Annotated in this window: 58 protein-coding genes, 1 tRNA gene and 2 pseudogenes; 31 read left to right on the top strand and 30 right to left on the bottom strand. The window is 63.8% G+C overall.

Translation table 11 applies throughout. From position 1 onward, the window contains the following. Window positions 1-263: 263 nt before the first annotated feature. The 3 genes from ACM43_RS16585 to ACM43_RS16575 all read right to left on the bottom strand — a co-directional run bounded on the left by ACM43_RS16585 (window position 264) and on the right by ACM43_RS16575 (window position 3766). Window positions 264-734: a CC0125/CC1285 family lipoprotein gene (locus tag ACM43_RS16585; protein ID WP_271541344.1), complete on the bottom strand. Its 471-nt coding sequence runs from the start codon at window positions 732-734 to the stop codon at window positions 264-266. Between the two features lie 159 nt (window positions 735-893). Next, window positions 894-1865: an HNH endonuclease gene (locus tag ACM43_RS16580; RefSeq protein WP_271541343.1), complete on the bottom strand. Its 972-nt coding sequence runs from the start codon at window positions 1863-1865 to the stop codon at window positions 894-896. A 62-nt stretch (window positions 1866-1927) separates the two neighbouring features. Further along, entirely contained in the window at window positions 1928-3766 is a 1839-nt protein-coding gene (locus ACM43_RS16575) for a site-specific integrase (RefSeq protein WP_271541341.1), read from the bottom strand. Window positions 3767-4053: 287 nt separating this feature from the next. Between ACM43_RS16575 and ACM43_RS16570 the strand changes: the two genes are divergently transcribed. Continuing rightward, complete coding sequence (locus ACM43_RS16570) at window positions 4054-5460, top strand: tyrosine-type recombinase/integrase (RefSeq protein ID WP_271541339.1); 1407 nt, start codon at window positions 4054-4056, stop codon at window positions 5458-5460. 160 nt (window positions 5461-5620) lie between these two features. Here ACM43_RS16570 and ACM43_RS38950 read toward each other — a convergent pair whose 3' ends face one another. Beyond that, window positions 5621-5839 carry an excisionase family DNA-binding protein gene (locus tag ACM43_RS38950; protein ID WP_442869315.1) on the bottom strand — a complete coding sequence of 73 codons (219 nt, stop codon included), beginning with the start codon at window positions 5837-5839 and terminating at the stop codon, window positions 5621-5623. A gap of 225 nt (window positions 5840-6064) precedes the next feature. Here ACM43_RS38950 and ACM43_RS16565 point away from each other — a divergent pair. Together ACM43_RS16565 and ACM43_RS16560 are read left to right on the top strand one after the other, a co-directional pair. After that, window positions 6065-6601, top strand: a pseudogene (locus ACM43_RS16565) (ATP dependent DNA ligase); the annotation flags it as partial. Window positions 6602-7164: 563 nt separating this feature from the next. Then, complete coding sequence (locus ACM43_RS16560; protein WP_333919225.1) at window positions 7165-7491, top strand: DUF3833 family protein; 327 nt, start codon at window positions 7165-7167, stop codon at window positions 7489-7491. A 139-nt stretch (window positions 7492-7630) separates the two neighbouring features. On the opposite strand, the gene ACM43_RS16555 is transcribed toward ACM43_RS16560, so the two are convergent. Further along, window positions 7631-7768 carry a hypothetical protein gene (locus ACM43_RS16555; RefSeq protein WP_271541337.1) on the bottom strand — a complete coding sequence of 46 codons (138 nt, stop codon included), beginning with the start codon at window positions 7766-7768 and terminating at the stop codon, window positions 7631-7633. Window positions 7769-8468: 700 nt separating this feature from the next. On the opposite strand from ACM43_RS16555, the gene ACM43_RS16550 reads away from it, so the two are divergent. Continuing rightward, window positions 8469-10223 carry a recombinase family protein gene (locus ACM43_RS16550; RefSeq protein WP_420886524.1) on the top strand — a complete coding sequence of 585 codons (1755 nt, stop codon included), beginning with the start codon at window positions 8469-8471 and terminating at the stop codon, window positions 10221-10223. Here the strand turns inward: ACM43_RS16550 and ACM43_RS16545 are convergent. From ACM43_RS16545 to mnmA, 4 genes are all read right to left on the bottom strand, one after another. Continuing rightward, window positions 10180-10256: transfer RNA gene (locus tag ACM43_RS16545), tRNA-Met, on the bottom strand. The genes ACM43_RS16550 and ACM43_RS16545 overlap by 44 nt on opposite strands. Window positions 10257-10500: 244 nt before the next feature. Further along, complete coding sequence (locus tag ACM43_RS16540) at window positions 10501-10854, bottom strand: hypothetical protein (RefSeq protein WP_271541335.1); 354 nt, start codon at window positions 10852-10854, stop codon at window positions 10501-10503. 46 nt (window positions 10855-10900) lie between these two features. Continuing rightward, a complete protein-coding gene (locus ACM43_RS16535; protein WP_271541332.1) occupies window positions 10901-11539 on the bottom strand; it encodes a class I SAM-dependent methyltransferase in 639 nt (212 codons plus the stop codon). Between the two features lie 241 nt (window positions 11540-11780). Further along, window positions 11781-12962 (bottom strand): tRNA 2-thiouridine(34) synthase MnmA, encoded by a 1182-nt coding sequence (gene mnmA / locus ACM43_RS16530; RefSeq protein WP_271541330.1) that lies wholly within the window; start codon window positions 12960-12962, stop codon window positions 11781-11783. Between the two features lie 350 nt (window positions 12963-13312). Here mnmA and ACM43_RS16525 point away from each other — a divergent pair, with 350 nt between their 5' ends. The 9 genes from ACM43_RS16525 (at window position 13313) to ACM43_RS16485 (ending at window position 23066) form a co-directional block, all read left to right on the top strand. Next, entirely contained in the window at window positions 13313-14911 is a 1599-nt protein-coding gene (locus ACM43_RS16525; protein ID WP_271541327.1) for a flagellar hook-length control protein FliK, read from the top strand. 13 nt (window positions 14912-14924) lie between these two features. Then, a complete protein-coding gene (locus tag ACM43_RS16520; protein WP_271541325.1) occupies window positions 14925-15629 on the top strand; it encodes a flagellar hook assembly protein FlgD in 705 nt (234 codons plus the stop codon). 424 nt (window positions 15630-16053) lie between these two features. Then, window positions 16054-16329 (top strand): CtrA inhibitor SciP, encoded by a 276-nt coding sequence (gene sciP / locus ACM43_RS16515; RefSeq protein ID WP_002714638.1) that lies wholly within the window; start codon window positions 16054-16056, stop codon window positions 16327-16329. A gap of 179 nt (window positions 16330-16508) precedes the next feature. After that, the gene (gene fliF, locus ACM43_RS16510; protein WP_271541323.1) at window positions 16509-18119 is read left to right on the top strand and encodes a flagellar basal-body MS-ring/collar protein FliF; all 1611 of its coding nucleotides are present in this window, start codon (window positions 16509-16511) and stop codon (window positions 18117-18119) included. 32 nt (window positions 18120-18151) lie between these two features. Then, entirely contained in the window at window positions 18152-19246 is a 1095-nt protein-coding gene (gene fliG, locus ACM43_RS16505; protein ID WP_157287380.1) for a flagellar motor switch protein FliG, read from the top strand. Then, entirely contained in the window at window positions 19246-19869 is a 624-nt protein-coding gene (locus ACM43_RS16500) for a FliH/SctL family protein (protein WP_036043750.1), read from the top strand. Before fliG ends, ACM43_RS16500 begins: the two co-directional genes overlap by 1 nt. A 3-nt stretch (window positions 19870-19872) precedes the next feature. Next, on the top strand, window positions 19873-20223 hold the full coding sequence (gene fliN / locus ACM43_RS16495) for a flagellar motor switch protein FliN (protein ID WP_035704875.1): 351 nt from the start codon (window positions 19873-19875) through the stop codon (window positions 20221-20223). 51 nt (window positions 20224-20274) lie between these two features. Beyond that, a complete protein-coding gene (gene flbD, locus ACM43_RS16490; RefSeq protein WP_025034232.1) occupies window positions 20275-21660 on the top strand; it encodes a sigma-54-dependent transcriptional regulator FlbD in 1386 nt (461 codons plus the stop codon). A 257-nt stretch (window positions 21661-21917) separates the two neighbouring features. Next, complete coding sequence (locus ACM43_RS16485) at window positions 21918-23066, top strand: M20 family metallopeptidase (RefSeq protein ID WP_271541319.1); 1149 nt, start codon at window positions 21918-21920, stop codon at window positions 23064-23066. Between the two features lie 118 nt (window positions 23067-23184). Here ACM43_RS16485 and ACM43_RS16480 read toward each other — a convergent pair whose 3' ends face one another. The 9 genes from ACM43_RS16480 to ACM43_RS16440 form a co-directional block, all read right to left on the bottom strand. Further along, the gene (locus tag ACM43_RS16480; RefSeq protein ID WP_035999067.1) at window positions 23185-23340 is read right to left on the bottom strand and encodes a hypothetical protein; all 156 of its coding nucleotides are present in this window, start codon (window positions 23338-23340) and stop codon (window positions 23185-23187) included. A 95-nt stretch (window positions 23341-23435) separates the two neighbouring features. Continuing rightward, entirely contained in the window at window positions 23436-24017 is a 582-nt protein-coding gene (locus ACM43_RS16475; RefSeq protein ID WP_157287384.1) for a flavin reductase family protein, read from the bottom strand. A gap of 34 nt (window positions 24018-24051) precedes the next feature. After that, window positions 24052-24888: an ATP-binding cassette domain-containing protein gene (locus ACM43_RS16470; RefSeq protein WP_271541316.1), complete on the bottom strand. Its 837-nt coding sequence runs from the start codon at window positions 24886-24888 to the stop codon at window positions 24052-24054. A gap of 20 nt (window positions 24889-24908) precedes the next feature. Continuing rightward, window positions 24909-25715, bottom strand: a complete 807-nt coding sequence (ssuC, locus tag ACM43_RS16465; RefSeq protein WP_271541314.1) for an aliphatic sulfonate ABC transporter permease SsuC — start codon at window positions 25713-25715, stop codon at window positions 24909-24911. Continuing rightward, complete coding sequence (ssuD, locus tag ACM43_RS16460) at window positions 25712-26875, bottom strand: FMNH2-dependent alkanesulfonate monooxygenase (RefSeq protein WP_271541312.1); 1164 nt, start codon at window positions 26873-26875, stop codon at window positions 25712-25714. The genes ssuC and ssuD overlap by 4 nt, the downstream gene beginning before the upstream one ends. A gap of 9 nt (window positions 26876-26884) precedes the next feature. Beyond that, window positions 26885-27007 carry a hypothetical protein gene (locus ACM43_RS16455; protein WP_260344179.1) on the bottom strand — a complete coding sequence of 41 codons (123 nt, stop codon included), beginning with the start codon at window positions 27005-27007 and terminating at the stop codon, window positions 26885-26887. 2 nt (window positions 27008-27009) lie between these two features. Next, window positions 27010-27960: a sulfonate ABC transporter substrate-binding protein gene (locus ACM43_RS16450; protein WP_271541308.1), complete on the bottom strand. Its 951-nt coding sequence runs from the start codon at window positions 27958-27960 to the stop codon at window positions 27010-27012. Between the two features lie 527 nt (window positions 27961-28487). Further along, window positions 28488-29654, bottom strand: coding sequence for a cytochrome P450 (locus ACM43_RS16445; protein WP_271541306.1), 1167 nt, complete (start codon window positions 29652-29654; stop codon window positions 28488-28490). A gap of 34 nt (window positions 29655-29688) precedes the next feature. Continuing rightward, the gene (locus ACM43_RS16440; RefSeq protein WP_271541304.1) at window positions 29689-29907 is read right to left on the bottom strand and encodes a hypothetical protein; all 219 of its coding nucleotides are present in this window, start codon (window positions 29905-29907) and stop codon (window positions 29689-29691) included. A gap of 576 nt (window positions 29908-30483) precedes the next feature. Here ACM43_RS16440 and ACM43_RS16435 point away from each other — a divergent pair. Continuing rightward, entirely contained in the window at window positions 30484-31596 is a 1113-nt protein-coding gene (locus ACM43_RS16435; protein WP_271541302.1) for a helix-turn-helix transcriptional regulator, read from the top strand. A 127-nt stretch (window positions 31597-31723) separates the two neighbouring features. Next, window positions 31724-31927 (top strand): hypothetical protein, encoded by a 204-nt coding sequence (locus tag ACM43_RS16430; RefSeq protein ID WP_271541300.1) that lies wholly within the window; start codon window positions 31724-31726, stop codon window positions 31925-31927. 108 nt (window positions 31928-32035) lie between these two features. On the opposite strand, the gene ACM43_RS16425 is transcribed toward ACM43_RS16430, so the two are convergent. The 3 genes from ACM43_RS16425 to ACM43_RS16415 form a co-directional block, all read right to left on the bottom strand. Beyond that, window positions 32036-32452, bottom strand: a complete 417-nt coding sequence (locus ACM43_RS16425) for a hypothetical protein (protein WP_271541299.1) — start codon at window positions 32450-32452, stop codon at window positions 32036-32038. Between the two features lie 276 nt (window positions 32453-32728). Beyond that, complete coding sequence (locus tag ACM43_RS16420) at window positions 32729-33337, bottom strand: hypothetical protein (protein WP_271541298.1); 609 nt, start codon at window positions 33335-33337, stop codon at window positions 32729-32731. Between the two features lie 209 nt (window positions 33338-33546). Beyond that, entirely contained in the window at window positions 33547-34323 is a 777-nt protein-coding gene (locus ACM43_RS16415; protein ID WP_271541297.1) for a helix-turn-helix transcriptional regulator, read from the bottom strand. A gap of 565 nt (window positions 34324-34888) precedes the next feature. Between ACM43_RS16415 and ACM43_RS16410 the strand changes: the two genes are divergently transcribed. The 3 genes from ACM43_RS16410 (at window position 34889) to ACM43_RS16400 (ending at window position 37702) form a co-directional block, all read left to right on the top strand. After that, window positions 34889-35794 (top strand): LysR family transcriptional regulator, encoded by a 906-nt coding sequence (locus ACM43_RS16410; protein ID WP_271541295.1) that lies wholly within the window; start codon window positions 34889-34891, stop codon window positions 35792-35794. 157 nt (window positions 35795-35951) lie between these two features. After that, the gene (locus tag ACM43_RS16405; RefSeq protein ID WP_271541293.1) at window positions 35952-37223 is read left to right on the top strand and encodes an SDR family oxidoreductase; all 1272 of its coding nucleotides are present in this window, start codon (window positions 35952-35954) and stop codon (window positions 37221-37223) included. Next, window positions 37223-37702 carry a DUF2269 family protein gene (locus ACM43_RS16400; protein WP_271541292.1) on the top strand — a complete coding sequence of 160 codons (480 nt, stop codon included), beginning with the start codon at window positions 37223-37225 and terminating at the stop codon, window positions 37700-37702. The genes ACM43_RS16405 and ACM43_RS16400 overlap by 1 nt, the downstream gene beginning before the upstream one ends. A gap of 80 nt (window positions 37703-37782) precedes the next feature. On the opposite strand, the gene ACM43_RS16395 is transcribed toward ACM43_RS16400, so the two are convergent. From ACM43_RS16395 to ACM43_RS16375, 5 genes are all read right to left on the bottom strand, one after another. Beyond that, window positions 37783-38520 (bottom strand): hypothetical protein, encoded by a 738-nt coding sequence (locus tag ACM43_RS16395; RefSeq protein ID WP_271541290.1) that lies wholly within the window; start codon window positions 38518-38520, stop codon window positions 37783-37785. Then, window positions 38517-38933, bottom strand: coding sequence for a phage holin family protein (locus ACM43_RS16390; protein WP_157287398.1), 417 nt, complete (start codon window positions 38931-38933; stop codon window positions 38517-38519). The genes ACM43_RS16395 and ACM43_RS16390 overlap by 4 nt, the downstream gene beginning before the upstream one ends. After that, on the bottom strand, window positions 38930-39607 hold the full coding sequence (locus ACM43_RS16385; RefSeq protein WP_271541287.1) for a hypothetical protein: 678 nt from the start codon (window positions 39605-39607) through the stop codon (window positions 38930-38932). Before ACM43_RS16385 ends, ACM43_RS16390 begins: the two co-directional genes overlap by 4 nt. 11 nt (window positions 39608-39618) lie before the next feature. Further along, window positions 39619-40578, bottom strand: a complete 960-nt coding sequence (locus tag ACM43_RS16380; protein ID WP_271541285.1) for a DUF3618 domain-containing protein — start codon at window positions 40576-40578, stop codon at window positions 39619-39621. Between the two features lie 248 nt (window positions 40579-40826). Then, a complete protein-coding gene (locus ACM43_RS16375) occupies window positions 40827-42032 on the bottom strand; it encodes an LLM class flavin-dependent oxidoreductase (RefSeq protein ID WP_271541283.1) in 1206 nt (401 codons plus the stop codon). A 231-nt stretch (window positions 42033-42263) separates the two neighbouring features. Here ACM43_RS16375 and napE point away from each other — a divergent pair, with 231 nt between their 5' ends. From napE to ACM43_RS16345, 6 genes are all read left to right on the top strand, one after another. Beyond that, the gene (gene napE, locus ACM43_RS16370) at window positions 42264-42449 is read left to right on the top strand and encodes a periplasmic nitrate reductase, NapE protein (protein ID WP_018318384.1); all 186 of its coding nucleotides are present in this window, start codon (window positions 42264-42266) and stop codon (window positions 42447-42449) included. 26 nt (window positions 42450-42475) lie between these two features. Further along, window positions 42476-42790: a chaperone NapD gene (locus ACM43_RS16365; protein ID WP_271541278.1), complete on the top strand. Its 315-nt coding sequence runs from the start codon at window positions 42476-42478 to the stop codon at window positions 42788-42790. 16 nt (window positions 42791-42806) lie between these two features. Beyond that, window positions 42807-45320 carry a nitrate reductase catalytic subunit NapA gene (gene napA, locus ACM43_RS16360; RefSeq protein WP_271541276.1) on the top strand — a complete coding sequence of 838 codons (2514 nt, stop codon included), beginning with the start codon at window positions 42807-42809 and terminating at the stop codon, window positions 45318-45320. After that, window positions 45317-45787 (top strand): nitrate reductase cytochrome c-type subunit, encoded by a 471-nt coding sequence (locus tag ACM43_RS16355; RefSeq protein WP_036022095.1) that lies wholly within the window; start codon window positions 45317-45319, stop codon window positions 45785-45787. Before napA ends, ACM43_RS16355 begins: the two co-directional genes overlap by 4 nt. Continuing rightward, the gene (locus tag ACM43_RS16350) at window positions 45784-46437 is read left to right on the top strand and encodes a NapC/NirT family cytochrome c (RefSeq protein ID WP_157287404.1); all 654 of its coding nucleotides are present in this window, start codon (window positions 45784-45786) and stop codon (window positions 46435-46437) included. The genes ACM43_RS16355 and ACM43_RS16350 overlap by 4 nt, the downstream gene beginning before the upstream one ends. Before the next feature lie 86 nt (window positions 46438-46523). Continuing rightward, on the top strand, window positions 46524-47639 hold the full coding sequence (locus tag ACM43_RS16345; protein ID WP_271541270.1) for an ATP-dependent DNA helicase: 1116 nt from the start codon (window positions 46524-46526) through the stop codon (window positions 47637-47639). A 208-nt stretch (window positions 47640-47847) separates the two neighbouring features. Here the strand turns inward: ACM43_RS16345 and ACM43_RS16340 are convergent. After that, window positions 47848-49286 (bottom strand): annotated as a pseudogene (locus ACM43_RS16340) (caspase family protein); the annotation flags it as partial. A 178-nt stretch (window positions 49287-49464) separates the two neighbouring features. Between ACM43_RS16340 and msrA the strand changes: the two are divergent. From msrA to ACM43_RS16320, 4 genes are all read left to right on the top strand, one after another. Continuing rightward, window positions 49465-50169 carry a peptide-methionine (S)-S-oxide reductase MsrA gene (gene msrA, locus ACM43_RS16335; protein ID WP_157287406.1) on the top strand — a complete coding sequence of 235 codons (705 nt, stop codon included), beginning with the start codon at window positions 49465-49467 and terminating at the stop codon, window positions 50167-50169. Between the two features lie 30 nt (window positions 50170-50199). Beyond that, complete coding sequence (gene msrB / locus ACM43_RS16330; RefSeq protein WP_271541266.1) at window positions 50200-50619, top strand: peptide-methionine (R)-S-oxide reductase MsrB; 420 nt, start codon at window positions 50200-50202, stop codon at window positions 50617-50619. A gap of 108 nt (window positions 50620-50727) precedes the next feature. Continuing rightward, a complete protein-coding gene (locus ACM43_RS16325; protein WP_271541263.1) occupies window positions 50728-50892 on the top strand; it encodes a DUF3309 family protein in 165 nt (54 codons plus the stop codon). A gap of 210 nt (window positions 50893-51102) precedes the next feature. Continuing rightward, window positions 51103-51396, top strand: a complete 294-nt coding sequence (locus tag ACM43_RS16320) for a hypothetical protein (protein WP_024337713.1) — start codon at window positions 51103-51105, stop codon at window positions 51394-51396. A 239-nt stretch (window positions 51397-51635) separates the two neighbouring features. Here ACM43_RS16320 and ACM43_RS16315 read toward each other — a convergent pair whose 3' ends face one another. Next, on the bottom strand, window positions 51636-52178 hold the full coding sequence (locus tag ACM43_RS16315) for a DUF4112 domain-containing protein (RefSeq protein ID WP_271541261.1): 543 nt from the start codon (window positions 52176-52178) through the stop codon (window positions 51636-51638). Between the two features lie 58 nt (window positions 52179-52236). Further along, window positions 52237-52662 carry a DUF5413 family protein gene (locus ACM43_RS16310; RefSeq protein ID WP_271541259.1) on the bottom strand — a complete coding sequence of 142 codons (426 nt, stop codon included), beginning with the start codon at window positions 52660-52662 and terminating at the stop codon, window positions 52237-52239. Window positions 52663-52818: 156 nt separating this feature from the next. Here ACM43_RS16310 and ACM43_RS16305 point away from each other — a divergent pair, with 156 nt between their 5' ends. The 3 genes from ACM43_RS16305 (at window position 52819) to ACM43_RS16295 (ending at window position 53840) form a co-directional block, all read left to right on the top strand. After that, window positions 52819-53061, top strand: coding sequence for a cysteine rich repeat-containing protein (locus ACM43_RS16305; protein ID WP_271541257.1), 243 nt, complete (start codon window positions 52819-52821; stop codon window positions 53059-53061). 35 nt (window positions 53062-53096) lie between these two features. Continuing rightward, a complete protein-coding gene (locus ACM43_RS16300) occupies window positions 53097-53315 on the top strand; it encodes a hypothetical protein (RefSeq protein ID WP_197963910.1) in 219 nt (72 codons plus the stop codon). A 252-nt stretch (window positions 53316-53567) separates the two neighbouring features. Then, window positions 53568-53840 carry a hypothetical protein gene (locus ACM43_RS16295; RefSeq protein ID WP_035998968.1) on the top strand — a complete coding sequence of 91 codons (273 nt, stop codon included), beginning with the start codon at window positions 53568-53570 and terminating at the stop codon, window positions 53838-53840. Window positions 53841-53961: 121 nt separating this feature from the next. Here the strand turns inward: ACM43_RS16295 and ACM43_RS16290 are convergent. Continuing rightward, a partial coding sequence (locus ACM43_RS16290; protein WP_271541249.1) for a hypothetical protein occupies window positions 53962-55071 on the bottom strand: 1110 nt, incomplete at its 5' end.

Here is a 55071-nt window from a genome sequence, read left to right as displayed (position 1 = left end):
CACTTTCTTCGCTTCATGTGCACGATCCATTAGCGACCGAACAGCCGCTCCTTTCGCAGCCGCTTCTTGTGAGCCCTCAGAGACGCGCTCGGGCGTGCATTTCGTCGAGGGCGGGTTTCCACATTGGCGCGCCAGAGCCTCCCAACCGACACACTTGCCGGATTGGTTTCGGTACCCGGGGCCTCCATTGTCTCCGCAGGCAGCAAGCGCCGACTGCGCAAAGAAGACCTGCGCTACCACGAGAAGCGAGGCGCCTCTAACGCTCACTTTGGGCGCTCGACGCGGGAACCAACAAACTGCACTATTTCTGTAGCCGAATAGACGCCTTGAGGAGTTGGGCCGGGCGGTAACTTCAACACCCGTACGTAGACGTCTTGGCCTGGCCTGATCACGGTATCGACGCTGCCGGGCGAAGTAGTCGTGACGGCTTGATTTCCAACAAATGTTGTGTTGCTGGTTCCAGGCGTAACAACTGTCGAGGTCCGGCTCGCGTCGGCCGCACTGATGATCTGGAAGTGCGTCCCACCGGCCGCCTGAGTGGTTTCAGCAGCTTTGAGAAGCACGTAGTCCTGCACCGTGGCAGAGTTAGTGTAGGCGTTTCCCCGCGCCTGAATACGCCATGTGTCGGCGGTCATCTGCTGCGCTGCGACACCGCCTGTGAATCCCATGTCTTGATATTTGGTGCCGCAGCCGCCTACTGCGAGGCATACCCAAAAAAACGCAATCCACCGCATCAAACTCTCCCCCAGCCGCGAACATCCAAGCGCAACTTGGGGAAGAGATCAATCAGACCTTCGCCGAAATCGAGGACTAGCAAACACTTCGGAGCCTTAGCCAGCTAGAATCAAGATCCATGACGCACCAAAGGATTCTTTTATGTCCTCCGGTGCGGCCTAGCCTGCCGCTGACGACCAATCAGCGACTATGCCAGACCAACTTAAATGATTGGCAAGCGCCTCCAGTGAGGGCTGGGCTCGGGGATCGGTCGGAAGCAAGAGCGAAGAGCCAGCGAGCTGACCATACGTCGTTTTGTGCAGGTTCTGGGCGATTACAACGGTCATGGTCTTGGGATTAATCGACAACAGTCCAAGGTCGAACAACGAATGAATGTCCGCTCTTAGCAAGAGACCATTTTGAACATGGTCGGTATGATCGCCTCGATATGGCATGATATGAGCGGCCTCCAGCGCCTCGGCCGCGTCGCAACCAGTTATCGCGCACCTTTTGTAAGCCTCGAGGAGCGTCCTTCTGAAGTGTGCCTGCCCGCGTCGGCGCACGACTTCGATAATCGCCCTTTGCCGCTGATCAACAGGACCTGAAGGGTCAAAGTTGCCGGTGACCGGTTCCGATTCTGCCCCTGCTCGATCATGGGCTGCATCGATGCCGTGGATACTTCCCTCATCCGAGAAGCCCTCAAGAATAAAATAGCCGTTTCGCCACTCAGATACGGTCGCAAGACCGACAACCTGATACTCGACGCCGGGCTTCGGCTTGGTTTGCAGCAACACCCCAACAGGAATCCCATCGCTCATGCATTTGATCAATCCCCGATTGGTTGCCTCCTTATCCCGTAGTTTAGGATCTTGGTTCTCTTGAAAATAGGGATACACCCAAGAGCCATCTGAGCGCCTCTGCAATTCTTTATCTGCATACGGACTATCTAGTGTTTGCCGCACACTAAGCGCGTATTCCATGTATTGAGGCTTGTAGATTCCCTTCGCTTGAGTAACGAGACGAGCACCATTGTCTGCGTGGGCTTGAATCTCCGACCAAGGGACAATACGACCGGCGTTATCGCGAAACCAACGTAGCGCGCGAGCATGCTCGCCGGTTGTCTTTGCGAGAACATCATCGAGATTAGCCATCGGTAATTCACCCTCGCTCCAGCGGTCCTTTTGGCGCTTGGTTGGTCAGACCGGTCCAAGTCTTATTGCCGCGAGACATTTTTCCTGGCCAGTCTCGCGTTTCCCACGGCCTGCACGCGCGACACGTTCAACCCCGGATAGGAAATGTCGTCTACTGCTCGCTTGAGGACCTTGGCGCCCCAACGCTGCAACATGCCCTTTGCGCCATAGGTGCGTCCAACAGACTTCCCGCTGCTCCGGCCGGTCAGAGCGTCCCGCAGTTCTTCATCGGGCGTAGTACGGCGGAGCGCGTCCTGGAAGCCATGCCTGAAGCTATGATAGACTTTGTTGCGGTCGCTGATGCCAACATGCTTGCGCAGATAGCGGCTCCACCATTTGGACCAGGCACTGAGGGCCCCCTTCTGGTCAGGAGCAACGGTGGGAAAGAGCCACGCCTTGTCGCCTTCCTTGCGCCGTGCCTCCACGTAGTTCAGGAATCCAAGCGCTACTAGCTGCGGATGGACAGGTACAACGCGCTCGGACGTCTTGGTCTTGAGCCGCCGTCCCGCCTTCGGGTCGCGAGAGAACCACATCAGCGGGATGCCTGTTTCCTCATCCGTGCGAATGTCAGACACGCGAAGACCGGCGTATTCAGCCTGACGGGCACCTGCGAACAGTGCAAGAAGGGGCAACCACACACCCGCCTCCCCCTTAGCTCCCCCGGGCAGCTTTTGCTGGGTAAAGAGCGGAGCGTCGAAGATGGTCTGGAGGTCGCGAGCGTCGAAGGGCTCCCGCTCCGACTGTTCCTCTTCAAGACGCATCTCTGCGAACGGGTCCGCCCATGGCACATCATCAGGCACTAGGCCGTGGTGGTGGCCCCAGCCTGCTATGGCTTGCAAGGCGCCCAGTTGCTTGTTCACGGTCCCTGGGGACACCTTCGGGACCGTTGGGTGCGCGCTGCCGTAGTCGCGCAGCTCCGGAAGAGATGCCTTCAGGAGCGCGCCTCGGCGCAACTTAGGCACCAACTGCAACGCCTCACGAAATGTGCGGGCGTGTGATCGCCTCATTTTCAGTAGGGGAAGATCACCGTGCAGCTGGATGAACATCTCCACAGCCCGACCGTACTCATGCACGGTGCCCTCAGGCCTATCGCGCTCTTTCTTCCAACCTTCAAAGGCTTCGCGTAGCGTGCCTCCCTGTTCGCCTGAAGGAGCCTCAGGGGACGCACAGGCAGACGCGGGCGTCTCAACCGGTTCTCCTGCATTGCGCCTCTCAATGTCCCTGAGGGCGCGGACGTGTGCCGCTAGCACCGCCATTCCCAGCTTTCGGTATGATGCACTTTTGCGGTCGAGGTTAAGTTGAAACTCGTCCAGCAGCTGGTCCAGTTCCTCTCCGATGACGCTGACGTCACCTCGGGCCAACGCTGGAGCGCTAACGGCCAAATCGAACTCCAGCGTATCCGTCCTCTTGTAAATCTCACGGTCAGAGAGCCCGAACTCGGGTACTGAACCAACCTCGAACGGCGTGCTGTATGGAATACCGGCGTCGCTAAGCTGCTTCGCGATACTCTGAAACAGGGGCTCTGACCCAGTGCCCTCGCTGCGCTCCTCCTCATCATGCGCCAACGTCACAGCGTAATGCATCTCAGCCATACGCCTGATTTGAGCATCGGTGAGCGACAGTATGACGGGCCGCTCCTTCAGCAGCGCCTCGGCATCCGCCAGCGTCCGATTGAAGTCTGCCAGCACATGAGTCGCAGCAACGTTCGCCTCCTTCAGCACCTTGGTGCCGAGGGACTTCTTGAGAAAGACCTGCTTGGATTTCCCGGAATTGAGGACGCGCGCAACGGCTTCTTGGAGGCGTTCTGGCACCTTCCGTTGGACGTAGTAAGTCCCGTGTCGATCTCGGATCAGTCCCGGCATTGCGCGCATCAAAGCTACTACTATCTGCTACCACCTGAGCGCAGACAAAGCTATGATTTGCGTGATGTTTTTGAAATCTCAGCGCTTCTAGAGCCGCTGGCGCTCCCTAGGGGAATCGAACCCCTGTTTCAGCCTTGAGAGGGCTGGAAACATTTTCCGCGGGGGTTCGCGGTCGTTCGTCATAATATAGCCTTCTCAATAGTTTATGTAGAATCCGTTCTTCGCTGTTCGGCTTTGTACGCCGATGCTTATTCGACGGATATTCGACGACTCCGGGTTCGTATGCCGTGACAAAGACGCTCACTGAGGCTCAGATCACGACTGCCAAGGCGCGTTCGAAACTGGAGCTTGGCGTCCATTGGCGCCGCCTCGATGCCGAGGCGCATCTTGGCTATCGCAAGGGCAAGCGGAGCGGCGTTTGGTTCGTGCGCTGGCGCAATCACCATGAAGGAGCCAACTACAAGCAGGCGCGGGTCGGCATCGCCAACGACGTCAACGACAAACTTGCCGAAGGCACGCTGACTTTCGAGCAGGCGGTGACACAAGCGCGGGAACACGTCACCCGGTCCAGAATAGAAGCGGCGGCACAAGCCGCCGGACCGGTACCCACCGTGCGGACGGCTGTAGAGACATACATCAGGGAACGTAATGCCCGTGATAGCCGACGGGCCGGACGCGAGGTTCGATCCGATGCTGGTCACCGCTTGCGGCGTTACGTTCTTGGTCAAGAGCAGCGTGGCAGCCAAGAAGCCGTTGAGGCCGCCTCTCTCGCCGCAGTCCATCTACACGCGCTACAGGAAGATGATCTTTTGACGTGGCGCGAGGACCTTCCTGTAGAATTGAAGGCGACGACAAAACAGCGGCTCATAAACGACCTGAAGGCGGCGCTGAATGCTGCATGGCCACGCTTGACGGCGGAACAAAAGAAGCTGAATCCAACATTCCTCTCGATTGTGAAAGACGGGTTTAAGGCTGAGCGCATTGATGACGATGACGAGATATCTGTCGCTCGAGACAATCAAATCCTCACGGACGCGCAGATCAGCACGTTGCTTCAAGCCGCATGCGAGATCGACGACGAGCAAGGATTTGAAGGCGATCTATATCGCATTGTCGTGTGCCTTGCAGCAACGGGCGCGCGATTTGCGCAGGCAAGGCGGATGCGCGTTAGCGATGCACAACGGAAAGAGCGACGTTTGATGGTACCAGGTTCCTACAAGGGACGTGGCGGCAACGGCGGCTCCGTACCAGTTCCGGTGGGCGAAGATATCGTCGAAGTCCTCTTACCGGGAATCCTAGATCGTCCAAGAGACGCGCCGTTGTTCGAGCGATGGAGCCATGAGCAGGAAGCAGGTAGCATCGTTTGGAGAAAATCAGAACGCGGTCCGTGGAAGACGGCAGAACTTACTCGTCCGTGGCATGCGATCCGCGAGCGCGCAGGGCTGCCGGAAGCCATTCCTTATGCGTTACGACATTCCAGCATCGTGCGGGGCTTGCGAAACCGCCTCCCCATTCAGCACGTTGCTAAACTGCACAACACTTCTGTGAAAATGATCGAGGGGCACTACGCCAAATATATCTCGACAGCTTTGGAAGATCTCGCTCGGGCAGCAGTGGTACCGCTGGTCCCGCGGCCCGGTGAAAATGCGGCCGGCGCGGATGACAGTAAGAAGCTTTTGCCATCTAACGCATAAGTCTGCAGGCTTGGCTCCGCGGCCCCAAGCCCGGAGCGCACTCGCTGCTTTTCCGGGCTGATACACAATTGAATCAAGAGCTATTTCACGATTGATTCGATAGGCGTGCTGTCGTCAGCTTCCGCACCTGTTCGGGTGACTGTCATTAGGAGCCGCGAACCTATCCACGGTTGGCTGGTGTCATATTGACGCCAACCAGAGCCAGCAGAGATTGCACCATGACTAGCCGACGGCGACCGACGGTCGTCGTGGTAACTCGACCATCGCCGATTAATTCATAAATCTTTGTCCGCCCGAGACCGGTCACTTCACAAGCCTCGGCGACGGTGCAGGTCAACCGCTGGGCAAACGGAAGGCGTTGACCTTGATGACAGGGCATCGACTTATCTGCCGCCACCTCGCGTTCAGTTTGGACACTACGTTCGAACTCCGGACCAAGCCGTATCAAGATTACGCCTCCCTCACAATCGGAGGAGCTACCTTGAGACGCGCCGCCTTCCACGTCAACGGAAGCAGAAGCGCAGAATGGAAAGCCGTAGCGAACGTCAGGAAGCATTGGAAAACTCTCGGCTACAAAAGGCAACGCCGAATTTTTCGCAACCGATATCTAAATGGTCGCGATCTGCGCATGGTGCCGCTGTTCGAGCGCAAAGCGCTGTTGCGTAAGATCGTTGATGGCACGGCTATCCAATTCAGCGAAAGCTTTGAGATAGACGGCCAGGACATGTTCAAACATGCGTGCAAGACCGGCTTAGAAGGCGTTGTGTCGAAGGTGCGTGACAGCCGATACGAAAGCGGCCGGGGCACTGGATGGGTAAAAGTGACGTGCGCACAACGCGAGACGCTGGCCATTGCTGGCTACGCGCTAGGCGGCACCAAATGGGACGGCATGTACATCGGCCGCCGCAAAGGCAACGAGTTTCTGTACGCCGGGAAGGTTGACTACGGCTTTTCGCCTGCCGATAGGAAAGAACTACAGCGAAAGCTAAAGCCGCTCGTTCGCAAAACGCAGCCCTACACAAAGCGCATCGCGCGTCGCGGCATTTGGGTGGAGCCCGAGCTAATGGCCGAGATCGAGTATCGCGCCAAATCAGCGGAAGGAAAGCTGTATCCATTCTTCAAAGGACTGCGGCAGGACTAATGACAGTGTGTCTAAGAGGCCACTAGTTCAGCCATTCCTGCTGGGAGCGTCGGATTTCCGACTCTCCCCCCCCTCGCACTCAAGATACGATGCGGGCGCTGGGACTGCGATCAGCCGCTTGATCTTTGACCCGGTGGCCGCTCGATTGTTGCGGGCGGCCTTTCTCTTCTGTTCTAACGCTGCGTTTTGGGGTCTGCTATGGACCGCAATCAATACCTCTGCACCGCGTGCCACAAGCCGCGAAAGTTCGTCGGCAGCGAGCCCGCCGCCACGCGGTACGAAATCCGATCGTATGAATGTCCGTCCTGCAAGAGCGTGCTGCGGATGGTAGAGCGCACCGAACCAAGCATGTTTCCGCGCCGATCAGGAACCTGATCTCAGGAGGAGACTTAGTTCGTTAGACGGCTTTCGAAGGGCTCCGCTATGGCCATCGCCCACTTCAAAGAAACCAAACCGCTATTTCTGCCCGAAGCATTCTTCGTCGGCCGCCTGGAAGGATGGGCTGTGGTTGAAAGCCTTGTCGGTGGCTTCTTAAGCGAGCGACGATATCGGGTCACGGCGAATTGGACGAAGACACCGATACCGTTGTGTTCACGGAGACGTACACCTTCGATGATGGCCACAGCGACACGCTACGCTGGACCATCCACAAAATGGGCGAAGGCCAGTACACGGGGCACGAAAATCGGCTAGATGGCGAGGCCACGGGCGAGCAAGCCGGATGCGCATTTCATTGGAAATATAGTCGCGAGACGCCACAAGGCGACGGGAAGTCGTTCAAGCTGAACTTTGATGATTGGTTCTATGCGATTGATGGCCCGGACCTGCATCGTTCGGGGAAGCGCCGGGCGAGCGGGCATTCCGTTCGCCACGGCCCTTGTGACGTATAGGAAGCTTAAGCCTTCGGCGTGAACTGACTGGCGTGCTCGATCTGAGTCCGCAGAAATTCGGCCTGAAGGAAACGACCTCTTGCAAGTTTTGCGCGGCGGCGAGCTTACGCGCATATTCCAGAGAAGTTGTGACGTTCTGTTACGCGAAGTTCAGCGCAAGGTTGCCCGGCAGCTTGGCTTGCTCAAAGAAAAACGAGAACGCCCTCTCCGTTTGGTCGATGGTCTTTTCAACAAGCTCCCGCACATCGCGCGGCACGTCCACCGATTGATTTCTCATCAGTGCCACCGAATCGGCGTGTACCGCGGCTTGCGTGACTCTAGCTCGGTTTGAAGCTGTCCAGCATAGGCGCGGACATTTGCCCCGATAAAGCGGTACCGACCGCCCCTGCCTCGTCTGCCGCTACTTGCCGCTGAATGCTGTTCCACATGGCAAGCAAGCTTTGATCTGTTGAGTGAAATGCATGAACGCCACTCTATAGAGCTGCACTAACGCCACGTCGCGTTCTCCAACCAACCAATAACCAAGCGCTACGGCGTAACAGAACGCGAACGAACGCTACCAATCTTCCCCAAATTCATCAATATTTTCAGTGTCCTCCCGCGACCCCTTCCCGCTCATAACGGTCTGGTTGCAGGTTTATTTCTGGCCAAAAATAGCAATGAGATCAATAGCTGGTCACAGTCTGTTGGTGACGGTGCCGGATTCTCGCCCCAGAATCTAGCCACGTACAAAGAGCTGGACGTAACACTTGCTAGCAGTGCACACTTCGGCGGGCGAATGCCTTCCGAGCTGCATCCCTTTTTCTTCGCCGCGGCATCCAATTACACGACGAGCTCATAGCGGCCGTTCCGCTTAGGCACCGCCAGAGCATGATGCTCTGGATGATCACCAACGCCGACATTTTGTGGAATGGCGCCAGCGCAGGTGCGTGCACCTCGTTGAGTTGCGCGATGACCTAGAGGTTCAATCGTGCAGGATGCGCATCGCAAATTGTCCTTGCAGACGAATCCAGACAAGGCGATCTTACGCCTTGCGCGCGTACTTGCTCGTCTGGCTGCGAGGGAAGATCATGAAAGAGAGCTCGTCGATCGAAGAGTCAAGGAAGAGAGCGACGATCTATGCTCGATTCTCAACCGATCTTCAGAACGAGCGTTCGATTGAAGATCAGCTTTCACTTTGTCAAAGCTATGCAGAGCGCGAAGGCTTAACGGTTATCAGCACCCATGAAGATCGAGCTCGTTCAGGTGGCTCGGTCATGGGACGCGAAGGCCTTCTGCGGATGTTGGACCAAGCGCGGGAGAGATCCTTTGACGTAGTGATCGTTGAAGCGCTCGACCGCCTCTCTCGCGACATGGAAGACCTCGCGGGTATCCATAAGCGACTATCTTTTCTCGGCATCGAGATCCGGGCGGTCCACGAAGGCGTCGTTAACACTGTGCTGGTCGGTCTTCGCGGCCTGGTCGGACAACTCTATCGTGAAGACAACGCGCACAAGGTGCGGCGTGGCCAAGCAGGTCGGGTCAAGCAAGGTTTGGCTGGAGGTGGCCTCACATACGGATACGCCGCGGTCGCCGGAAAGAGCGGCGAACGAGTCATCGTCGAGGCCGAGGCAGAGATGATCCGGCGCATCTTCCAGGAATACGTGGACGGTCGGACGCCTCGTGAAATCGCGCACGATCTCAACAAGGAGAGGGTATCACCTCCGCGAGGGCGGGCATGGAATGCGTCAACTATCAATGGCAATCTCGGGAGGGGTGCCGGCATTCTGCAGAACGAGCTTTATGTAGGGCGCCTCGTCTGGAACAAGGTCAGGATGGTGAAAGATCCCGACTCGGGAAAGCGACTGTCACGACCAAATCGTAAGAGTGACTGGCAGGTGGCTGAAGTTCCGCACCTTGCAATTGTCAATCCAGAGCTATTCGCAGCTGCTCAGCAACGCAAAGAGGAGCGCAGTCACACCCACCCCAGCCATCAACGCCGGCCTCGTCGGATGCTATCTGGCCTGCTCCGTTGCGGCTCGTGCGGCTCGGGCATGGCAACCAATGGGCGCGACAAATCAGGGCGTGTTCGCATTCGCTGCTCGGCGGCGACAGAGAGCGGCACGTGTCCGGACGCCAAGACTTTCTATTTGGATACGGTCGAAAGTGCAGTCCTCAACGGTCTAAAGGCCGAATTGCGCGCGCCGAAAGTTATCTCAGAATACGTACGCACGTATCTCGAGGAGCGGAAGCGCCTCGCAGCCACATCACATGCAAAACGGCAGCGCCTTGAGCAGCAGCATGGGCAATTAAACCGGGAAATCGAACGACTGGTGGATGCGATCGCGAAAGGACATGGCGATCCATCCGTTCTCGGACCGCGATCGACTGCCTTAGATGCCGAACGAAAGCGGATATCTGAGGAGTTGCAGAGTGAGCCACCCGCCCCGAAGGAAGTCGCGCTGCATCCGGCCATCCTCAAACGATATGAGGAGCAACTCGGTCGGCTTGAAGAAGCACTGGGCAAAGGTGTCAGTGCGGGTGACGGAGAGGCCGCAGAAGCCATCAGAGACCTGGTCGAGACGGTCACTGTGTTCCGCGATCCAGGACGACGCCCAGGTGGCGTAGCCGTGGAGATAGCGGGCCGGCTAAACGCCCTGCTCGGGGAAAAGGCCTATCCAAACCACGTCAGAGGAGTGTGGGGAAAGGTGGTAGCGGGGGAGGGACTCGAACCCCCGACCCCAGGATTATGATTCCCGTGCTCTAACCAGCTGAGCTACCCCGCCACAGGGATCGCGGCGGCGAACAAGGCCGATCTCGCGAACGCGCGGCATATAAGGAAGGGGGCGGGGGTAAGTCAATCCGCCTTCGCTAAAGCTTCGGCGCGACAAGCCCGCTTCGGCCCGATTTCTCACCAGAATTTGCGATTTTTTGGAGCGCCAGACTCGTGGATGGTCCCCCTCACCCGGAATCCGCGCGTCGCGCGGATTCCGGCCTCTCCCCGGCGGGGAGAGGCGAAGGGAAGCGTCCTTATTTCGGCCTCACATTGGGGTCGCCGCCGGGGCTGCCGGGGGGCGGGATCACCGGGGTGTTGCCGCCAGTGCTGGGCGCGGGGGCGTGCATGTCAGGATCGATGCCCGCGGGCGGGCAGAGCACGCCGTCGGTCTTGGCGAGCTTGTCGCCGAGCGGTTCCCGGGACTGGCCGGTGGTGGTGCCGTCGGGGGTGGTCGCCAGCCGATCGGATGGGGCACAGCCGGCGGCGCGTTGCGGGGATGGCGGCGCGGTCGCTTGCGGCGGCGTCGCCGGGGCGGGCGGGGCCTGCGCGATCGCTGGTGCAGAGGCGGCGATCAGGAGGCCCGCAACAATGAGGTTTCTCGTGCGCATGGGTAGGAAACGCGCGCGCGAGGCCCCCTGTTCCCGCAGGTGGCAATCACGATTTGCGGTAGCGGATCAGCGAAAAATGACCCATCGGCGGCATGGGCCGGCGCTCGGTGAGCGCGACGCCGCCGTGCTTTTTGGCCCAGCCCTCGAGGCGGGCCCACGGGAATTCCGGGCGCCAGCCGAGGCGGCGGGCGATGGGCGCGAAGGCGAGCTCGAACAGCTTGCGAGGGCCGCTTTCCGCACCGATGTGATTGACCAGGATCAGCTCGCCGCCAGGCCTCAGCACGCGCATGAACTCGTCGAGCGTGCCTTCGGGATCGGGCACGGCGGTGATGACATATTGCGCCACCACCGCGTCGAAGAAATCATCGGGGAAGGCGAGGTTCTTCGCATCCATCACCGAGAGCACTTCGACGTTGGAGAGACGGAGCGAACGCACGCGCGCCTGCGCCTTGCGCAGCATCGGCTCGGAGATGTCGACGCCGCAGACCTTGGTGGTGCGCGCGTATTCGGAGAGCGAAAGACCGGTGCCGACGCCGACGTCGAGGACGCGGCCGCCGATGCGGTCGGCCTCCGCGATGGTCGACTGCCGGCCGGCGTCGAACACCTTGCCGAACACGAGATCATAGACCGGCGCCCAGCGGCCATAGGCCTTCTCGACCCCGGCCCGCGAGATGTCTGCTGCCATGCCCCCTGCCCTTGCGCGAAGATTCTCTAAGGTGTGTTTGTTGGTGAGAACGGATCCCGCCCCGCGGGAGGTCTAGTGCCTCTCCCGCGTGCGGGAGAGGTCGCGCCGAAGGCGCGGGTGAGGGTTCTCTCCGCATCGGGAGTATCCCATCGCGGAAGCACCCTCTCCCCAACCCTCTCCCGCAAGCGGGAGAGGGGGCGCACCGTGGCTGCGGTGACAGTTGGGCTCAATCTCATCGCGCTCAGCCGCGCACGGCTTCCGCGAGCGGGCGCGATGTGCCCGTGCTGGCCTTGGCCGCGGCGCTCTGGATGAAGCCGCCGCCGAGCACGCGGGCCTGGCCGCTCGCCGCGTCGTAGAACACGCAGGCCTGTCCCGGCGAGACGCCCTCCTCGCCGGCGACGAGCTCGACCTCGTAACGGCCATTGCTGCCGCGCAGCCAGGCCGGCTGCGGGCTGCGGGTGGAGCGCACGCGCACGAACATTTCAAGGCCGCTTCCGATGGCGCGGTCGATGTCGCCGTCGCCGATCCAGTTGACGTCGCGCAAGCTGATGCGGTGCATCTTCAGCGCCTCGCGCGGGCCGACCACGACGCGGCGGGTCACCGCGTCCAGCCGCACCACGAACAGCGGCGCATGGGCTGCGATGCCGAGGCCGCGGCGCTGGCCGACGGTGAAATTGGCGATGCCGTTGTGCCGGCCGAGCACGCGGCCCTCGAGATCGACGATGTCGCCGGGGTCCATCGCATTGGGACGCAACCGCGTGATGACGTCGGTGTAGCGCCCCGTAGGCACGAAGCAGATGTCCTGGCTGTCGTGCTTGTCGGCGACCGCAAGCCCGAAGCGGCGGGCGAGTTCGCGCGTCTCGGGCTTGGTCATGTCGCCGAGCGGAAAGCGCAGGAAGTCGAGCTGCTCCTGCGTGGTCGCGAACAGGAAGTAACTCTGGTCGCGGTCGGCGTCGGCCGCGCAGACCAGCGCGCGCGAGCCGTCGCCCCGGCGGCGCGAGGCGACGTAATGGCCGGTGGCGAGCGCCTGCGCGCCGAGCTCCCGCGCGGTCTTCAAGAGGTCGCGAAACTTGACGCTGCGGTTACACTCGATGCAGGGCACCGGCGTCTCGCCGAGCGCGTAGGAGTCGGCGAAATTGTCGATGACGGACTCGCGGAAGCGGTCCTCGTAATCGAGCACGTAATGGGGAATGCCGAGCTTGGCGGCGACGTCGCGGGCGTCGTGGATGTCCTGGCCGGCGCAGCAGGCACCCTTGCGATGGGTGGCCGCGCCATGGTCGTAGAGCTGCAGCGTGATGCCGACGACGTCGTAGCCCTCAGCCTTCAAGAGCGCAGCCGTCGTCGAGGAATCGACGCCGCCCGACATGGCGACGACGACCCTGGTGTCCTCGGGACGGCCTTCGAGATCCAGACTGTTGAGCATGGGCCCTAAAGCGTTGTGACGGCGGCGACGCGCGATCCGCGATTGCTGTGCTTTCTCCGGGGACGGCGGCGATCTCCCGGAACCTTGGTTCCCGAAGAGCACGACTGCCCAAGTCGAAGGCGGCTGAGAGTAACCTCTTTAATATAGGCGGCATTCCGGTGAAGCAATCACGCGGGCCCCCGCTTAGGGCAATTCTTGCCGGGGCGGCAGAAATGGCGGGGTCGGGGCCGGCGGCCCGGCAATGCATCCACGTCGCCAAAACGTTGATTATATTACTGAAATCTTCGAGTTGGGGCGCTGGCCCGCTCCTTGCTCCCTCTTGATGCGAAGTTGCTTGCAAGGGGTTGCCTGTGGTCGGTCGGATGTCAGATGTCGTGGCAAGCGTGCAAATCCAGAGCGCGCAGCAGAAGCCTGCCCGGTCGCAAGCCCCGAAGGACACGCCGGCGAGCGAGGCTTTCGGCTCGCTGGTCGACAGCAACACGCAGGCCAGCGGCAACAACGCGCCGGCGCAGGACAGCGCACCGCGCCGGAGCGAGCAGACCTCGTCCTCCCCGGCGACCGAGCGGCCGTCGCGCGACACCTCGTCCACGGACCAGACTTCGCAGAGCAAGGCGAGCGACGACACCGACGCGTCTGCGCCGGCGGAGCATGACAGCGAGGCGCCCGGCAATCCGGCCAAGGACGCCGGCAAGGTCAAGGACAAGTCCGAAACGGCGGACGCCAAATCGGAGGAGAAACCCGACGAGACCGCGAGCGCCGCGACTGATGGCACCGAGGTCCTCACCGCCGCCGCCGAGGCGGCTGTTGCCGCGCCGCCCGCTACGGCGCAGACCGCCCTGCCCGACCCCGGAATCATCGTTGCCGCGCCGGTCGTGCCGGTCGATCCGAATGCAGCTGCGAACCAGGCTGGCGATGCCGCCGCCGCGCCGCTCGCGATCGCCGCGGCAGGTCTTGCCGCCAGCGCCTCCATCGCGGCCCAGATCGCCGGCACCAAGACCGATACCGCCACGGCGAGCGCCAAGGCCGCAGGCGCCGAGGTCGACGCCGAGACTACGACAACGCTCGGCGAGGCCGCGGCCGGCACGACCGAGACCGCCTCGACCGATGGAAAAGCTGGTGGCGGACTGATCGCCGCGGTCAGCCAGGGCACGCCCAAGACCGCGTTCAAGGATGCCGCCACGGCGCAGGCCCAGACCGACATCTCGAATATCGGCCAGGACACCGGCAAGGCGAACGTCGCCGCGCAGGCACCGGCCGCCAACGCCGCCCATGCGCAAGGCTTGAAGCCGCAGGCCGATAATTTCGCGACCGACGCCAAGGCGGGCCCCGCCGACCGCACCGCCGAGCCGGTCCAGGGCACGCCGGCCGCGCCGGCGCATGCCGGCCCGCAAGCCACGATCGCTCCGACCGAAGCCAGCGCGCAGGCCGCTTCCGCCGTGCAGGCGCCGCTGACCAATGCGACCTCGGCCGCCACCGCCTCCACCGCGACGCTGACCGCGACCGCGGCGACCCACACTACGGCGGTGCCGATCAGCGGCATCCCGATCGAGATCGCGGCCGCCATTCGCTCCGGCAAGTCGCGGTTCGACATCAGCCTCGATCCGGCCGAGCTCGGCAAGATCGACGTCCGCATCAATATCGACCGCGCCGGCAACGTCACCTCGCATCTGACGGTGGAAAAGCCGGAGACGCTGCAGATGCTGCGTCAGGACGCGCCGCAATTGCAGCGCGCGCTCGACGATGCCGGCTTCAAGACCGGCAGCAACGGTCTGTCCTTCAGCCTGCGCGACCAGAATTCATCGGGTCAGCACTCAGGCCAGAACAACGACAATGGCGGCAATGCCCGCCGCCTGATCGTCAGCGAGGACGACAGCGTTCCCGCAGCGCCCATCGGGCGCGGCTATGGCCGCATGCTCGGATCGAGCAGCGGCGTCGACATCAGAGTGTGAGGAGTATCTGGCAATGACCACCACGAATGCCGCCACTTCGCCCGCGGTCGTCTCCGGAACGACCGACCTGCCGAAATCCTCGTCGAATTCGTCGATGAGCTCGACCACGGGGTCGACGCTCGCCGGCAATTTCCAGACCTTCCTGACCCTGCTGACGACGCAGCTGCAGAACCAGAACCCGCTCGATCCGCTCGATACCAACCAGTTCACCCAGCAGCTGGTGCAGTTCGCCGGCGTCGAGCAGCAGCTCAAGACCAACGAATCGCTGGCTCAGCTCGTCACCCTGCAGCAGACCACGCAGGCGACCCAGGCGCTGGGCTTCGTCGGCAAGACCGCGCTGGTCGACGGCTCGACCGCGACGATGAAGAATTCGTCGGCGACCTGGCATCTCAACGTGCCGACCGACTCCACGGTCGAGATCTCGATCGCCAATTCCAGCGGCCAGACCGTGTTCAACGGCAAATATACCGCCGCCGCCGGCAACGACATCCCCTTCACCTGGAACGGCATGGGCAATGACGGCACGCAATGGCCCGACGGCAAGTACACGATCTCGGCCACGGGCAAGGACGTCGCGAACAACAATGTCGGCATCGCCGCGCAGGTGCAGGGCGTGGTGTCGTCGGTCGATCTGACCCAGTCGCCGCCGCTGCTCACCATCGACGGCGCCAGCTACACGCTGAGCCAGGTCAAGAGCATCATTGCGACGGGCAATTGAGGGAGCGCTGCAGCGACAAGTTCGGTGTCATCCCCGCCTAGTGCGCAATTGCGCACGGGGGGCGGGGATCCATAGCCACAGGGTGTGGTTGGAGCGCATAGCTGGTTTCCCAAGTCTTCGTCAAACCCCTTCCTGGGGTTATGGATCCTCAGATGCGCAATTGCGCATCATAGCTCGCGCTCCGCGCGCCCCGGGATGACAAGAGAGGGACTCCGCGGCACCTCGGCAGACCCTCTTTGTTAGTAAAGTATTTACCTTCTGCCCCGCTCAGCCGGCCGAGATTGCGTCTTCCGCCCGCCGAGTCGGCCGCGTTCCCGCAAGTTTCAACGAGAATTGTATTGAACCCTTAGGCTTAGCGGATTTTTAAGCCGCGGGGGTTACGGTTACGGCGTGAGTTCAGTGGTTGAGAGTTTGTGAGTACGCCATGACAGAACCCCATCGCCCGAGGGTAAAATACGTCATCGGGCCGGACGGCAGTCCGTTGACGATCGCGGATCTGCCTGCACCCGGCACCAAACGCTGGGTCATCCGCCGCAAGGCCGAAGTCGTCGCCGCTGTCCGTGGCGGACTTCTCTCCCTCGAGGAGGCCTGCAGCCGTTATACCCTGACGGTCGACGAATTCCTCTCCTGGCAGTTTTCCATCGACCAGCACGGTCTGGCGGGTCTTCGCACCACCCGCATCCAGCAATATCGCCAGTAGGCGATCCGGAATTCTGCGGTTTTTGACGAAAATCGGCCTCGCTCTGCGAGGCCGATTTTTTTCATGATGCACTTTTGTCCGACCTCTTAACCTTCGTTAACCATATCGAAACCATCACCTAGGCAATAATTGCCCAGTCGGCCTTTCCAGTGAAGCGGCCGGAGCTGTGGGGCGGTTGCTTGCAAGGGCTTGCGGACTTTCTGAAGAGTATCGGTGCCGCCCGGTTCGGGGCAATGATCGCGGTCACCGCCGCGCTCATCGGCTTCTTTGCGTTCGTCATCATGCGCGTCACCACGCCGCAGATGACGACGCTGTTCACGGACCTGTCCGTCGAAGACTCCTCCAGCATCATCAAGGACCTGGAACGCCAGGGCATCCAGTTCGAGATCCGCAATGAGGGCTCCATCATCATGGTGCCCAAGGACAAGGTCACGCGTCTCAGGATGAAGCTCGCCGAGGGCGGCCTGCCTAAGGGCGGCGGCGTCGGCTACGAAGTGTTCGACAAGTCGGACGCGCTCGGCACCACCTCCTTCGTCCAGAATATCAACCACCTGCGCGCGTTGGAGGGCGAACTCGCCCGCACCATCCGGGCCATCGACCGCATCCAGGCCGCCCGCGTCCATCTGGTGCTGCCCGAGCGGCCGCTGTTCGCCCGCGAGGCGCCGGAACCGTCGGCCTCGATCGTGGTGCGCGTCCGCGGCGCACTGGAAGCCCAGCAGATCCGCGCCATCCGCCATCTCGTCGCCTCCGCGGTCAACGGGCTGAAGCCGCAGCGGGTCTCCATCGTCGACGAGGCCGGCCAGCTGCTCGCCGACGGCGCCCAGACCGATCCGGAGCAGGCCATCGGCGAGGAGCGCCGCATCGCCTTCGAGAAGCGGATGCGCAAGCAGGTCGAGGACATCGTCTCCTCCGTGGTCGGCTCGGGCCGCGCCCGCGTGCAGCTCTCTGCCGATTTCGACTTCAACAAGGTCACCCAGACCTCGGACAAATTCGACCCCGAGGGCCGCGTGCTGCGCTCGAGCCAGACCCGCGAAGAGCAGAGCATGACCGCCGACAACAACGGCCAGGTCACCGTCAACAACGAGCTGCCCGGCAACCAGCAGAACAACGGCGTCGCGCCCAAGGACCAGAGCAAGAAGACCGAGGAGACCAACAATTACGAGATCTCCCGCACCACCAAGACCGAGGTGACCGAGGCCGGCCGGGTTAACCGCATCTCGGTCGCGGTGCTGGTCGACGGCATCTACAGCAAGAACGACAAGGGCGAGCTGGCGTATCAGGACCGCACCAAGGAGCAGCTCGACCGCATCGCCACGCTGGTGCGCTCGGCGATCGGCTTCGACCAGAAGCGCGGCGACCAGGTCGAGGTCGTCAACCTGCGCTTCGCCGACGCGCCCTCCACCGCCCCGATCGGCGAACCCGGCGGCTTCCTCGGCATGCTGCAGTTCACCAAGGACGACGTCATGTACTTCGTCGAGCTCGGCGTGATGATGCTGCTCGGCCTCGTCGTGCTGTTCCTGGTGATCCGCCCGCTGGTCAAGCGCATTCTCGCCTCCGACGAGGTCGCCGCCGCCATCTCCGGCGTGCTGACGGGCCCAGCTGCCTCGGAAGAGGCCGCGCCGGCCGGCCAGCCGCTGCTGCCGAGCGGCGGCACCAGCGCCATCGACGTCGCCACCATTCAGGGCCAGGTCCACGCCCAGTCCGTTCACCGCGTCGGCGAACTCGCCGAACGCAATCCCAACGAAACCGTCGCAATCATCCGCCAATGGCTGACTGAGCCGGCGAAATAACCGAAGCCAAGCGCATCAAGAAGTGATCTGACATGGCCGCCACCTTGCAAAACGCCAACTCGAACGACATCACCAGCGTGATCTCCACGCTCGGTCAGCGCGCCGGCAGCCGTGAGGGCGGTCCCAAAACCCAGGGCCTAGCGGGGCCGAAGCGCGCCGCGATCCTGATGCTGGCGCTCGGCGAGCAATATGGCGGCAAGATCTGGGGCCTGCTCGACGACGACGAGGTGCGTCAGCTCTCGCTGGAGATGTCGACGCTCGGCACCGTCGAGGTCGACACCGTCGAGGACATGCTGCTCGAATTCGTCTCGCGCATGTCGGCCTCGGGCGCGCTGATGGGCAATTTCGACGCCACCGAGCGGCTGCTCCAGCAATACCTGCCGCCGGAACGCGTCAACGGCATCATGGACGAGATCCGTGGGCCCGCCGGGCGCAACATGTGGGAGAAGCTCTCCAACGTGCAGGAAGAGGTCCTCGCCAACTACCTCAAGAACGAATATCCGCAGACCATCGCCGTGGTGCTGTCGAAGCTGAAGCCGGAGCATGCCGCCCGGGTGCTCGCCATCCTGCCCGAGGAGCTCGCGCTCGACGTCATCAACCGCATGCTGAAGATGGAGGCGGTGCAGAAGGAGGTGATCGAGAGCGTGGAGAAGACGCTGCGCGTCGAGTTCATGTCCAACCTGTCGCAGACCCGTCGCCGCGACGCCCACGAGGTGATGGCGGAAATCTTCAACAATTTCGACCGCCAGACCGAAACCCGCTTCATCACCTCGCTGGAAGAGGACAACCGCGAATCCGCCGAGCGCATCAAGGCGCTGATGTTCACCTTCGACGACCTGGTGAAGCTCGATTCCGGCTCCGCCCAGACCTTGATGCGCAACGTCGACAAGGACAAGCTCGGCGTCGCGCTCAAGAGCGCCAACGAGGACGTCCGCAACTTCTTCTTCGGCAACATGTCCTCGCGCGCGGCCAAGATGCTCCAGGACGACATGGCGGCGATGGGCCCCGTGCGCCTGCGCGACGTCGACGAAGCCCAGGCGCTGCTGGTCAATCTCGCCAAGGACCTCGCCGCCAAGGGTGAGATCATGCTGACCAAGAACCGCGCCGACGACGAGCTGGTGTACTGATGGCCGCTCCGGCAAAATTCCTGTTCGATACCGACTTCGCGGCGCCCGAGCGCGCGACGCGCGAGAAGGCCGCGACCGCGGCCGAGATCGCGCAGAAGGTCGCAGAAGCCGAGGCCCGCGCCTATCAGGACGGCTTTGCCGCCGGCCAGCGCGAGGCCAAGGCCGAGAGCGACCGCCGCGTCGCACTCGCGATGGAAGAGATCAACATCGCCATCCGCGGTGTCGCCGCCGGCATCGGCAACATCGAGACCAGGATGGAGACCGAGGCGGTCGAGGTCGCGGTCGCGGTGGCGCGCAAGCTGTGCGCCGACCTCGTCGCCGCCGAGCCGCTCGGCGAGGTCATCGCGCTGGTCAAGGACTGTTTCTCGCATCTGGTCGCGACGCCGCATCTCGTCGTCCGCATCAACGATGCGCTCTACGACAGCGCGCGCGAGAAGATCGAGCGGCTCGCCAAGCAGAGCGGCTTCGAGGGCCGGCTGGTGATCCTGGCCGAGCCGGAAATTGCCACCGGCGACTGCCGGATCGAATGGGCCGATGGCGGCGTCGTGCTGGAGCGCGGCGCCATCGCGGCCAAGATCGACGAAATGGTCGGACGCTACATCGCGTCCCGCAGGGGGAGCTAAACCATGAGCGACACCGACGGACAGGTCCCGCTGCCCGATCTCAATGGCCCGATGCCGCCTGCCGGCACCGACGTCGGCTACAACGAGGACGAATATGCGGCGCGTGCCGCCGCCGACCTCGAGGCGGTGTTCGACGTGCCGGTGCAGGTCTCGGCCGTGCTCGGCCGCTCCAAGATGGACGTCGGCGAGCTCCTGAAGCTCGGACCGGGCACCGTGCTCGAGCTCGACCGGCGCGTCGGCGAGGCCATCGACATCTACGTCAACAACAAGCTGGTCGCCCGCGGCGAGGTCGTCCTGGTCGAGGACAAGCTCGGCGTGACCATGACGGAAATCATCAAGGCCGAACGCGGCTGACACGCAAGGACATGACGCGCGACGGCGCGAGCAGACGGACAGGAGACTGACATGCGGCTTCTCATCGTTGGCACATTGAAGGGCCAGCTCACCACCGCCACCAAGATCGCGATGGAGAACGGCGCCACCGTGACCCATGCCGAGGATCACGAGCAGGCGATGCGCGTGCTGCGCGGGGGCAAGGGCGCCGACCTCCTGCTGGTCGACGTCGCGCTCGACATCCGCGACCTCGTGCTGCGGCTGGAAGCCGAGCACATCCACGCCCCGATCGTCGCCTGCGGCATCACCAACGACGCCCGCGCCGCGGTCGCCGCGATCCATGCCGGGGCCAAGGAATACATCCCGCTGCCGCCGGATCCGGAGCTGATCGCCGCGGTGCTGGCTGCCGTCGCCAACGATTCCCGCGAGCTGGTCTACCGTGACGACGCGATGGCAAAAGTGATCAAGCTCGCCCAGCAGATCGCCGGCTCGGACGCCTCGGTGATGATCACCGGCGAATCCGGCACGGGCAAGGAAGTGCTGGCGCGCTACGTTCACTCCCGTTCGGCCCGTGCCAAGCGCCCGTTCATCTCGATCAACTGCGCCGCCATCCCGGAGCACCTGCTGGAATCCGAGCTGTTCGGCCACGAGAAGGGCGCCTTCACCGGCGCGGTCGCCCGCCGCATCGGCAAGTTCGAGGAGGCGACCGGCGGCACGCTGCTGCTCGACGAAATCTCGGAGATGGACGTCCGCCTGCAATCGAAACTACTGCGCGCCATCCAGGAGCGTGTGATCGACCGCGTCGGCGGCACCAAGCCGGTTCCGGTCGACATCCGCATCATCGCGACCTCGAACCGCAATCTCGCCGAGGCTGTGCGAGAGGGCACGTTCCGCGAGGACTTGCTGTTCCGCCTCAACGTCGTGAATTTGAAGATCCCGCCGCTGCGCGAGCGTCCCGCCGACATCCTCGAGCTCGCCCAGCACTTCGTGAAGAAATATGCCGAGGCCAACGGCGTGCCGCTGCGACCGCTCTCGGCCGAGGCGCGCCGCGTGCTCTCCGCCAACCGCTGGCAGGGCAACGTCCGCGAGCTCGAAAACACCATGCACCGCGCGGTGCTGATGGCCCAGGGCGACGAGATCGGGCCCGACGCCATCATCACGCCGGACGGCGACCGCCTCGACCTCGCCAAGACCGCCCCGGCCGTGGCGCATGCCACTATGGCCGCCGAGCAGGTGACGCGCGCACTGGTGGGGCGCACCGTCGCCGACGTCGAACGCGATCTGATTCTGGAGACGCTGAAGCACTGCCTCGGCAACCGCACCCATGCCGCCAACATCCTCGGCATCTCGATCCGCACGCTGCGCAACAAGCTCAACGAATATGCCGACGGCGGCATCCCGATCCCGCCCGCAGGCACGCCCGGGGAATATCCGCGGATGCCGATGATGGGCGCGTAGACGCCCGCGACCATCGAGCGGACGCGAATGCCCGGGCCAACTCCGGGCATTTTTCGTTTGGCGCAGGCCGCCACCCCGTCATTGCGAGCGCAGCGAAGCAATCCAGAATCCCTCGGCGGCGACAGACTGGATTGCTTCGCTGCGCTCGCAATGACGAACCTCAAGAGCGTCCTTCGCATGACCGAACCGCGCCACGTGACTATGCCATCCGCGCGGCACGCCCTATAACCTCGCCCGAAAACCACGCGAGGGACAACATGTCTGAAGCTCAAATCACGGATTGGCTGGCGTCGCAGAAGCAGGCGATGATCGACCTGCTGCGCGACGTCGTGAACATCGATTCCGGCTCCTACGACAAGGAAGGCGTCGATGCGGTCGGTGCGCGGTTCGAGCGGCATTTTGCCGAGCACGGCATTCCGTTCCGGCGCGAAGGCCACGGCACGTTCGGCGACGCGATCCATGCCGAGGTGGCAAAGCCCGGCAGCAACGAGAAGCCGGTGCTGTTGATGGGGCACCGCGACACCGTTTTCGGCAAGGGCGAGGCCGGGCGGCGGCCGTTCACGATCCGGGATGGCCGCGCCTATGGACCCGGTGTCGCCGACATGAAGTCCGGCCTTGTCATGAACGTGTTCGTGGCCGCCGCCTTCCACAAGTTCGGCGGCTCACCGCATCCGATCAAGGTGCTGATCACCTCCGACGAGGAGATCGGCTCGCCCTCCTCGCGCCCTGTGATCGAGCGCGAGGGACGCGCGGCCCGCGCGGTGTTCAATTCCGAGCCGGGCCGGCCCACGGGCAACGTCGTCACCGGGCGCAAGGGCGGCATCTTCATGCACATGGCCATCACCGGCAAGGCCGCGCATTCCGGCGCCAACTTCGCCGCCGGCGTCAGCGCCATTGGCGAGCTCGCGCACAAGATCGTCCAAATCCACGCGCTCACCGACCTCGACAAGGGCATCACGCTCAATGTGGGCCTCGTCTCGGGTGGGCAGTCCGTCAATACGACGGCGCCTTACGCGGAAGGGCAGATCGACCTGCGCTATGTCGATCCGGCCGATCGCGCGCGGATCATGAGTGCGATCGAAAAGATCGTCGCGACCTCCTACGTGCCGGGCACCAGCGCGACGCTGTCGATCAAGGGCGAGTTCGTGCCGGTGGTGCAGAGCGCGGACTCGAAGGCGCTGTTCGAAGGCTATCAGGCGGCCGCAAGGCAGGTGGGCCTCACCACGCTGCAGGGCGAGTTCTCCGGCGGCTGCGCCGATTCCGGCTTCACCGCCGCGGTCGGCACGCCGACCATTTGCGGTCTCGGTCCGGTCGGCGGGCTCGCGCACACGCCGGAGGAATATTTGGAGATCGACAGCATCGTGCCGCGCGCACAGGCGCTGGCGCTGGCGATTCTGCGGGGGTGAACGGAGGTGCCGTAGGGTGGGCAAAGCGAAGCGTGCCCACCGTTCCGTTGCTGCCTTGGAGAGATGGTGGGCACGGCGCAAGGGCGCCTTTTGCCCACCCTACGAGACCGACCAAGTTCTACGAATAGCTCGGCGCATCCGGCTTGCGGAAGATGTGGATGGGATCGCCCGGCACGATCGGAGAGCCGGAGAACATCGCATAGGCGTAGAGCGCGAGATAGGCGATCGCGAGCGCGCCGATGGCGTAGAAGATCAAGGTAGCCACGCGCTTCATCGTTCCGCTCCATGCGTACGGCGGGACAGCTCAGGAGCGCTTCTAGAGCGACGAGGCGGAAAAGGCCAGCCTTGCGCGAGGCTCGCCGACGGCGATCAAATGCCGCGCCGGCCGCGCGCGGGAAGGCTGACATCGGCGAGCCGGGCCGCGTCTTCGTCCTGGTCGACCGCAACATATTGGCCGTGCCAATAGGCCAGCGCGGCATTGCGGGTCGAGCTCCTGATGTCCCTGACGCGGCCGATGACGATGCCGTGCGAGTGCCGCTCGACGATCTCCTCGACTTCGCAATCGAAGGCCGAGAGCGCGCCGACCAGCAGCGGAACCCCCGAGACTGCCGTCACCCATTGGCTGCCTGCAAAGCGATCCGCACCCTTCAGCCCGCCCTTGCCGGCAAAGCGTTCGGCAATGTCGAGTTGGTCAGCGTTGAGGATGTTCACGCCGAAGGCGCCGTGGCGGCGGATCAGCGGAAACGACGAGGCGTCGCGGTTGATGCTGACCAGCAGCGTCGGCGGCTCGACCGACAGCGAGGTGACCGAGGTCACAGTCATGCCGGAGATGTCCTTGCCCCGCCCGGCCGTGATGACGCTGACGCCGCCGGTGAGGTGGCGCATGGCGCCGCGGAAATCGGCGGACGAGACGGGAATTTCGGTCATGAGCTCGCGGGGCACTACATTCATGGCGCTACTCCCCGCAAGCGGGGGTTCCCTCTATTTAGGTACGATCGTCCGCCGACAACAGGTGGCTCAGGATGGAGCCTTCGAGCCCGGCAAGCTCGCCGGAGCCGCGCTGGCGCGGCCGGGCGGCGTTAACCGTGACGTCATGGGCGATGCGGCCCTCCTCGATGACGAGCACGCGGTCGGCCAGCGCCACGGCTTCCGAGACATCGTGGGTCACCAGGATCGCGGTAAAGCCCTGATCGCGCCAGACCCGCTCCAAGAGGCGCTGCATCGAGATGCGGGTCAGCGCGTCCAGCGCGCCGAGCGGCTCGTCGAAGGCGAGCACACGCGGGCGCGAGACCAGCGCGCGGCCGAGCGCGACGCGCTGCTTCTGGCCCCCTGAGAGCACCGACGGCCATTGATCGCGCTTGTCAGCGAGGCCGACCTCGATCAGCGCCTTCTCGGCGCGGGCATGCGCATCGCTTGAGGCACGATCGCGGCCGAGGCCGACCTCGACATTGGCGAGCACGCGGGCCCAGGGCAGCAGCCGCGGCTCCTGGAACATCACGCGGATGTCCTCGGGCTGAATATCCTGCCCGAAGCTGATGCTGCCGGCATCGATCTTGTCGAGGCCGGCGATCAGGCGCAGCAGGGTGCTCTTGCCGCAGCCGCTCTTGCCGACAATCGCGACGAACTGGCCGGCGGGAATGTGCAGATCGATGCCGCGCAGCACCTCGTTGTCGCCGAAGGACTTTCGCAGGCCGCGGATGCTGAGCGGCAGGCCGCTGGCCTGAATTGGCCGCTCCTCGCGCACTACGCGCGCGTGTGGGGCGAAATTGGCGCGGCTGGCGAGCTCGGTCTCGGGAAGGGAAGTACGAAGCGCTGTCTGCATGTGATTGCCAATATCTCTGCTCAACGTTTTTGAAAGGCGGGGTGCCAGGAGAGCGTCAGACGCTCCAGCACGCGGGAGGCGCTGTCGGCGAGCTTGCCGAGCAGGGCGTAGATCAGGATCGAGAGCACGACGACGTCGATCAGCATGAACTCGCGCGCCTGCATCGCCATGTAGCCGAGGCCGGAAGAGGCCGCGATGGTCTCAGCGACGATCAGCGTCAGCCACATGATACCAAGAGCAAAGCGGATGCCGACGAAGATCGAAGGCAGCGCGCCCGGGAAGATGACGCGGCGGAACAGTTCGCTATCGGTCATGCCGTAGATGCGGCCCATCTCGATCAGCTGCGGATCGACGGTGCGGATGCCGTGCAGCGTGTTAAGATAGATCGGGAAGAACACCCCGAGCGCCACCAGGAAGAGCTTTGCGCTTTCGTCGATGCCGAACCAGAGGATGACCAGCGGGATCAGCGCCAGATGCGGCACGTTGCGCACCATCAGCAGGGTGGTATCGGTGAGCCTGGCCGAGAGCTGCGACAGGCCGTTGGCGAGTCCGAAAGCGAAGCCGATGCTGCCGCCGATCAGAAAGCCGGTCGAGGCGCGCCAGAACGACACCCAGATGTTGCGGACGAGCTCACCGGACACCAGCAGCTTCCAGCCCGCGAGCACGACGTCGCTCGGCGCCGGCAGCACCCGCGTCGGCACGAAGCCGGTGACGCTCGCGACCTGCCAGATCGCGATGATGGCGAGCGGCACGATCCACTGGATCAGGCCGTCGGCCCGCGGCAGGCGGATGCTGCGCGGAAGCGAAATGCTGTCGATCAGGCTCATGACTGCGACACCCGGTGCTGCGGACGGAAATCGCTGCCGACCGTCTCCCCGAACGGACCGCCGTTGAAATGCAGCTTTGTCACGTTGCTCGGCTGCTCCAGCGCGAGCAGCGGGAACACCAGCTCGGCGAAGCGATAGGCTTCCTCCAGATGCGGATAGCCCGACATGATGAAGGTATCGATGCCGAGATCCTGATACTCCTTGATGCGCGCCGCCACTGTCTGGGCGTCGCCGACCAGCGCCGTGCCGGCGCCGCCGCGGACGAGGCCGACACCGGCCCACAGGTTCGGCGCGATCTCGAGCTTGTCGCGATTGCCGCCGTGGAGCTGCGCCATGCGCTGCTGACCGACCGAGTCCATACGGGCAAAGTTCTTCTGGGCCAGCGCGATGGTGTCGTCGCTGACGTGCCTGATCAGCTCGTTTGCGGCGCGCCAGGCCTCTTCATTGGACTCGCGGACAATGACGTGTAGACGGATGCCGAAGGAGAGTTTGCGGCCACGGGCCGCGGCAACCTCCCTCACCTTCGCGATCTTCTCGGCAACGAGCGCCGGCGGCTCGCCCCAGGTGAGATATTTGTCGACGGTGTCCGCCGCGACGTCGATGCCGGCATCGGACGAGCCGCCGAAATAGAGCGGCGGCCGCGGCGACTGCACGGGGGGAAACAGCAGCTTGCCGCCCTCGATGCGGATGTGCTTGCCCTCGACGTTCACCGTCTTGCCGGCGAGCAGGTCGCTGTAGACGCTGAGGAACTCGCGGGTGACCTCGTAGCGCTCGTCATGGCCGAGGAAGATGCCGTCGCCCTTGTTCTCGACGGGATCGCCGCCGGTGACGACGTTGACGAGGAGCCGGCCGTTCGAGACGCGATCAAGCGTCGCGGTCATGCGCGCGGCTACGCTCGGCGATTGCAGGCCGGGACGAACGGCGACGAGATAGCGCAACCGCTCGGTGAACGGCGCGACCGAGGACGCAACGATCCAGGAATCCTCGCAGGACCGCCCGGTCGGCAACAGCACGCCGAAATAGCCGAGTTGATCGGCGGCCTGCGCGATCTGGCGCAGATAGTTGAAGTTGACCTCGCGGCCGCCGATGCCGGTGCCGAGATAGCGGCCGTCGCCGTGGGTCGGCAGGAACCAGAGGATGTTGGCGTTGGATTGGTTCATGGATCGCCCCTAGCCGTAAGTCGTGCCGACGGCGGCCGCGACGATGCCGATCGACAGCACGATGGCTGCGATCACGCGTTGAACGATGCGCTTCATGTTCAGACCTTTTTGAACGGGAAGAGTTGTCGGCACGGTCAGGCTGCCGGGTTGCGCCAGACGATGTCGCGAATGACGATCGGCTTCGGGATCAGGCCGAGCTTGTAGAAGCGGTCGGCGACGCCCTGCTGGGTCGCGACGATCTCGTCGGTGACGGGGCCGACCACGAAGTTCGCGCGATTGGCGGCGACGGTCTGGATATCCAGGGGAACGCCGGTGATCGCGGCGAGCGATCTGGCGACCTCGTCGCGGTGCTGCTCGGCCCATTGGCCTGCCGCGGTCGTCACGTCGACGATCTGCTGCAGGATCGCCCCATGGTTCTTCGCGAACTCGCGGTTGGCGATGTAGAAGGAATTGGTCTTGGTGACCTCGCGCGCATTGATCAGGATGCGGCCGTTCTGCTTGGTCTCGCCGATCGCAAAATAGGGATCCCAGATCGCCCAGGCCTCGATGCTGCCATGAGCAAAGGCGGGGCCGGCATCCGGCGGCGTCAGGTAGACCGGTGTGATGTCGGCATAGGTGAGGCTGGCCTTCTCCAGCGTCTGCACTACGACGTTGTGGGCGCTGGAGCCCTTGGTGAAGCCGATGCGCTTGCCCTTGAGATCGGCGATGTCGCGGATCGGCGAATCCTTCGGCACCAGGATGCCCTGGCCGTTGGTGATGGGCTGACCGGCGGCGTAGACGATCGCCGCGCCCGCGGCCTGGGCAAACACCGGCGGGGAATCGCCGACCGCGCCGAAATCGACGCTGCCGACATTCATCGCCTCCATCATCGGCGGGCCCGAGGAGAACTCGATCCACTTCACCTCGATGCCTGAGGCTGCGAAATGTCTTTCCAGGGCAGCCTGCTGGCGCGTGATGACCAGCACGCCGGTCTTCTGATAGCCGATGCGAATTTCCTTCACCGCGCCTTGCGCGATCGCAGGCGATGCGAACGCGGCGGCGGCCGCAGTTCCAACCGAAAGTTTCAGAAAGTCTCGACGCTGCATTCCACACTCCCGGCCGCGTGCGGCCGTCATCATTCACGTTTGCCGAATGATGGTGCGCGTCATCGGAAGTGTCGAGACGTCCGGGAAAATAGCGATGCGAGCACTGCGCTGCATGCCGCGCGCGTGATTAATCTTTCAAGCGGCGAAGCGAATGAGGATGGAATTTTTCTGCACGCGAATGTGAGAGCTCCACGGATTTGGTCGGGCCCGGACCGGCGGAACATACAAAGTCGCAAAACAACCCCATGCACAGTAGCCGGGCGTGGCGAAAACAACGACTTACGTATTATCCGAAGTGCGTTTGACTCGTCGGGCAAAACAGCGGCAGAACGGCATGATTTCGTAGTGGGTGCTGAGGCGCGGAGCTCCCTCCACCCTCTCGCCGTCATTCCCCGCGAAGGCGGGGAATCCAGTACGCCGCGGCCCGGCGATTCCACCACAACTGTCTCGGAGTACTGGATCGCCCGGTCAAGCCGGGCGATGACACCGAACGTGTGACGAGCGACGTGCCACGAGCACCTACCGCCCTATTGCTCCCACCTCACCGGTAGATTCTGCAGCCCGCGGAAGGCCCAGCCGCCGATCCGCACCTCTTCGTCCTCGGCGAGCTCGATGCGCGAGGCGCGCGCGAACAATGTCGGCAGTGCGACGTCGGCGATCATGGCGCGCGAGGCGAAGGCGCCGGCGCAGAAATGCGGGCCGGCGCCGAAGGCGACGCTCTTGGAGGTGTCGCGCCGCACGTCGAACTGATCGGCGCGCTCGAAATGCTTCTCGTCGCGGTTGGCGGAGCCGAACATCAGGAACACGCGCTCGTCGAGCTCGAACGCTACATCGCGAATGGTCCAGGGTTTTGCGATGCGGCGCGGCGACATGCCGATCGGCGAGATCCAGCGGGCATATTCCTCGAAGGCTTGCAGCCACGACACCTCGCCGCGCAGGACCAGATCGAGCTGGTCGGGATGGGTCAGCAGCGCCCAGACCGTGCCGGCAATCGCCTTGCGCGGCTCGTTCTGGCCGCCGGAGATGGCGAGCTTGACGTTGGCGCGCACGCTCTCCATCGGCATGTCCGAGGCGAGCAGCACGCCCAAAATGCTCTGGTCGGGATGCTTGCGCATCACCGGCAGGATGTCGTCGATCGCGGCGTCGATGCCCGCGGTTGCCGCATGACAGCGCGCCTCGACCTCAGGGTCGCCGGCATAATTGGCGATGCCTTCGATCATGCCCTGCGACCACGAATCCATGTCCTGAAAGCCGATATTGGTAAGGCCGGTGATCGACTTCAGGCATTCGCCGGAGAACGGCAGCGCGAAGTCGCGCATGAGATCGATCCGGCCCGGTTCGAGCGAAGCGATGATGCGATCCGCATGGGCCTGGAACTGGGCGGTCCAGTAGCCCTTCACCGTCTTCGGCGAGACCGTCGGAAACATGGCGCGGCGCTCGACGAGATGCGCTTCGCCATCCTTGCGCATCATGTTGTGGCCCATCAGCCGGTTCATCAGGCCGGCGGGCTGGTGCGACGAGAACACGTCGATCTGCTTCTCGGAGATCGAGATGTCGTCGCGGCTCGTCAGCAGCGTCGAGCCGAGCTGCGGCACGAAGGCGATCGGCGCCTCCTTCCGCATCTTGGCGAGCATCGGATAGGGGTCGGCCCAGAAGGCAGCCGGGTCGATCTCGATGCGCGGCGCGGTGCTCAAGCTTCGCTCCCTTGTGGTCTCCTCGATGCCGAGGCTAGCGCCTTTCAGTTGCCGCCGTCTGTCCCCATGGATTGGGACAGGCGGGCCACAAGCTGCCGCTCGCGTCAACCATGCCAGCGTCGAACTGCTGCGAGGTCAACTCGGCAAAGGTGCGACGGGGTTGCGCATCATTCACCTCTGGAAGAAAATTCCAGCTCAGCACGATATCCAGGGCCTGCCTTCTGAACTGGCGCAGCTCGACGGGTTCGGCCATCCTGTATCTTCTCAGGCCTTTGTCTGCTTTCAACTCAGATGGCAGCTCCGGCCAGCAAGAAAGCGCCGCCAAGCGCGACCATCACAAGTCCAGGCCAGTTCGATTTGACGCCGAAGCCGCTACCGGGCCTTTCGGGCTCCAGCGTGTCACGTCCGGAGCGAAGCCACTTCCCACCACTGAATCGACCTCGCCAAATGGGCTGAAACGCCATTTGGAATAGGCCGCCGAAAACAAGGAGCACTCCAAGCCATATGAGGATCATGCTCACCTCCTCTACCCGCGAACGCCGATAGGTTGATGCGCCGAGAACCGTGGTCCATTCAGCGCTGCCCCCGGCTTACGGAATCAGACCGACCTTGAAAGCCGCCGGGACAACCTCTGACCTGTCAAATAGTTGATATATGGACATGATTTCTGCTAGCCGTCCATCCGGGCCAGCTTGGGAAAAAGTAGCAATTGGTTCCGCCGAAGCGGATTGGTATCAAGGGCCTTGGGCGGGCGAAGCACGAAGGCTGCTGCAGAAATGCACGCCGCGCGTCTGAAAGATCGGTCGAATCTGATGGGTCCAGCGCAGCAATGACGGGCATCGATTTCGAGCAGATCGTGGACCGCATCCACGAGGCAGCGACCGTTCCAGAGCTCTGGCCTGATGTCCTGGAGCAAATCGCTCATGCCGCGGGCGCGCATGGCATGGTCATGATCACCTCGGACTCCGATCAATGGTCCGGTGTCTGGAACGGCGCCGTGGCGTCGCCGTCGATTCGCGAGGCCTTCTCGGCGTTCCTGAGTGGCGACCTCTCCAGCCGGACGGAGACGACCCCGCGACTCCTTGCGCTCGATCATCCCGGCTTCGTCGGCGAGCACGAGGCGTTTTCGCCGGAGGAATGGGAGCGCGATCCATATCGGGTGGAATGGAACAAGAAATGGGGCTTCGAGCATGCCTGCGCGACGGCGGTCCGCAGCCCGTCCGGCGAGATCATCGTCTTCCATATGGAAAGATTGGCCGGCCGCCCCGCCTTTTCGCGGCAGGACCTCGAATTTCTCGACCGCTTTCGCCCCCATCTCGCGCGGGCAGCTTTGCTGTCGACGCGCTGGCGCCTCACCCGGATGCGGGCGGCAACCGAGGCGTTGTCTCTGGTCGGCTTGCCGGCCCTTGCGATCACGCGCTCCGGGCGGGTTCTGGCCGCCAACGCCTTGATCGAAGGCATGACCGACGTTCTGCAATGGCTGCCGAAGGACCGGATCGCCATCAAGGACCGCGCGGCCGACACCCTGCTGCGCGCTGGCCTCGCTCAACTCGATGCGCCGGACAAGGCCGTGTGCTCCTTTGCGGCGCGTCGCAGCAGCGATCTCGATCGGGTGGTGCTTCATCTCGTGTCGATGCCGGGCGAAGCCCGCGATCTCTTCGATGGGGCGGTTGGCCTCCTCATCGCAACGCCGGTCGCCGCCTCGCAGGCACCGAGCCTTGCCCTCATTCGTGGCCTATTCGATCTCACCCCGAGCGAGGCGCGCGTTGCGCGCGGAATTGCGCAAGGACAGACGATCGGCGATATCGCCGCGCATCACGGGCTCAGCCGCGAAACCATCCGCACGCAGGTCAAGGCCGTCCTCGCCAAGACGGGAACGCGGAACCAGAAGAGCGCAGCTGCCCTCTTCGGTGCGATCCCCAAATTGCCGCTGAGAGATTGACGCCGGACTTGTGCGGTGGCCTGCCCCGGCAGGGGCAAACTTCGCTTCACCCAAATGGGTGAAGACACGGGCCGGCCCGCCGGGTTCAACTCCGCCCAAATTGGATGTCTGGCGAGAAGCGGCGGCAATGGCGGGACCGGAATTTCCGATTTTCGAAATGACCCTGGCGCAGCGCAGGCGCAGGAGATGGAGCTGGGCCGTCTGCACCATTCAAGGCGCGGTGGTGATGCAGGGCCGGGAAGCCAGTCGACCCGCAGCAAAGTACCAGGCCGAGAGAGCGCTGTTCATGCTGCTGCTCACCGCGCCCTATCGTTCCCGACTTTCCGCATAGCAAAGCGCTCGTCCGAGCGCTGCAGGGGTGCCAGTGTGCGGCAACCGCGCATTTGGATACCGACCTTGCATCTGTCCCTGGTGATAGGCTGGTGATACGGACCGCAGACTAGGCGTCCGCCAGCGAGCGACCATGTGTCAGCCAATGGTCGATCTGCCAGGTCTCGTAACCAAGCAATTCCCCGAAGCGCCGTTCGCGACCCTCGGACCAAGCTCCCGGCTCGTTCAGCAGCGCAAGCATGGCGTCAATCCGCCACTCGTGACCAGGCAATGTGTAGAACAGCATCCGATACTCGAGCTGCGGCGCCCCAGGACATGGCTCGATCAGCTCGCGCTTCGTCAGGCGGCCTTCAGCGACATGCCGGTCGAACATGCGCCAATACCGAGCACAGATATCTGGTTCAAGGCCAACGAAATCCGTGAAATATGCGAGGGGCTTGGTGCCCCGGAGCATCAGGCCGAGCTCTCTATTGGTGTGAACCAGATAGGGCAGTTGACGACGCCATTCGGAATGCATGTCGAGCATATTGGGTCGCGCAACGTTAATTTTTGCCCAAGGGGCTCGCTGCCGGTGTCTCTCTGGCAGCGCTGATCGGGCTTTGTTGCCGAAGGGCGTGCAGACGCCCGGCCGGACGCTGATCGAGATGTGCGAACAGCATCTGGTCGACTTGCGGCACACAAACGCCGCCCTGGAGAAAGATCGAGGCGGCCGTCGAGAGACGATCGTCGGGTTAGCTCGGGTTCGCCGGACGTTGGGCCCCGCCGCGTGCGCGAGCTTCGCGAATGGCGGTCAGAGCCACGATCATCGCACCAAAACACCGGCTATGCGTCGTGTGAACCGGCGGACTCCAAGGCGCAAATCTCTCATCCTGAACAGGAGAGCTATGGCCCATTCCGGCGTTCGCAGATGACGGAGCGCCTCCACGGCGCCTTCGTCCATGCTCTGCCGCATGTTCTGGTCTGTAAAGTGCGTGCTTTCGTCACCGCACAAATCGAGGATCTGCGCAATCTCTTCCTGTAATGCATCAACGCCCACCAGATGGCGGGCAAAGTCGCGCTCTCTTCTGACACATATCCGTTCGATCCGGGGGCGGGCTGCTTCGTCGTAGCGGATCCCCCACCTCTCGAGGCGTGCATGGGTCGCCTCATGAACGATTGCGGACGCGACCCATTCGATCGTCGTGGTTTCGGAAGCAACAACGCGCGAGTCAAGTAGGCACGCGTTCAGGGAATGCTGATAGCAGGCTGCGCCGTATGGAACCAGCTGCACCCAGATTCGAGAAAGGCTCTTCTTGACCCGCTGGTAATGAAGCGGAGCAAACCGTTCGATCAGCCGAAGCGCGGCCTCAACGCGTTGCAGAGCCTGCTCGGGATCATCCGACAGCGATCCAACCCAGAGGCCGTCGATCACGCGGCTTTTCGAAAGCCAGAGCTGGATTCTGTCGACAAGCGGAGGTTTCACCGAGGAGCCGCGAGATATGAACATCTCTTTTCGCCCAACCTAGCGTATCTCCAAACTGATACAGGGACTCCACTTCGGCGGGCTTAACGAATTCAGTCGAACATATCGATTTTTCAGGCACCTTCGCTTTTTGGTCAACAGATCGCGGACCAATATCCTCAGTTCAGGCCGCGCGGACCCGTCAGCAGGCGCAGCACGATCGCAAACAGCTCGCTCTGCGAGGAGATGCCCAGCCGCTCATAGGCGCGCTTGCGGTAGGTCAGGGTCGAATGCAGGCTGATGCCGAGTCCTTGCGAGATCGCCTCGGAGCTGAAGCCTGCGAGGATGCGGCGACAGACCTCCTGCTCGCGCGGGGTGAGCGCGGAGAGCGGCTTGCGCGTCGCGAACAGGGTCGCAAGATCGGACGTCGGCTTCTCCTGGAAATGGCGCGCGACGCTGGCTGCGATCGCCGGTGCGATCGCCCCGAGCCGCGCGCGCTGGGCGGCGCTGAAGCGGCCCTGCGCGGCGATGCGGTAGAAGTTCACGTAGAAGCAGGTGTCACCGGTCCAGATCGCGGTCGCACATTTGTCGACGATGCCGGAATCCTGGAAGAAGATCTTGCGGTAGCGCGCGCCGTACATGCGCGGCGCGAAGTGAGACAGCATGATCGGCGCGCCGCCCTCGCCTTCGAACAGCGCATCGCGGTTGGGATCCGTTTCGTGAAACTGGCCGGCATAGGCGGCGCCGAGATCGGCGCCGATCGGGATGTTGCCGGCATCGAGCAGGCAGCTTGCCGCGCCGGCCCGGCTCAGCGCGAACACCATGCAATGGCCGACATCGGCCTGCCGGCGCAGCGTGTCGATGAGCACATCGGGAAAATCGGAGCGGCCGATGGCGAGCACCGCGGGCGTGATATCGCCGGCCGACGGATCAAGGGTTATCCCGTTGGGGCGCACCGTATTCCTCCGCAAGACGTTCTTTTGCGAGAGGATAGCAGCAACGGAATCTTACCGGAAGCGCTCACGAGCACCGCCGCCCAGGGCCGCTCGGCTGTTGCAGACGCCATTGACGGGTCTCACGCTGCGCCTCGCCCTTCGAGACGGCATCGTCGCGATTTTCTCAGATGAGGCTGATCCGATGGCCCCACCGAGTCACTTCACCCTGTGCCTGAAAGCAATCTCGCGCAGATGACTGAAAAGCTTTGAGAGCCGCTTCAAGCGCTCACTGACCACCGCGCAAAAAAGCATCAGCCACGTTGCGAGCGCGACACACCACAACAGAAATTCCAATGCTGCGGGCATGAGGGCACCTTTCGAAACGTGTTGCGAAACAAAGGCGGGGCACTAATGCTCGTTCAAGAACGCGAGCGCGCCGCGTCTGCGTTATCAGCCTTTATGGCCTCTCGCGCTGCCGCGATCATGATCGCCTCCGCTGCCGACCGCATTCGAAGGCTATTACGACCTCCTGAATTGCACTAGAATTAATGCTGAAAGTCACAATTCCATTTCGGGGAATGATCCGATGGACAGGCTCGATGAACTTGCGACATTCGTCGCGATAGTTGAGGTTGGAAGTCTGGTAGGCGCAGCAAAGCGATTGAAGCGTTCACCTCCCGCGGTCACTCGCGCGCTTGCGGCCCTCGAGGAAAGGGTCGGAAGACGATTGGTGGAGCGAACAACCCGCCGTCTTGCACCGACGGATGCCGGACGCCACTTTGCTGAGCGCGCCCGCGAGCTGGTCAACGGCTACTCGACCGTCATGAGCAGGCTTGTCGAGACGGAAGGGGCTCCGCTGCACGGTATCCTGCGAATAGCCGCTCCCACCATCTTCGGACGCCGTCATGTCGCTCCGATCGTATCGAGCTTCCTTGACGCTCATCCGGCGATCCGTATCGAGCTCGTCATGGGTGAAAGATCGCTCGACCTGATCAGTGAAGGCATCGATGTTGCGGTCAGGATAGGTCAGCCGCGCGACTCGCGCCTCGTCGTCAGATCAGTGGGGTCGGTCCGTCGCGTCCTGGTGGCCAGCCCTTCCTACTTGCGCAGGCAACCTGAGCTTCGACATCCGCGAGACATACCGAAGCACGATGTCGTGTTCTTTTCCGGATTTGCGGGGCCGACCGAACTGCGTTTTCAGAATCGAGGTCGCTTGCACACGGTTCGCATGATGCCGCGCCTCATGACGACAGATCTCGACACGGTCATTGCCGCCGTGACATCGGGCCAAGGCATCGCTCGACTTTTATCCTATCAGGTCGAAGCCGAGATTTCGTCGGGCAAGCTCGTGCGTCTTCTTCCGGCCTATGAGCCGCCGGCCGTACCGGTTCAAGTCGTGATTCCCGGCTCCCGGCGCACCACACCGGCTGTGAGGGCATTCGCGGATCACGCCGCTGCGTCGCTCCGTACCCTTTCGATCATCCGCCAGTAGTTTCAAGGGAGCTGCGCGGGGCGAGGTGTCCGATTCTCTGCCTGCAGCCAAACCCATCAGTTCCCCCGCGAGGAACGATTGCAGCCCCGCTTTATTGGTCCGTATCTTCAAGGCTTGATCAAGGCGTTGCCCAGGCCGCCCATCGAAGGATCAGTCGATGCGCATCCTTCTCGTCGGGGCTACAGGACTTATCGGATCGGCGATCCACGCCAGGCTGTCCGCCGAAGGACATGACTGCATCTTGGTGTCGCGCCATCCCGCGGCGACGCACGATCCTCGCCACATCACGCTCGATGTCGCCCGAACCACCGATGCGTCGAAATGGAAGGGCCTTCTCGCCGGCGTCGATGCCGTGATCAATGCAGCGGGTGCGCTGCAGGGACAGGACATGCAAGGCGTTCATGTCGCCGGCAGCGCGGCGCTCTATGCGGCCTGCGAGACCGCCGGGGTCCGCAGGGTCATCCTGTTCTCGGCAATCGGCAGCAATGATGCGCTCAGCGATTTTTCCCGCACCAAGCGCGAGGGCGAAGCCGCCTTGATGGCGCGGGAGCTCGATTGGGTGGTGCTGCGGCCTTCTGTCGTGGTCGGCCGGCCCGCCTATGGTGGCAGCGCGCTGCTGCGCGGGCTGGCGGCGCTGCCGGTTCTGCCGGTCATGCCGGACACGGCGGCGATTCAACCGGTGCATCTCGACGACGTCGTTGAGACCGTGCTGTTCTTCCTGCAGCCCGGCGCGCCTTCACGGGTCGCGGTCGATCTGGCCGGCCCGCGGCGGATCGCCTTCAGCGATGCGGTCGCGCTGTTTCGCGCCTGGCTGCGCTGGCGCCCGGCCTATCGCCTGCAGCTGCCGCGCTGGGCGGCTTCAATTGCCTATCGTGCGGGCGACGTTGCGCAGATGCTGGGATGGCCAACGCCCATCAACACGACGGCACAGGCGGAAATGCGCCGCGGTGCGACCGGCGATCCCGAGCCCTGGCGTCGATTGACCGGCACTCCATCGCGCGATCTCGAAGTCGCGCTCGCACGCGAGCCTGCGTCGGTGCAGGAACGCTGGTTTGCTCAGCTGTATGCGCTCAAGCCGCTGATCTTTGGCGTCTTCGGCGCGTTCTGGATCGCCACCGGCATCATCTCGCTGAGCGCGGGCTGGAACATCGGCATGTCGTTGCTGCTTGAAGGCGGGCTGCAAGGGAACGTCGCGGCGCTCGTCGTCACCGCGGGCGCGCTCGCCGACATCGTCATCGGCATCGCCATTCTCTGGCGGCCTCTGAGCCGCTACGGACTCTGGGCCGCACTGATCATCTCGCTCACCTATGCCGTGATCGGCACCGTCCTGGTGCCGCGGCTGTGGGCCGATCCGCTGGGACCGATGCTGAAGATCTGGCCGGTGATCATGCTCAATCTGGTCGCCATGGCGATCCGGGAGGATCGCTGATGCTCTACTTCCTCGTGAAGATGGCGCACATCATCGGTGCTGCCGTGCTGCTCGGCACCGGGGCCGGCATCGCCTTCTTCATGCTGGTGGCACATCTGCGCGGCGACCCGCGCGAGATCGCGGGCGTCGCGCGGACGGTGGTGCTGGCCGACTTCCTGTTCACGGCGAGTGCCGTGATCCTGCAGCCGATCACCGGGACATGGCTCACCTGGTCGAGCGGGTATTCCCTCGGCGACGGCTGGGTGGCGGCGTCGATTGCACTGTATCTCGTGATCGGCGCCTTCTGGCTGCCGGTGGTGTGGATGCAGATGCAGATGCGCGATCTCGCCATCGCAGCGGTCGCGACCAACGGCAAGCTGCCTGCGCGATATTACCAGCTCTTCCGATGGTGGTTCGCCTTCGGCTTTCCGGCGTTCGCGGCCGTGCTGATGATCTTCTGGCTGATGATCGCCCGTCCCGCCATTCCATACTGGGATTAGGTTCGCCTTCAGGACAACCCACCTGCCTGAGCACCCAACCAGAGCGGGGCGCGTGGCGGCGCACCCCGCTCTCCCTCGCCTCATTGCGGAGCCTTCACCTCGGCGCGGGCAGCTGCCGCGGCGTCCATCCCGGCCTGCTTGACTCGGTCCACAATTTCGGCGCCGGTATCGCTGATTTCCGAGACAACCGTGTCCGAGGCTTCACGCAGGGCCTGCGAGACCGCACCGGCGCGCCGGTTCAGGTCGGCCTTCACGTCGTCGCTGACGTCTCCGATATACTGGTTCTCGACCTCGGAGGCGCGGAACGCGCCCGCCACGGCCGCACCAATTGCGATGCCCACGACCCCCAGCACGAGCGGTTGCCGCTCCAGCATGTCCGCCAGTGACGACTTCGCACTCGTCATGGTGTCCTTGTTCGGAAGCGCATTGCCCAGCTTGCTGAATTGCTCCTGCGCGAAGGCGACGCCCTCGTCGAAACGATCCCGAACGCCCTCGGCGGCCTGCGACACAGTATCGGAAGCGGCGGCGGTCGCACCACGCAGGGTCTCCCCGAACCGTTGCGAGCCGTCGTTGTCCATTTCGGGGGCGGTCGGCGGCGCCACGGTCTGCTTGATCGCGGATGCTGCCGACCTGAAACCACTCGTCCCGATATCGGCAACAGGTTCGACGGCCTCGGCGGCGGAACGCGCCACAGTCTTCAGCCTCTGGTCTCCGGCCAACAGCCAAAGCGCGCCGCCTCCGATGAGGGCTGCGGCGAGCGGGTTGTCCCTGGCGGCCGTTACCAGATTGTCGATAAAGCTGATCTTTGTGCTGCTCATCGCACCATTCCCTTCACGGTGTCCTTGTCTTTTTCCAGCTGGCCGATCGTTTCGCGGGGCGCCAGCTGACGCATATCAAGCCGGTTCATGCCCATGGCGACGAGCGCGGCGGCGACGGCCGCAGCGATGACCGCCGATGTCAGATATGACAGCGGCTGCGACCATCCTGCGGAGATCAATGCGGCGGATAGAGCGAATAAGGCCATGACGATGGCCGGGATCACCAGAACGGCGCCGGCTACGATCAAGCCGACGGCGCCGCCGATCTTCTGGAGCTTCTCGCCAAGTTCTGCCTTTGCCAGGTCGATCTCGTTCTGGAACAGCTTGGCGAACTGCGACATGGCATCGCCGAGCAGCGTCGAGATTTCCCTGAACTCGCTTTTGCTGGTTTTGATATCGCGCTCGATGCTCATGGTAACGTGCTACCCTGGAAGGATGAGGATTGTTGCGTATGGGGGTTACGGGTCCCGGACTCCCGATTCCAGTTTTGCTCTCCCGCCGAAAAAGAGCTCCCACCCGACATTTGCCCGCTCCCCGACGTGCTGCCGGGGGTGTTGCGCTGCCCTTGGGATGACGATTGTCCGCCCGATGCCTTCAGGAAGCGAACGGCCGCGAAGCCAGCCAGCACCGATATGCCAAGAAAGGCGGCCGGCTGACGTTTGGCGAAATCGGTCGCGCCTGCGACAAGATCTCGGAAACTTCCGTCCCGGATCTTCCGGGCGGCATCCTCGACATAGTCCGCCGCCGAACCGATGCCGCGTGCGGCGAACGGTACGTCGCTCTCGAAAGCCCGGCCGGCCTCGCGGATGTTGCCCGCGAGGCGCTCGACGAAATCGGCGCCCGATCGCTGCTGTTCGCGCGCCTGGCTCTGGATCTGGTCCATGGTTCCGTCCGCAACGCCCTTTGCTGCATCCGCGGCCTCGCCGAACTTGTCGCGCGCAACGTCGGCCGATGCCCGGAACGCATCGCCGGCGCGCTGCTTCATCTCCGCTCCGGCATCGCCGATCTGCTCTTTCATGTCCTTCGCGGTGCCCTTGTCCTGGTTCTTTGCGAACTGCGTCACGTTGCGCGGGTCCAAATCGCTCATGATGGTTTCCTTCAGGTGTTGGATTGAGAGGGGCTAAAGGCAGCTTTGACCACGTCGTCCGCAGCCTCCTTCAGAGTGTCCGCCATGTTCTGCGTCATGCGGCTGGCATGGGTGCCGAGATCAGCATCGGCGACCCTTTGCGCCGCAGCATCGGCGGCCGACGTGGTGGCGTCTCTCGCGGCCTCGAACCCGGATTGCGCCGCGGCGGCAGCAGCCTGCTTCACCCCGTCGCTCGTCCGGCCCATAACCTTAGCTTCGACCTTGGTCTCGGGAAGAGCAGCCGCAATGATGGCGCCGATCGCGATGCCCAGGCCGCCGATGAGCGCAGCATTGTCACCAATGGTCTGCCGGGCCTGGTCAGGCGCGCTCGCGGCGGCATCCCTGGTTGCATTCATGCCACTCTTGAGCTTTTCACTCGCAAAACTGGAAGCACGCGCCGCGCTCTCCCGAAGATCAGCGGCAATGCCGGCGGCCTTCTCCTGCGCGTCATCAGCCATGCCAGCGGTTCGGCTTTGCGCGGAGGACAGCGTCTCCTTGGCATCGCCCTGCATCGCCCGTGCGCCCTCGGCCACCCCCTCAAGCATGTGCCCGGCTTTGTCCAAGACCGGGCCGGTGACGTCTGCAGCACGATCGCGCACCGTCTTCGAGGTCAGGGCGAGTCCTGCGCCGATCATGAGAAGTGGCAACGGCGTACCTCGCACCAACCGAAGCAACGGAACGCCCACTGCGGCGCCCGCGGCCACTGCGCCCATCGGGTTGTCCATGATCTGTTGCTTGAGCCCTTTGACCCAGCTCTGGGTCTTGTGGCTGACGTATTCGGTGACTTCGGATTTGATGTGCTGCGGCGAGACTTTGAGGCGAATGTCCTCGGCGGTGTCCGATATCTGCTCCTTCAACCGTCCGACCGTCGCCGCCAGCTCCGCGCGGCTACGCTCGGACTCCCGTCTCAACTCCTCCACGGATCGTGTCATCGCGTTACCCTCTTGCTTTGTTTCTTGGATTTGAGGTCGAACTCACGCTGTGTTGAATCGTTCCTCGCGCCGCTTGGGCGCTTGCTGGGACGACGATATGCGTGAAGCAGCGCAAGGGAGAGCGACGTCGAGCGCCCAGCCATTGCTGGATGCAGAGAGTTCGAAAGGTCTGCTCCGGGTCAAAACGCCGCACTCCTGCGCGGCTCCCCGCACCGGCTTCAGCGCCAGGACCTGTCGTTGCTTACACGCTACCCCGCCGCCGCCTTCGCGGGGGCCACGTTGATCGCCAGCTTGCCGTAGCGATCGGTGAAGGCCTCGGTATCGATCTCTTCCAGCTCGATCTCGCCGCTCATCACGCCCTGCTTCCAGGCCGCCTGCGCCGGATCGTTCTGGAACTCCGGCATCACCTCGCGGCCGAACAGCTCCAGCGACTCGCAGATATGCTCGTGGCTGTTCTTGCCGGCCTGGTTGAGCAGGATGACCTGGTCGATGTGCGAGGACTGGAAGCGCTTCAGCTTCTTGCGGATCGTCTCGGGTGAGCCGATCAGGCCGCCACGCAGCGCCGCCTCCTGGGCTTGCGGATTGTCGCGCTTCCACTTGTTGTACTCGTCCCACATGTTGACGGTGTAGGGCGCGGGGCGCTGGCGGCTCTGCGAAGCGCCGTAGAAGCGCAGCGCGAACTGGAAGAAGGTGGCGCCGTCGGCGCGGGCACGCGCCTCCTCGTCCGTCTTGGCGCACATGAAGAACGAGACCAGCGCCATGTTCGGATTGATCTCGTAGTCGGCGAGCTTGTGCAGGCGCTTGGTGATGGCGTTGTAATAGGCGTGCACCCAGGCGTGCGCGGCGTCGGCGCTGACGAACTGGAAGCCGAGCGCGCCGAAGCCATGGCGGCCGGCGCGCTCGATGGTCGGCAGCTGCGAGCAGGCCATCCACAACGGCGGGTGCGGCTTCTGCACCGGCTTCGGCACGACATTGCGCAAGGGGATGTCGAAATACTTGCCGTGATGCTCTGAGCCGGCGTCCCGAAACATCGGGAAGATCGCCGCGACCGCCTCCTCGAACACCTCTTTCTTGGTCTCCATGTCGCGGCCAAACGGCTCCAGCTCGGTGATCGAGGCGCTCTCGCCCATGCCAAACTCGCAGCGGCCGTTCGAGAGCAGATCCAGCACCGCGACGCGCTCGGCGACGCGCGCCGGATGGTTGGTGGTGAGCTGGAGGATGCCGTGGCCGAGCCGGATGTTCTTGGTGCGCTGGCTTGCGGCAGCGAGGAACGATTCCGGCGAGGGCGAGTGCGAATATTCCTCGAGGAAGTGATGCTCGACCACCCAGGCATGGTCGTAACCGAGCCTGTCGGCGAGCTCCATCTGCGACAGCGCGTTCTGGTAGAGGGCGAGCTCGTCGCCGGCCACCCAGGGCCGCGGCAGCTGCAGCTCGTAGAAGATGCCGAACTTCATGGCGTCGCTCTCCCGCTTATTGTTGTTAACGGCATCTTAGTGCGCGAGGCGACGCTGTCTACGGATGCGCAATTCCGCCACGTGGGAGACGATCCATCCTCCGGCGCAGCGAGAAGCAGCCAACCGACATTGATCCAAATCAACGCGTTGTCGGGTGGAACGTATCTAAAGTGCAGCAAGGCGACGGCCCGGATGCCGTCACGATTCCCCACAGCATTCAAGAGACCGAATATGTCGGCCCCTGACGACACGACGTCGCGCGTGCGCCGTAAGCGCATGGAGATCTTCGCCTTCCTGTTCCTGACCGCGATCGTGATGCCCGTGCTCGCGGTCGGGACCGTCGGCAGTTACGGCCTCGGCGTCTGGATCTACCAGATGTTCGCCGGCCCTCCCGGCCCGCCGCCCTCCCCGCATTGATCGGCAACCAGCGAAAGACAGGCATCATGGCTCACGCCACACTCAACCGCCGCGCCCTCATCACCGGCCGGGCGCTCAGCGCCGACCGCGTCATCGCGCCGCCGGGCGCGGAGATCGCCAGCATCATCGTGCAGGCGCGGCCCGAGCGCTTGGCCGAGCTGGAAGCGGAGATCGCAGCGCTTTCCGGCTGCGAGATCCATGCCCGCGATCCGCGCGGAAAGCTCGTCGTCGTCGCCGAAGCGCCGGATGCCGCCAGCCTCGGCACCATGCTCAACACCATCCAGTCGCTGCAACACGTCTATTCCGCGGCGCTGGTGTTCCACGCCATCGAAACGACCTAAGGGCCGGAGAGCCATCATGACATCGCCGAAGCTCGACCGCCGCCAGATGCTCAAGCTCGAGGCTGCCGCGATCGCCGCGGCCGCCGCGGGCCTGCCGGCACCGGCGCTCGCCGCGAACCTCGCCGCCGAGCGGAAGGAGAGCGAACTGAAATGGGACAAGGCCGCCTGCCGCTTCTGCGGCACCGGCTGCTCGGTGATGGTCGCGACCAAGGACAACCGCGTCGTCGCTACCCACGGCGACATCAAGGCGGAGGTCAATCGCGGCCTCAACTGCGTCAAGGGCTACTTCCTCTCCAAGATCATGTACGGCCACGACCGCCTGACGCAGCCGATGCTGCGCAAGACGGGCGGCAAATACGACAAGAACGGCGAGTTCACGCCGGTGAGCTGGACCGAAGCCTTCGACATCATGGAGCTGAAGTGGAAGGAGGCGATCAAGAAGCGCGGGCCCAACGGCGTCGCCATGTTCGGCTCCGGCCAGTGGACGATCTGGGAAGGCTATGCGGCCTCAAAACTGTTCAAGGCCGGCTTCCGCACCAACAACATCGACCCCAATGCGCGGCACTGCATGGCCTCGGCGGTCGCCGGCATGATGCGCACCTTCGGCATCGACGAGCCGGCCGGCTGCTATGACGACATCGAGGCGACCGACGCCTTCGTGCTGTGGGGCTCCAACATGGCGGAGATGCATCCGATCCTGTGGACGCGCATCGCCGACCGCCGGCTGTCGGCACCGCATGTCCGCGTCGCCGTGCTCTCCACCTTCGAGCACCGCTCGTTCGACCTCGCCGATATCGGCATGGTGTTCAAGCCGCACACCGACCTGTACATCCTCAACGCCATTGCCAACCACATCATCAAGACCGGTCGCATCAACAAGGACTTCGTTGCCGCGCATACCGTGTTCAAGCGCGGCCAGACCGACATCGGCTACGGCCTGCGGCCCGAGCATCCGCTGCAGAAGCAGGCGACGGGCGCGGCGAAACCCAACGACGCCACCGACATGAGCTATGACGAATTCGCCAAGTTCGTGTCGGAGTACACGCTGGAGAAAGCCGCCCAAATGTCGGGCGTGCCGCTCAACCGTCTCGAGGCGCTCGCCGAGCTCTACGCCGACCCGAGGACGAAGGTGGTCTCGTTCTGGACCATGGGCTTCAACCAGCACACCCGCGGCGTCTGGTGCAACAACCTCGTCTACAACATCCACCTTTTGACCGGGAAGATCTCCGCGCCCGGCAACAGCCCGTTCTCGCTGACCGGCCAGCCTTCGGCCTGCGGCACCGCGCGCGAGGTCGGCACCTTCTCGCACCGCCTGCCCGCCGACATGGTGGTGACCAACAAGAAGCATCGCGACCACACCGAGCAGATCTGGCAGCTGCCCGAGGGCACCATTCCCGACAAGCCCGGCGCGCACGCCGTGCTGCAAAGCCGGATGCTGAAGGACGGACTGATCAACGCCTATTGGGTGCAGGTCAACAACAACCTCCAGGCCGGTCCCAACGTCAACGAGGAGACCTATCCCGGCTTCCGCAATCCCGACAATTTCATCGTGGTCTCGGATGCGTATCCAACCGTGACGGCGATTGCGGCCGATCTGATCCTGCCCACCGCGATGTGGGTGGAGAAGGAAGGCGCCTACGGCAATGCCGAGCGGCGCACCCAGTTCTGGCACCAGCTCGTCTCCGCGCCGGGCGAGTCGAAGTCGGATCTCTGGCAACTCATGGAGTTCTCCAAACGCTTTAGAATCGAGGAGGTCTGGCCCGCCGAGCTGATCGCCAAGAAGCCGGAATATCGCGGCAAGACCCTGTTCGACGTGCTCTACAAGAATGGCCAGGTCGACAAATTCCCGGTCACCGATATCGAGCCGGGCTATGCCAACGACGAATCCAAGGCGTTCGGCTTCTACGTCCACAAGGGCCTGTTCGAGGAGTACGCCCAATTCGGCCGCGGCCATGGCCACGACCTCGCGCCGTTCGACACCTATCACCGGGAGCGCGGCCTGCGCTGGCCCGTCGTCAACGGCCAGGAGACCAAGTGGCGCTTCCGCGAAGGCAGCGATCCCTACGTCAAGCAGGGCACCAACGTGCAGTTCTACGGCCATGCCGACGGCAAGGCCCGCATCTTCGCGCTGCCCTACGAGCCGCCGGCGGAATCGCCCGACAACGAATATCCCTACTGGCTCTCGACCGGCCGCGTGCTGGAGCACTGGCATTCCGGCACCATGACGCGCCGCGTGCCCGAGCTGTTCAAGGCCTTTCCCGAAGCGGTCTGCTTCATGCACCCGGACGATGCGCAGGAGGCGAAGCTCCGGCGCGGCGACGAGGTGAAGGTGGTCTCTCGCCGCGGCTTCATCCGCGCCCGCGTCGAGACGCGCGGCCGCGACCGGCCGCCGCGCGGCCTCGTCTTCGTGCCGTGGTTCGACGAATCCAAGCTGATCAACAAGGTGACGCTCGACGCCACCGATCCGATCTCGCTGCAGACCGACTTCAAGAAATGCGCCGTGCGCATCGAGCGAGTGAACATGTCATGATGAAACGATCCGCAATCATCCTGCTCGCTTTCGCGATCGCAGCGGGCACGAGTTCGCTGACGGCGCAGACCGTGAGCTCCGGCCTGCGCGGCCCGACCCCGCTCAACGACGAGGGCCCGGCGCCGCCGATGCTGCCGAACCGCAACACCTCCGAGAAGGAGGTGCGCAACTATCCGGAGCAGCCGCCCGTCATCCCGCACAATATCGACGGCTACCAGGTCGACCTCAACGGCAACAAGTGCCTGTCCTGCCATGCGCGGGCGCGCACCGCCGAGTCGCAGGCGCCGATGGTCTCGATCACGCATTTCATGGATCGCGACGGCCAGTTCCTGGCCTCGGTCTCGCCGCGCCGCTTCTTCTGCACCGAATGCCACGTGCCGCAGAACACCGCCAATCCGCCGGTCAGCAACGATTTCACCGACATCGACACGCTGCTGTCACGCGCAAGCCCGGGTGGCCGCAGATGACGACGACTGCCGACGATCCCAACGCCGAGCTGAATGCCAAGCGCGGCGTCATCGCGCGGAGCTGGGCTTTCGTGCTTGAGCTGTGGCAGGTGCTGACCCGGCCGAGCTCGGTGTTCGCGCTCGGCACCCTCGTGCTGGCCGGCTTCGTCGCCGGCGTGATCTTCTGGGGCGGTTTCAACACCGCGCTGGAGATCACCAACACCGAGAAGTTCTGCATCGGCTGTCACGAGATGAAGGACAATGTCTACGCCGAGCTGAAGTCGACCGTCCACTTCACCAACCGCTCCGGCGTGCGCGCAACCTGCCCGGACTGCCACGTGCCGCACAACTGGACCGACAAGATCGCGCGCAAGATGCAGGCCTCCAAGGAGGTCTGGGGCAAGATCTTCGGCACGATCGACACTCGCGAGAAATTCCAGGATCACCGGCTCGAGCTCGCCGCGCACGAATGGGCGCGCTTCAAGGCCAATGATTCCCTGGAATGCCGCAACTGCCACAGCGCCGATTCCATGGACATCACCAAGCAGTCGCCGCGGGCCTCGGTGGCGCACCAGCGCTTCCTCTTCACCAAGGAAAAGACCTGCATCGACTGCCACAAGGGCATCGCTCACCAGCTGCCCGACATGCGCGGCGTTCCCGGCTGGCAGTAGGGGGCCCTGCCCGCTTGAATGGGCGGGACGAATGGTTAGTTTGGGGGAAGGCGAATCGCCTCATTCGCCGCTCCCTCAAGACAGACATGGCCACATTCACCCCGCATCAGGATGCTGCGCTCAAGGCCGTCGGCGACTGGCTCAAGGCCAAGCCGGGACGGGGCGGCACGCCGCCGGTGTTCCGCCTGTTCGGCTTTGCCGGCACCGGCAAAACCACGTTGGCGCGGCACATCGCCGAGGGCGTCGACGGCGAGGTGAAGTTCGCCGCCTTCACCGGCAAGGCGGCCCTCGTCATGCGCAACAAGGGCTGCGACGGCGCCTCCACCATCCATTCGCTGATCTACCGCGCCCGCGAATCCGGCGAGGAGCAGCCGAGCTTCGAACTGTGGGATGATGCGCCGGCCTCGAAGGCGAAGCTGATCGTGATCGACGAATGCTCGATGGTCGATGCCGAATTGGGGCGCGACCTGATGTCGTTCGACTGTCCGCTGCTGGTGCTCGGCGATCCCGCGCAGTTGCCGCCGATCCAGGGCGGCGGCTTCTTCACCAATTCCGAGCCGGACGCGATGCTCACCGAGGTGCATCGCCAGGCCCAGGACGATCCGATCGTGCGGATGTCGATGGACGTGCGCGAAGGACGCGAGCTCGACATCGGCCGCTATGGCGAGAGCGAGGTGGTCTCGCGCAAGGAGCTCGACCCCGATCGCGTCATGGGCGCCGACCAGATCCTGGTCGGCCGCAACAACACCCGCCGCGCCTACAACATGCGGGTACGCCAGCGCCAGAATATCGAGGATCAGTTTCCCGTCGCCGGCGACAAGCTGGTGTGCCTGCGCAACAACCGCAAGAAGGGCCTGTTCAATGGCGGCCTGTGGCGCGTCAAGTCGCGCAACACCTCGCGATCGAAATCGCGCATCCTCTCGATGCGGCTGTCGCCGGACGAGGATTTCGGCCACAAGGTGACCAAGGTCTCAGTGCGCGCCGATTGCTTCGAGGGCGGCGTCGAGCAGATCGCCTGGGAGCAGCGCAAACCTTATGACGAGTTCGACTACGGCTATGTCCTGACCGTGCACAAATCGCAGGGCTCGCAATGGGACGACGTCGTGCTGTTCGACGAGAGCTTTGCGTTTCAGGATTCGCGAGCACGGTGGCTCTATACCGGCATCACGCGGGCGGCTAGACGGCTGAGTATCGTCGTCTAGAGCGCCGCTGCCGTAGGGTGGGCAAAGGCGCAAAGCGCCGTGCCCACGATCTTTCTCCATAAGCGAATAAACGCGTGGGCACGCTTCGCTTTGCCCACCTACGGCACTTGTAGCCCGGATGGAGCGTAGCGTAATCCGGGGTTGGATCCGCGATCGCGATTCCCGGATTACGCTGCGCTCCATCCGGGCTACGGCCTCTCTCCAAAGCTCACCTCCCCGCAACGAAGTAAAAATCTTCCCGCCCCGGCGGCGACCCATACGTGAACGGCTGCTGCTCGTGCCTGGTCGCGGCCCAGACGTCGTCGCGGACGATGTCGAACAATTTCCGGATCTCGACGCGCGGCTGCTTGATCTCGCGCGCGAGCGCGGTGGCGAACGGGCTGTTGGGGCTACCATCGCCATCCATCGCGGTCTGGCCGTGCTTGGCGGCGTAGACGACCATGAAGCCGGCACCGGGCTCGATGTTGGAAAAGCCCTTCTCGACCAGCTTCAGCGACAGCGTGCGCTGCATGGCCGGCGCGAACGGATTGTCGCGGCAGGCATCGAGGACGACGAGACGCACTTTTCGCGCCGCGCCGACCGCGGCGATCACCTGCTCGAGCGCGACGGCCTCGGTCTCGGCGTCCTTGTCGGCGGTGAGCTTGGCGTCGACCGGAACGAGATAGTTCACCCCGCCGATCTCGAAACCATGGCCGGCATAATAGACCATGGCCCAATCGGCCTTTTCCGCTTCCTCGGCGAAGGCCTTCAGCGTCTGGAAGAACGCATCGCGGGTGAGGTCCCTGGTGTCCATCACGGTCTGGAAGCCGAGGTCGCGCAGCACGCCCGCGATCAGCTGCGAGTCGCGCGGCGGATTGGGCAACGCATGGACGTTCTTGTAGGCGCCGTTGCCGACCGCCAGCGCGACGCGACGGCCGGTCGCCGCCTCCTTCGGCGTCAGGGCGGCGAGCCGCTCCTGCGCGATGGCGCGGGCGCGCGCAACCTCGGTCTCGTCGAACCTGGTCAGCGAATAGGCGGCGGCGCGATAATCGGCGCGGGCCTGCGCGAGATCCTTCCTGCGCTCGTAGATCTGACCGCGGCCGGAATGGGCGCGGACATTGTTCGGGTTGATCTGGATGACCGTGTTGTAATCCTTCAGCGCCGCGTCGAGATCGCCCTTCATCATGTTGACGTCGGCGCGGTTGTTGATCACGAACGCGCGTTCCTGGGCTGCTTCTCGATCAGGCCATTGCAATCGGCCAGGGCGCGGTCGAACTTGCCCGTCATGCCGTAGGTGATGCAGCGGTTGCCGGCGATCTGCGGCGCAGCCGCATCAATCTTCTCGGCCTCGGCGAAATCGGCGATGGCGCCGTCGAAATCCTTCATCAGCGTGCGCGCGCGGGCGCGATTGGTCCAGGCGAGCAGGAATTTCGGCGTGTACTTGATCGACAGGCTGAAATCGTCGATCGCGCTCTGCAGCGCGCCGCGGCGCGCGTGGATGACGCCGCGGTTGTTGTAGGGAACGCCATAGGCCGGGCGTTTCCGGAGCGCGAGGTTGTAGTCGGCCATCGCGAGATCCTCCTGCCCGCTCCGCTCATAGGCGAGGCCGCGCAGGTTGAGCGCGACGACGTTGCCGGGATCGAGGTCGATGGCCATGGACAGCGTCTCCGCATCCCGCCAAGCCGGCCCGTCGCCGTGTCAGCCGCGTCCTCACGGTCTCGTGTCCGCCCCGGCGTAACAATCTGCGGTACGGCCCGTATCTCGGATGATGCGAAAACGCGGCCGGGCAGGCTGTTCGCCCGGTCCCGAACGCCCTAGACTGTCAGCCCTTCCGAAAGAGGATGCCATGCGCCGAACCGCCCTCGCCACCCTGCTCGCCGCAACCACCGCCCTGACGCTGGCTTTCGTGATGCCGTCGCGGGCCGCGGAGGAGGCGGTCGTGATCCCAGCCCCTACATTGGACGCGGCACCCGCGAGCGGCGTCCAGACCGCCGTGCTCGCCGGCGGCTGCTTCTGGGGCGTGCAAGGCGTCTTCCAGCACACCGCAGGCGTGGTCAACGCGGTCTCCGGCTATGCCGGCGGCACCAAGGCGACCGCCGACTACAAGACCGTGTCGAGCGGCCGCTCCGGCCATGCCGAGGTGGTCGAGATCAAGTACGACCCGAAGAAGATCTCCTACGGCAAGATCCTCCAGATCTACTTCTCGGTAGTGCACGACCCGACCCAGCTCAACCGCCAGGGTCCCGACGTCGGCCCGCAATATCGCTCGGCCATCTTCACCACGTCGGATGAGCAGAAGAAGGTCGCGGAGGCCTATATCGCCCAGCTCAACGGCGCCAAGGTGTTCAACAAGCCGATCGTGACCAAGATCGGCGCGCTGGAGGCGTTCTATCCGGCGGAGGCCTATCACCAGGACTATATGACGTTGCACCCGAACCAGCCCTACATCGCCTTCAACGACATTCCGAAGGTCGAGAACCTGAAAAAGCTGTTCGCGGATAATTACATCGAGAAGCCGACGCTGGTTAATGCCGGCAAGGCGACCAACTGATCGCGAGATCACCAAAGCAACGGGAGACCCATGCCCGACACCAAGACGAAAACGACCGACGACAAGGTCATCAAGAGTGAAGAGCAGTGGCGGCGCGAGCTGACGCCAATGCAATACGCCGTGCTGCGCGAGAAGGCGACCGAGCGTCCCTTCTCGGGCGAATATGAGCACGACCACCGTGCCGGCACCTACGTCTGCGCCGGCTGCGGCAATGTGCTGTTCGAGTCGGATGCCAAGTTCGATTCCGGCTGCGGCTGGCCGAGCTTCACCCAACCCGCAGTCGAGAGCCACATCGACGAGGAGCGGGACACCAGCCACGGCATGATCCGCACCGAGGTGCTCTGCTCCAAATGCAGCGGCCATCTCGGCCACGTCTTCCCCGACGGCCCCGGGCCGACCGGCCTGCGCTACTGCATCAATTCCGCGGCGCTGAAGCTCGAGCCCAAATAACCCAAGCCCGCCGCCGGGTTCCCCCGTGGAACCCGGCGGCGTGATGTGCTTTTCTGCTCTGGCGGTGCGGCCGATCATCGCATTTCGGTGGCCGCCAGGGAGGATGCCATGGCGCTTGGGACCATCCTGATCATCCTGGTGATCATCTATCTCGTCGGCGGCCTGTCGGGCCGGTTCGGCGGCTACGGCTATGGCCTTGGCCATTCCGGTATCGGGATCGGCGGGGTCGTGCTGGTGATCCTGGTCGTGCTGCTGCTTCTTGACAAAGTTTAAGTGATAAGCCTTTGAAATATCGATAAGTTTCGTCTCCGCGGGGCTGCCATGCGCTGATTCATCATCTCGCATCGCGGGGGTCGCATTTTTGTCAAATCGGCCTATATTAGAGGGCGACAATGACATGCGGCGGGCCCGCTCGATTGCGGCCCCTGCCCTCCCCAACCCCACGCGCTTAAAGCCCCAGAGAAGATCACGAGGTCTTTGACCATGCGTCCACTGCGTCCGTTCAACTTCAACACCTCCGCCGAGCTCTTCCCCGCCGCCATCCGCAAGAAGAAGCGCGCGGGCTTCACCTATCGGCGGTTCGGTACTGCGGCCGAGGCCGTGCAGTTCGCGATGGAGCAGTTGCCGACGGACTCGCTGAACGGCGCCTATCTCCAGGTCGAGGAAGCGCGCTTCGACCAGAACGGCATCCGCTCGCTGTACGAGAGCGATGCCTTCCCGCTGCCCCGCCGGCCCAAGCCGGCCCCGGCCGCGGAGACCGACGCCGACGCGGCGTAAGCTTTCGCAACAAGTTCGATGTGCGCAGAAGGCGCGATGGCCGAAAGGTCGTCGCGCCTTTTGTGTTTTGGGGGCTTTCTCACCCGCTATCTCTCATCCGTCATTGCGAGCGCAGCGAAGCAATCCAGCGTCCCTCCGCGGCAAGATTCTGGATTGCTTCGCTGCGCTCGCAATGACGACTCTGGGAGATGGAGCGCATTGTCGACCAGTCGGACTCGCGGCGAGCGCTCTCAGCCAGGCTACATCCGCGGCTGCTTTTCCAGCCAGCGCTGGAGCAGGCGGACGTTGCGCGTGTTGGCGCGGAACATGACGTCGAAGGCGTCGCCCGCGAACGGGACCAGGCCAACCACGCCGTCGACCGCGACATTGCCGAGCATGCGCGCCGTGATGTGCCAGGGCGCGCCCAGCGCGCGGGCTTCGCGCACCAGCCACAGCGAGATCGCGGTGGTGATGATGTCGCCGACGACGGGAATCAATCCGATCAGCCCGTCGATGCCGTAGCGGATGTTGGTGCCGGGCAGGATGAAGGCGACGTCGAGCAGCTTGGCGATCGCCTCGAGCCGCGCGATCCGCTGCTCGCGCGTCAGATTGCCGAACGGGCTGCCTTGACCGAACTCGAAACGAAACTCGCGAAATCCGTGCTCCAGGCTTTCCGGCCTGATCTCGTGGCCGTCCTGGTCGATGATCGGGCCGCGCGCCTCGTCGCGCGAGAAGCGCGCATGCGAGCCGCTCCCGGAACGGGATTTGCGCGGAGCGAGGATGTCGTCGTCTTGCATGGCCATGGCCTTCAGTGAACGCGCCAGCGCGGCGGAGGTTGCGGCCGCGCCCGAACGCCGCGCGTCAGGTCGGCACCGGCACGGCTTGCGGCTCCTCGACGTAGCGATGCACCAGCCAGGATGAAATCACCGCCGGCACGAAACCGACGAGCCCGTACAGGATGATCTGCACCGCGCCCGAATCCGGCCCGCGCGAGCTGTGAGTGAGCGAGGCCAGAGCGAAGGCGAACAGGCCGACCAGGAGCATCCGCAAGACCGGCCCGATCCGGCGGATGTGGATCAGGATGTCATCGACTGCGCCGATCATCAGCGCAGGCAAGAACCCGAACAGGTAGCTGTATTGGAGCGTCTTGAAGAACACCGCGAACAGCTTGCCGACCTCGCCGAGGTTGGTCTGGGCCCAATAGCCGGACTGGTAGGTCGTCGTCAGCAGCAGCAGGAACCCGCCGATGAATGGGACGACCAGCGCAAATACCAGATAGCGTTTCATCAAGCACCTCACACTCTGCAGGCGTTATAGCAGCGCAGCGGGAACCTTGAACAGCGGGTGCCGGGCTCCTCAAGGGGAACAAGTGGCAAGGCGATGAGTTCATGCTGGACTGAATTCAACCCTGGCAGTTCAACCCCTGGCAGACTGGAGCCGCCGATGGCCCGCAAATTCTTTCTGGCGACGATCGCGCTGACGGCCCTGAGCAGCCTGCCGACGGCACCCGCGCTGGCCCAAGGTCATATGGGCACGCCGCAGGAGCGGCAGGCCTGCACGCGCGATGCGCAGCGCTTCTGCCGCAAGGACCTCGGCAATGATGGGGCAGTGCAGAGCTGCTTGCAAGCCAACCGGGGCAAGCTGTCGAAGTCCTGCAGCAAGGTGTTTCAGAGCCACGGCATGTGAGGACGAACCCATACCCGCGAACGGAGAGTGACGCCATGTTGCACGACGAAGAACTCTCGATCCTGCGGGACATCAGCCAGTCCGTTGCCTTTGCCGACGACCGGCAGGGCAAGATGGGGCAATTGATCGCCGACGGCTACGTGATGAAGGACGGCGATCTGTTCGAGCTGACGCCCAAGGGCGTGACTGCTGTCGAGGAGCACGCCGCCGCTCTCGGCGCGAGCGACGCGGAACAAGCGTCTCCGATCGGCTGATCTGATCGCGCGACGTGACTGGCGTGCAACAATTGCGAATTCCTTTGTGCCGGCCATTGCGGGCGCGTGACAATGGCGCATACTTCGCTCGGGCGGCGCAGCACTTTCGATTCGAGCATCAAGAAGTCGAGCGACCACACGCGGGATCGAAGCTCCCGACGTGAAGGCTGCGACATGCGGCAGATCAAGCCGCGTGCGGCGCCCCAAAACCAAGCGGCTCAAGCCTTACGGGAACTCGGGGATCCATTCCACATGACACGCCTTCAGACCATCGCTTCGCTCTTCGCAGTCGCCACCACCTTCGCTCTCCAGACCTCACCCAGTCTCGCCTTCACGCAAGAAGCCCAGCAGATGTGCTCGGGTGACGCCATGCGGCTGTGCTCCAGCGAAATTCCCGACATCCCGCGGATCACCGCCTGCATGGTGCGGAACAAGGCGCAGGTCAGCCCCGGCTGCCGCGCCGTGATGGACCGCCAGCACGCCGCCGCCGCGGCATCGCGCAAGCGGGAAGCCGCGGCGCAGTAGTCCTCTCGGACGTCATTCCGGGGCGTGCGAAGCACGAGCCCGGAATCCATCGGGCGGCATGTGACGCGTTGAAATGGATTCCGGGTTCGCGCTACGCGCCCCCCGGAATGACAGAAGAACCTCAGTCGCCCCACTGCGCGAAGGCGTCGTTGAAGGCGCGCTCGCCGGGGGCGCCCTTCTCGATGGCGATGATGGCGCGGCGCTGGTTGGCGTAGACCAGCGGCACGTCGAACCAGGAGCGCTCCTTCAGGAGCTGGACGTTGCGGGCGCGGTCGGCGTCGACATTGGAGAGGCCGACCAGGAAGAACCCGTCGGTGACCTTGACCGCGAGGCCGGCGAGCGGCGTGCCGCGGGCCTGCTCGTTCGACTTCATCAAGATGCCCGGCACGTTGGAGACGCTGCCGCCGGGGAAATCCTGCGGCAGGATGAAGGTCAGTTCCGCCGTGTGGCTCGCCGGCAACGAGGAATCGGTGTTGCGGCGGAACGACATCGTCATCTTGAACTTGCGGTCGGGAATCTCGATGTCGGCGCGCACGGCGACGTCGGCCTTCTGGTTGCCCGAGGCCTTGATCGGCTCGAGCCGCCACACCACCGAGCCGACATATTGCTTGCCCTTCGGATCGGACGGATCCTCGTCGTAGAGCACGACCTTCTGCGCCACCGGCGCGACCGGCTGGTCCGCCGAGGGCTGACCGACGCGATCGGGAATCTTGGGCTTGCTCTGCGGCTGCGCTGGGGTCGTCGGCGTGTCAGCAACTTGCGTCGCGGACGGCTTGAGAAAGCCGTTGACGATCTGCACCAGCTGCTTGCCCCAGAGGATGCCGGCGCCGACCAGGATGAGCACGATGCCGACGGCAATCGCGCTCTTGAACGGAAAGGCGGAGCCGGTGCGGGCGCGCTTCTTGACGTCGCGATCGGGGGCGATGCGCGGACGCGGCGACGGCGGCTGCGGCGTGTAGCGCTCGGCCTCCTCGATCGACTCGTCATAGGAATAGGGCGCTTCGGTCTCACCGGCGCGGTTTTCCAGGCTCGGCTCCAGCCGGTCGAATTCCGGCGAGGGCGAGGGCACGTTGGCGTAGGTGCGGCGCGCGGCGCGGCTGGCCTGCGCGGCGGCACCGCCGAGATCGTTGGCGTCGGCCGTGATGTCGCGGAAGCCGCGCACGCCGGGTGAGGACGGCAGCGGCGGCGGGGGGCCGACCTCGGGCGGACGCCGCCCACCCTGGCGATCGCG

The organism is Bradyrhizobium sp. CCBAU 45321, from assembly GCF_028128975.1.
Classification (GTDB): domain Bacteria; phylum Pseudomonadota; class Alphaproteobacteria; order Rhizobiales; family Xanthobacteraceae; genus Bradyrhizobium; species Bradyrhizobium yuanmingense.
The sequence above is the reverse complement of the archived record's forward strand: the minus strand, read 5'-3'. Positions and strand labels throughout refer to the sequence as shown.

What these genes read in the sequence shown, in the direction of transcription:
- ACM43_RS16585 (WP_271541344.1), bottom strand. Translation starts at nt 734, where the DNA reads ATGCGGTGGATTGCGTTTTTTTGGGTATGCCTCGCAGTAGGCGGCTGC.
- ACM43_RS16580 (WP_271541343.1), bottom strand. Translation starts at nt 1,865, where the DNA reads ATGGCTAATCTCGATGATGTTCTCGCAAAGACAACCGGCGAGCATGCT.
- ACM43_RS16575 (WP_271541341.1), bottom strand. Translation starts at nt 3,766, where the DNA reads ATGCCGGGACTGATCCGAGATCGACACGGGACTTACTACGTCCAACGG.
- ACM43_RS38950 (WP_442869315.1), bottom strand. Translation starts at nt 5,839, where the DNA reads ATGCCCTGTCATCAAGGTCAACGCCTTCCGTTTGCCCAGCGGTTGACC.
- ACM43_RS16555 (WP_271541337.1), bottom strand. Translation starts at nt 7,768, where the DNA reads ATGAGAAATCAATCGGTGGACGTGCCGCGCGATGTGCGGGAGCTTGTT.
- ACM43_RS16550 (WP_420886524.1), top strand. Translation starts at nt 8,469, where the DNA reads ATGCGCATCGCAAATTGTCCTTGCAGACGAATCCAGACAAGGCGATCT.
- ACM43_RS16540 (WP_271541335.1), bottom strand. Translation starts at nt 10,854, where the DNA reads ATGCGCACGAGAAACCTCATTGTTGCGGGCCTCCTGATCGCCGCCTCT.
- ACM43_RS16535 (WP_271541332.1), bottom strand. Translation starts at nt 11,539, where the DNA reads ATGGCAGCAGACATCTCGCGGGCCGGGGTCGAGAAGGCCTATGGCCGC.
- mnmA (WP_271541330.1), bottom strand. Translation starts at nt 12,962, where the DNA reads ATGCTCAACAGTCTGGATCTCGAAGGCCGTCCCGAGGACACCAGGGTC.
- ACM43_RS16520 (WP_271541325.1), top strand. Translation starts at nt 14,925, where the DNA reads ATGACCACCACGAATGCCGCCACTTCGCCCGCGGTCGTCTCCGGAACG.
- sciP (WP_002714638.1), top strand. Translation starts at nt 16,054, where the DNA reads ATGACAGAACCCCATCGCCCGAGGGTAAAATACGTCATCGGGCCGGAC.
- fliG (WP_157287380.1), top strand. Translation starts at nt 18,152, where the DNA reads ATGGCCGCCACCTTGCAAAACGCCAACTCGAACGACATCACCAGCGTG.
- ACM43_RS16500 (WP_036043750.1), top strand. Translation starts at nt 19,246, where the DNA reads ATGGCCGCTCCGGCAAAATTCCTGTTCGATACCGACTTCGCGGCGCCC.
- fliN (WP_035704875.1), top strand. Translation starts at nt 19,873, where the DNA reads ATGAGCGACACCGACGGACAGGTCCCGCTGCCCGATCTCAATGGCCCG.
- flbD (WP_025034232.1), top strand. Translation starts at nt 20,275, where the DNA reads ATGCGGCTTCTCATCGTTGGCACATTGAAGGGCCAGCTCACCACCGCC.
- ACM43_RS16485 (WP_271541319.1), top strand. Translation starts at nt 21,918, where the DNA reads ATGTCTGAAGCTCAAATCACGGATTGGCTGGCGTCGCAGAAGCAGGCG.
- ACM43_RS16480 (WP_035999067.1), bottom strand. Translation starts at nt 23,340, where the DNA reads ATGAAGCGCGTGGCTACCTTGATCTTCTACGCCATCGGCGCGCTCGCG.
- ACM43_RS16475 (WP_157287384.1), bottom strand. Translation starts at nt 24,017, where the DNA reads ATGAATGTAGTGCCCCGCGAGCTCATGACCGAAATTCCCGTCTCGTCC.
- ACM43_RS16470 (WP_271541316.1), bottom strand. Translation starts at nt 24,888, where the DNA reads ATGCAGACAGCGCTTCGTACTTCCCTTCCCGAGACCGAGCTCGCCAGC.
- ssuC (WP_271541314.1), bottom strand. Translation starts at nt 25,715, where the DNA reads ATGAGCCTGATCGACAGCATTTCGCTTCCGCGCAGCATCCGCCTGCCG.
- ssuD (WP_271541312.1), bottom strand. Translation starts at nt 26,875, where the DNA reads ATGAACCAATCCAACGCCAACATCCTCTGGTTCCTGCCGACCCACGGC.
- ACM43_RS16450 (WP_271541308.1), bottom strand. Translation starts at nt 27,960, where the DNA reads ATGCAGCGTCGAGACTTTCTGAAACTTTCGGTTGGAACTGCGGCCGCC.
- ACM43_RS16440 (WP_271541304.1), bottom strand. Translation starts at nt 29,907, where the DNA reads ATGGCCGAACCCGTCGAGCTGCGCCAGTTCAGAAGGCAGGCCCTGGAT.
- ACM43_RS16435 (WP_271541302.1), top strand. Translation starts at nt 30,484, where the DNA reads ATGACGGGCATCGATTTCGAGCAGATCGTGGACCGCATCCACGAGGCA.
- ACM43_RS16430 (WP_271541300.1), top strand. Translation starts at nt 31,724, where the DNA reads ATGGCGGGACCGGAATTTCCGATTTTCGAAATGACCCTGGCGCAGCGC.
- ACM43_RS16425 (WP_271541299.1), bottom strand. Translation starts at nt 32,452, where the DNA reads ATGCTCGACATGCATTCCGAATGGCGTCGTCAACTGCCCTATCTGGTT.
- ACM43_RS16410 (WP_271541295.1), top strand. Translation starts at nt 34,889, where the DNA reads ATGGACAGGCTCGATGAACTTGCGACATTCGTCGCGATAGTTGAGGTT.
- ACM43_RS16405 (WP_271541293.1), top strand. Translation starts at nt 35,952, where the DNA reads ATGCGCATCCTTCTCGTCGGGGCTACAGGACTTATCGGATCGGCGATC.
- ACM43_RS16400 (WP_271541292.1), top strand. Translation starts at nt 37,223, where the DNA reads ATGCTCTACTTCCTCGTGAAGATGGCGCACATCATCGGTGCTGCCGTG.
- ACM43_RS16395 (WP_271541290.1), bottom strand. Translation starts at nt 38,520, where the DNA reads ATGAGCAGCACAAAGATCAGCTTTATCGACAATCTGGTAACGGCCGCC.
- ACM43_RS16390 (WP_157287398.1), bottom strand. Translation starts at nt 38,933, where the DNA reads ATGAGCATCGAGCGCGATATCAAAACCAGCAAAAGCGAGTTCAGGGAA.
- ACM43_RS16385 (WP_271541287.1), bottom strand. Translation starts at nt 39,607, where the DNA reads ATGAGCGATTTGGACCCGCGCAACGTGACGCAGTTCGCAAAGAACCAG.
- ACM43_RS16380 (WP_271541285.1), bottom strand. Translation starts at nt 40,578, where the DNA reads ATGACACGATCCGTGGAGGAGTTGAGACGGGAGTCCGAGCGTAGCCGC.
- ACM43_RS16375 (WP_271541283.1), bottom strand. Translation starts at nt 42,032, where the DNA reads ATGAAGTTCGGCATCTTCTACGAGCTGCAGCTGCCGCGGCCCTGGGTG.
- napE (WP_018318384.1), top strand. Translation starts at nt 42,264, where the DNA reads ATGTCGGCCCCTGACGACACGACGTCGCGCGTGCGCCGTAAGCGCATG.
- ACM43_RS16365 (WP_271541278.1), top strand. Translation starts at nt 42,476, where the DNA reads ATGGCTCACGCCACACTCAACCGCCGCGCCCTCATCACCGGCCGGGCG.
- napA (WP_271541276.1), top strand. Translation starts at nt 42,807, where the DNA reads ATGACATCGCCGAAGCTCGACCGCCGCCAGATGCTCAAGCTCGAGGCT.
- ACM43_RS16355 (WP_036022095.1), top strand. Translation starts at nt 45,317, where the DNA reads ATGATGAAACGATCCGCAATCATCCTGCTCGCTTTCGCGATCGCAGCG.
- ACM43_RS16350 (WP_157287404.1), top strand. Translation starts at nt 45,784, where the DNA reads ATGACGACGACTGCCGACGATCCCAACGCCGAGCTGAATGCCAAGCGC.
- ACM43_RS16345 (WP_271541270.1), top strand. Translation starts at nt 46,524, where the DNA reads ATGGCCACATTCACCCCGCATCAGGATGCTGCGCTCAAGGCCGTCGGC.
- msrA (WP_157287406.1), top strand. Translation starts at nt 49,465, where the DNA reads ATGCGCCGAACCGCCCTCGCCACCCTGCTCGCCGCAACCACCGCCCTG.
- msrB (WP_271541266.1), top strand. Translation starts at nt 50,200, where the DNA reads ATGCCCGACACCAAGACGAAAACGACCGACGACAAGGTCATCAAGAGT.
- ACM43_RS16325 (WP_271541263.1), top strand. Translation starts at nt 50,728, where the DNA reads ATGGCGCTTGGGACCATCCTGATCATCCTGGTGATCATCTATCTCGTC.
- ACM43_RS16320 (WP_024337713.1), top strand. Translation starts at nt 51,103, where the DNA reads ATGCGTCCACTGCGTCCGTTCAACTTCAACACCTCCGCCGAGCTCTTC.
- ACM43_RS16315 (WP_271541261.1), bottom strand. Translation starts at nt 52,178, where the DNA reads ATGGCCATGCAAGACGACGACATCCTCGCTCCGCGCAAATCCCGTTCC.
- ACM43_RS16310 (WP_271541259.1), bottom strand. Translation starts at nt 52,662, where the DNA reads ATGAAACGCTATCTGGTATTTGCGCTGGTCGTCCCATTCATCGGCGGG.
- ACM43_RS16305 (WP_271541257.1), top strand. Translation starts at nt 52,819, where the DNA reads ATGGCCCGCAAATTCTTTCTGGCGACGATCGCGCTGACGGCCCTGAGC.
- ACM43_RS16300 (WP_197963910.1), top strand. Translation starts at nt 53,097, where the DNA reads ATGTTGCACGACGAAGAACTCTCGATCCTGCGGGACATCAGCCAGTCC.
- ACM43_RS16295 (WP_035998968.1), top strand. Translation starts at nt 53,568, where the DNA reads ATGACACGCCTTCAGACCATCGCTTCGCTCTTCGCAGTCGCCACCACC.